The sequence below is a fragment of the Kitasatospora sp. NPDC094015 genome (genome assembly GCF_040304075.1).
Classification (GTDB): domain Bacteria; phylum Actinomycetota; class Actinomycetes; order Streptomycetales; family Streptomycetaceae; genus Kitasatospora.
Genome location: NZ_JBEOUL010000037.1, coordinates 1 through 55926, shown reverse-complemented (window position 1 = coordinate 55926; position 55926 = coordinate 1). Strand labels below are relative to the sequence as shown.

Sequence of the window (55926 nt, the reverse complement as noted above, 5' to 3'; positions counted from 1 at the left end):
TCGCCGGTGTAACGGGCGAGCATCGCGGACTCCTGGAGCGGCGCGACCGCCTCGGCGTCCCGCCCCAGGCCGCTCAGCGCAGCGCCCTTGCAGGCCAGGATGTTGGCGTCGGCCGGGAGTTCGTTGAATTCCCGGCCGGCGCGCAGGGCCCGGTCGCTGTAGCCCAGCGACTCGGCGTACTGCCCGAGTTCCAGCTCGATGAGGGCCAGGTTGGCGAGCACCGCGACCTCGCGCTTGCGCAGCTCCGGCGGCCCGACGAAGGAGAGGGCGCGCAGGAAGGCCCCGCGGGCCTCCCGCAGCTGTCCGCCGCGGCGGTGCACCAGGCCGATGGTGCAGGTGCTGGCCATCCGGCCCGCCAGGTCGCCGATCTCCTCGCGGATCCGCAGCGCCGCCTCCAGCAGCCGCAGCGCCTCCGGCCACCGTTCCAGCTGCATGAACGCGGCGCCCCGGGCGGTGAGCACGGTCGCCTCGCCGGCCCGGTCACCGGCGACGCGGGCGCCGGCCAGTCCGGCCTCGGTGATGTCCAGCCAGTCCTGCCAGCGGCCGGCCAGGTTGAGGTAGGCCCAGGCGAAGCCGGGCAGCAGCCAGCTGGTCCGGTGGAAGCCGTGCTCGGTGGCGGCGGCGGCGGCGCGGACCAGGTTGGTGCGTTCGCCCTCGCACCAGTGCAGGGCGTCCTGGAAGTGCCGGAAGTCGTGCGGACGGTGGCCCGGTTGCGGGGCCGGCGGGTCGGGCCGGCCGGCGCCGGGGAAGAGGACGGCGTCCGCCTCGACCAGGCTGTCCAGGTACCAGGCGGTGACCCGGCCGACGGCGGCCCGGCGGGCCTCGGGGCGCTCCTCGGCGACGGCCAGCTCGGCGGCGAAGTCCCGGAGCAGGTCGTGCAGCCGGTAGCGGTCCGGTCCGAGGCTCTCCAGCAGGCAGGCGTCGACGAGTTGCTCCAGTGCCGCCTCGACCTGCTCCGCCGGGTGGTCCAGCAGGGCGGCGGCCGCGCGCAGGCCGGTCTCCGGGCCGGGTGCGAGCCCGAGCAGCCGGAAGGCGCGGGCCGGGTGCAGCCCCTCCGGGCTTTCGGGCTCCGGGAGTTGGGCGTAGCTCATCCGGAAGGTGGCGCGGACCGCGAGGTCCTCGACCCGGAGTTCGTCCAGCCGCCGGGTGTGGTCGGCCAGCCGGTCGGCCAGGGTGGCGACGCTCCAGGAGGCGCGGCCGGCGAGCCGGGCGGCCGCGATCCGCAGGGCCAGCGGCAATCCGGCGCAGTGGGCCACCACCCGGGCGGCGGCGGCCGGTTCGGCGGCGACCCGGTCGCGGCCGGCGAGGGCGGCGAACAGCTCGTACGCCTCGGGCTCGGCGAGCGTGCCGAGGCCGAGGTGGACGGCGCCGGTCAGCCCGCCCAGCCGGCGGCGCGAGGTGACCAGGACGGCGCTGCCCGCCGAGCCCGGCAGCAGCGGTCTGACCTGGGCGGCGTCCCGGGCGTTGTCGAGCACGACCAGCACCCGGCGGTCGGCGAGCAGGCTGCGGTACCGGGCGGCGCGGGAGTCCTCGGAGGCGGGGATCCGCTCCTCGGGTTCGCCGAGGTCGCGCAGCAGGCAGGCGAGGACGTCGCCCGGGGTGGCCGGGGTGGCCTGGACCCCGCGCAGGTCCATGTACAGCTGGCCGTCGGGGAAGTCGGCGGCGGCGCGGTGGGCGCCGTGCACGGCGAGCGTGGTCTTGCCGAGGCCGCCGGCGCCGCTGACGGCCACCACGCCCGCCGGTCCGCCGCCGGCCGCCGGGGTCAGCAGCTCCAGGAGCCGGCGCACCTGCTCCCGCCGTCCGGTGAAGTCCGGTATGTCGCGCGGGAGTTGGGCGGGCGGTCGGAAGGCCTGCGGGGCGGGTGGACGGGAGGCCTGCGGGGCCGGCGGACGGGTGACCTCCGGGGCGGGGGCCGCAGGTTGGGCCAGGACCTCCCGGTACGCGGCCTGCGCCTCGGTGCCCGGATCCACGCCCAGCTCCTCCGCCAGCCCGCGGCGCAGCCGGTGGTAGACCGCCAGTGCCTCGCTCTGCCGCCCGCAGCGGTGCAGGGCCAGCATCAGCTGCCGCTGGAACCCCTCCCGGAGCGGGTGTTCGGCGGCGGGCCCGGCCAGTTCGGTGACCAGGGCGGCGTGGCCGCCCGCGCGCAGCTCGGCCTCGAAGCGCCACTCCAGCGCCTGCAGCCGTCCCTGGCGCCAGCGTTCGACGGCCGGGCGGGCGAGATCCTCGGCCGTCTCGGCCAGCACCACCCCGGTCAGCGGTTCGCCGCGCCACAGCGCCAGGGCGGCCCGGGCCCGTTCGCCGACGGTCGGCCAGTCGTCGAGGCGCCGGGCGGCGCCGGCCGCCTTGAGCAGGTCGTCGAGGACGGCGCCGTCGAGTTCGCCGCTGCCCACCTCGATCAGGTAGCCGGGTGGCGCGGCGCGCAGCCGGTGGGCGCCGTCCGGCCCGAGGGCGCGGCGCAGCCGGGTCACGTGGTTGTGCACCGAGGAGGTCGCGCTCGCGGGCGGTCGCTCGCCCCACAGTGCGGATTTGATCCGGTCCAGCGGGACCGTGCGGCCGGGGTCGAGCAGCAGGACCGCCAGCAAGGCCTGGTTCTTGGGTGCGCCGAGGGTCAGCGGGTGGCCGGCGTCGTCGTGCGCGGTCACCGGGCCGAGCAGACCGAACCGCATCCCACGCCCCTCCCGCACCGCACGAACCACCCGTACCCGATCCGCCTCATGCTAACGGCGGCCCGTCCGGGCCCGAGGTGCAGCTCACGGGTCGGGACGGGCCGCCGGGACGGCGAACCAGGACGCGGCGGCGCGGGGCCTCAGGCCTGCCAGTGCGGCTTGCCGCTGACCATCCGGCAGTAGATCATCCGGCCGTTGGCGTCGTGGGTGCTCCGGCCGAGGTCGGCGTTGCGGCAGAACTGGCCGGCCTGGTAGCAGTTGCCCGCGTTGGACACGATCTCGCACCCGGCCGGGGCCGGGGCCGGCGTGGTCGGGTCGGTGTGCGGCGGCTCGGCGGTCCTGGTGGTGGTCTTCGGCGCGGGGGCGGTGGTCCGCGGCGCCGCCGCCTTGGTGGTGGTGACGGCCGGCGGCGCGGCCGGCGGGGTGACCGGTACGGCGGCCTCGGCGACCGTCGGGGTCGGGCTCGGCGTCGGTGTGGGCGTGGGGCTCGGCGTCGGATCGGCGCTGGTGGTGGCGGGGGCCGGGGTGGCGGCGGTGGCGCTGGTGGCGACGGGCGGCGGCGGCGCGCTGGTGCCGTCCGAGGGGTCGCAGCCGGTGAGGGCGAACGCGGCGGCCAGCACGAGGCCGCAGGCCCCGGCGAGCCGCCGGTGGCCGGTGCGGGTGGACGAGGGCATGGTTGTGGAAGGCTCCGTTCCGCGGGGGTGGGCAGGTCGGTGAGTCAACCAGGAGCGACCCCGGCCTGTTCACGCTTTCCGCACGGAACTCCCATATGTTGGCGAGCCGTTGGGCAATCGTGACCAAGTGGTCACGGTCGGTAGGGGAGTTGCGGGACGTCGTAACAGGCGGTCGCCGGGTCGGTGACCTGGCCGACCCAGCCACCGCGCCCGCCGAAGGCGTCGTCCTGCCAGCGGGCGGCGTTCAGGCAGGCGAGGGTGGGTCCGGTGGGGCGCGGCCGGCGGGTGAAGTCGGTCGGGATCAGCAGGCCGTGCGCGTCGTACGGTTCGCTGCGGTTCATGAACCGCTCGACGCAGGCGCGGGTCGGGGTGGTGCCGCAGGAGTCCATCGCGTCGGTGAGCCACTGGGCCGCCGCCCAGCCCTCCAACTCCCAGGCGGACAGCTGCCCTTCCCGTTCCGGGTAGTACCGGGCCATCGCCGCGCGGAAGTCGGCGACGGCGCTCTGCCCGGTGTCCTCGTAGTTGCGGGAGGCGGAGGTCGCCCACAGGCTGTTCCGGCAGCCGGGGGAGTCCCGGTAGTCCTCGCGCACCGTCTCGGACCAGTTCTGCACGTTGGTGACCTTGGCGGTCAGTCGCACCCCGGCCGCGTCCAGCGCCTGGCACAGCGCGGCGTTGCCCCGGCTGTCCATCGCGTCGAAGAGCAGCTCGGTGCCGTCCGCCTTCATCGCGGCCGCCACGGTCTGGAAGCCCGGCAGCGCGAGGTCCACGCTCTGGCTCAGCACCCGGAAGCCCTCGGACCGCAGGCCCTCCTCCAACTGCCGGGCGTAGCGGGCGGAGTCGGCCTGGTTGTACGAGACCACCGCCGCGCTGCGGGCGCCGAGCCGCTCCTTGAGGAAGCGGTAGACCTCGGTGCTCTGGTACAGCACGCCGTCCCAGCCGACCGAGCGGCCGTCCCGCGGCGCGGAGGAGCCGTAGATGCTGAACAGGTGCGGCCAGCGGTCGTACGCCGTGCCGATCGGTTGCCCGCCGACGTCGGGTACCGCGTGCGCGTCCACGTACGGGGCGCCGCCGTAGTCCAGCACGCTGCCGGCGACCAGGGCGAAGACCCGCTCCTGGTCGATCAGCCGGTGCGCGCAGTCCACGTTGCCGATGGCGCTGCCGCCGTCGTCGCAGGTGACCACCTTGACCGTCCGCCCGTGCAGGCCGCCCCGGTCGTCGAGGGCGCGGAAGAAGGCGAGGGCGCCGTAGCGCGGGCCGGTGAAGGTCTCCCCGCCGACCGGGCTGGTGACCGAGGTGATGATGCCGACCCGGATCTCCTGGGTCGTCACGCCGGTGTCGGTGGCCAGGTCGGGGGTCGGGCCGCCGGGGCCGAACGCGCTCTCCGGCAGCCGGCTGCCGCAGGCGGTGGCGGCCAGCAGCAGCACCGCCGCGAGGACGGCGGCGGCCGGGCGACGCCCGCCCGCCGCCGTCCGGTGGCGCCGGCTCAGCTGCACCCGGGCACCGCGGTGGCGGTGTTCCCGGCGAGCGCGACCAGGCCGCACAGGGTCGAGGTGGACACCTTCCAGGTGCCGTTGTCCAGCACCGCCTGGCCGCTGGCGTCCGGCTGCACCACCGCGCCCTCCAGGGAGAGCGAGTAGGTCACCGTGGCGGTGGTCGGCGAGTTGAAGTCCACCGAGGTGACCTGGGCCTTCACCTGGCCGACCCGGGGGTCGGAGGCGAATCCCTGGAGGACCGGGACCAGCTGCTGGCCGTTCTGCAGCAGCGCCGCCTTGTCGGCCAGCGAGGTGGCCGGGTCGAAGAACTTCTCCCAGGTGGCGGTGACCTGGGCGGTCGCTCCGGCCACGTCGGCCGGCGCGCTCCCGGTGGCCGAAGCGGTCGCCGAAGCGGTGGCCGAGGCGCTGGCGGGGCCCGAGACGGAGATCGACACCGAGGCGGAGGCCGGGGCCGACACCGACACCGACACCGAGGGATTGCTCGAACTCGAGCTCGAGCTGGAGCACCCCGCCGCCAGCAGCGTGGCCAGCACGGCCCCGGTCAGCCCCAGGGCGGTGGCCGCCCGTGGCCGGCGCGGCCGGCGGGCGCCGCCGTCCGGGTGGGGGTGCGGCCCGGGGAGGGCCCCGGTCCGGTGGTCACTGTGCCTGATGCTCATGGCTCGCTCACCGCGTTCTTCCCGACCTGATGGCCCGTCCGCCCCGGTCGCTCGGTTGGCTGTCCGGCCGACGGGCCGGGCTGCGGCTGGATACGCCGCACGGGACACTATGAAGGAAAATCACCGGACAATGTGCAACATAGCGAGCATAAGGCTCAAATCGGACGCCCGGCACCGCCCACGGAAGGGCCCATGACGCGCCAGCACCTGCGGACCGCAGCCCGCGCCCTGCGCGCACGCCCCGGCTGGCCGGTGGCCGTCGCCGGGCTGCTGCTGTGCCTGCTCGGCTGGTACGGCGTGTCCGGTGAACGGCTCACCGCCCGCCAGCTGCCCTACCTCGCCTCCGCCACCGCCCCCGGCACCGCCCTGCTCGCCGCCGGCGCCCTGCTGCTCGGCGGCCGATCCGGCGCCGACCGGCCGGACGCGCCCACCGACCCCCGGGTGGACCAGCTCTACGCGCTGCTCACCGCGGAGGCGGCCGCCGTCGAGCCGGCCGTGGCCGACGGGCCCCCGCTCGCCGTCCCCGCCGGCACCCTCTACCACCGCCGGGACTGCCCGCTGGTGGCCGGCAAGCCGCAGGCCGTACCGGTCGACGCGGCGGACGCCCGGCAGCGCTCGCTCACCCCCTGCCCGGTCTGCGACCCCGGGCCGCCCCCGCCGCCGCAAAGCGGAGCCCCACCCCCGCCCCCGCCGCCGCACGGCGGAGCCCCACGGCCCGCGGACGGCTGACACCGTGCCGGACACCCTCGGACTCGGCCTCGACCTGCTGCTCGCCGGCCTCGCCGTCGGCAGCGCCGCCGCGCTCAGCGGCGTCGGACTGATCGTCACGCACCGCGCCACCGGCGTGCTCAACCTCGCCCAGGGCGCCCAGGCGATGCTGATCGCCTACCTGCTGCGCGAACTGGTCGTGGTCCGGCACTGGCCGCTGGCCCTCGCCGCCGTCTGCTGCCTGCTGATCGCCGCCCCCGCGCTCGGCGTGCTGCTCGAGGCGGCCGTCTTCCGGCCGCTGCTGCGCCGCGGCGCCGGGCCGGCCGAGACCCTGGTCGCCTCGGTCGGCGTGTTCGTGCTGCTGATCGGCACCGCCGTGCTGGTCTGGGGCACCACCCCGTTCGGCGACGCGCCCGCGCTCGCCCCCGCCACCGTGCTGGCCCGCCCCGGCGGGCACCCGCTGCGGCTGGACACCCTCACCCAGCTCGCCGGCGTGCTCCTGCTCACCGCCGCGATCGGCCTCGCCGACCGGTACACCGGCCTCGGCGTCCGGCTGCGCGCAGTGGTCGACGACCGGCGGCTGGCCGCCCTGACCGGCATCGACGCCGACCGGGTGTCGGCCTTCGGCTGGGCGTTCGGCTCGTTCACCGCCGGACTGGTCGGCGTCCTGCTCGCGCCCTACCTGCTGCTCGACCCGTACGGGCTGCCGCTGCTGGTGCTGGAGACCATGGCGGTGGCCGTCGCCGCCCGGCTGCGCAGCCTGCCCGTCGCGGTCGCCACCGGCCTGGCGCTCGGCGTGGTGCAGAGCGAGCTCACCCGGTGGCGCCCGCCCGGGCAGCTGCTGCCGCTCGCCCAGGCCCTGCAGGCCAACCTCTTCGTGGTCGCGCTGCTGGTCGCCGCGCTGCTGCCGTGGCGCACCGCGCTCGCCGCCGACCGCGGCCTGCCGGTGCCGTACGGGCGCACCACCTCGGCCGGGGTCCGGGCCGCCTGCCTGGTCCTGCTGCTGCTGCCGCTCTGGTTCCGCGCCGACGACCTGCGGCACGCCCTCGCGGTGCCGGCACTCGCCCTGGTGCTGCTCTCCACCGTCGTGGTCACCGGGTACGGCGGCCAGGTCTCGCTCGGCCAGGCCGGGTACGCGGGGCTCGGCGCCCTCGGCACCGCGCTGCTGGTCTCCGGACGGGTGCCGGGACTGCCCGCGCTCCCGGCGGTGCCGGCGCTGCTGCTCGCGGTCACCGCCGCCGTGCCGCTCGGCCTGCTCACCGGCTGGCCCGCGATCCGGCGCCGCGGCCTCGCCCTCGCGCTCACCACCCTCGCGGTCGGCACCGCACTCAGCCGCCTGGTGTTCGACCAGCCGTACGCGACCACCGGCCTGGACCTCGGACGGACCGCGCTGCCCGGCGGCGACCGCGGCCTGTACGCCGTCGAACTCCTGCTGCTCGGCGCCGCCCTGCTGCTGGTCCGCAACCTGCACCGGGGCCGGCTCGGCCGCGCGTTGACCGCGCTGCGCGACCAGCAGAGCGCCGCCTCGGCCGCCGGCGTGGACGTGCCCCGGCTCAAACTGCTCCTCTTCATGACCGGGGCCGGGCTGGCGGCGCTCGGCGGCGCCCTCACCACGCTGGCCTCGCACTCCTTCGACCCGAACGCCTTCGACCCGGTCCGCGGCCTGCTCTGGTTCGCCGCCGCAGTGGTCGCCGGGGTCGACAGCGCGGCTGGAGCGGTGGCCGCCGCGGCTGCCCTGACCACCCTCGACACGCTGGCCGGCCAAGGGGTGTCCGCCGTCGTGGTGGGGGTGGGCGCGGTCGCCATCGGCCGGCTGCCCGGTGGGCTGGCCGGCCTCGCCGGGCGCCGCCGCCGGCCGCCCCGGCCGGTGCTCGGCCCGCTCGGCCGGCGGGTGCGGGCCCGACTCACGGGCGGCGGCGCCGGATGACCGAGGGCGCCACCACCGGGACGGCCGCGGGGCTCAGCGCGCACGGCCTGGTCCGCCGGTTCGGCGGCGCCACCGCCGTGGACGGCGTCGACCTCACCGTGCCACCCGGCCGGATCACCGCCCTGGTCGGGCCGAACGGCGCCGGCAAGAGCACCCTGTTCGACTGCCTCGGCGGCGCCACCCGCGCCGACGGCGGCCGGGTCCGGCTGGACGGCCGCGACATCACCCGGCTGCCCGACCACGCCCGCGCCCGGCTCGGCCTCGCCCGCACCTTCCAGCAGCCCGCCGTCTTCCCCGGCCTGACGGTCGGCGAGAACGTCCGGGTCGGCGCCGAGCAGCGCGCCCCCGGCACCGTCCGCGGACTGCTCGGCCTGCCCGCGGCCGGACGCGGGGCGGCCCGCACCGCCACCACGCGCGCGCTGCGGCTGCTCGGCCTGGAAGGCGTCCGCGACCGGCCGGCCGCCGACCTGCCCACCGGGGCCCTGCGCCTGCTCGAACTCGCCCGGGCGCTCGCCGCCGACCCCCGGGTGCTGCTGCTGGACGAACCCACCGCCGGCCTCGACACCGAGCAGACCGACCACCTGGCCGCCGTGCTGCGGGCGCTGGCCGCCGAGGGGCTCGCCGTCCTGCTGGTCGAGCACGACGCCGAGCTGGTCGCCGAACTCGCCGACACCGCCTACGTGCTGGCCGCCGGCAAGGTGTTGCTCAGCGGCCCGGCCCGGACCGTCCTGGCGGACGAGCGGGTGGCCGGACTGTGGGGCGCGCGGTGAGCGCCGCCGCCGAACTGCGCGGGGTCCGGGCCCGGTACGGCCTGCTGGAGGCCCTGCACGGCGTCGACCTGGCCTTCCCGGCCGGCCGGGTGACCGTGCTGCTCGGCCGCAACGGCGCCGGGCGGAGCACCGTGCTGCACGCGCTGGCCGGCACCCTGCGCCCCACCGCCGGGCAGGTCCGCTGGCAGGACCGGGACATCACCGCCACCGAGGCCTGGCGCCGGGCCCGCCTCGGCATCGCCCTGGTCCCCGCCGAGCGGGCCGTGTTCGGATCGCTCACCGTGGCCGAGCAGTTGGCCCTCGGCGGCCCCGACCCCGCCGACCCGCCGTTCCCCGAACTCGCCCCGCTGCTGCACCGCCGGGCCGCCACCCTCTCCGGCGGCCAGCGCCAACTGGTCGCCCTCGCCCGCGCGTTGCGCTCCCGCCCCGACCTGCTGCTGCTGGACGAGCCGGCCCGCGGCCTGGCCCCCGCCGTGGTCGCCCGCCTGTACGGCCTCCTGCTGGACCTGGCCGCCGAAGGCCGCACCGTCGCCCTCGCCGAACCGTCCCTACCCCCACCCCTCGCCCGCCCGGGCGTCCTGCTCCACGTCCTCGACCGCGGCCGCGTCACCTTCAGCGGCGAACCGCCCGAACCCCGCGGCTGACGCCGTTCCGACCGACCGGGCGAAGCGGCTCGAAGCGCTCGTTCGGCTGTCCCGGCGCGCCGCCGCCGGGGAGTTCGAGCCGACTGCGCGCGCCTACGCGGCGCGCAAGCGGGCAGGTACCGGACCCGAATGATCGGCACACCCGCTCTGCCGGGGTGATGGACCGGCTGGTTCCCGCCACCGCCGTGCACCACGACACGAAGGTCCTTCGCGCCCGCCGAACTTCGGGACGGTCGCGCGCGTCCTCCCCGAACTCCGGGAGCTGTCGGGCTGATCGCCTGGTTCTCCCGCTCAACCCCCGCCGCCCAGGCGGCGGTTGCGGTGGGCGCGGGCGGCGAGCAGGGCCAGGGGCGGGGTGCTGGTGAGGTCGGTCAGGGCGGTGGCGATCGCGTGGCCGACGCGGGTGCAGAAGGCGGCGGGTTCCTCGGCGGCGTCCGGGAGTTCGGCGATCACCGTGTCGACCAGGCCGGCGGCCGCCAGGTCGGTGACACCGATGCCCTGGGAGCGGGCCAGCTCGGCGGCGTGGTCGCCGTCCCGGTGCACGATGGCGGAGGCGCCCTCCGGCGGCAGCGGGGCCAGCCAGGCGTGTTCGGCCGCCAGGACCCGGTCGGCGGGCAGCAGGGCCAGCGCCCCGCCGCCGGACCCCTGGCCGAGCAGCACCGCGAGCACCGGCGTGCGCAGCGCCACCAGCGTGGTCAGGCAGCGGGCGATCTCGATCGCGATCCCGTCCAGCTCGGCCTGCGCGGAGAGTTCGGCCCCGGCGGTGTCCACCAGGGTGACCAGCGGCAGCCCGAGCTGCTCGGCCAGCCGCGCCGAGCGGCGGACCAGCCGCAGATCGGCCGCCGTGAACGGTTGCGCCGCACCGCCCTGCTGGCGCTGCTGGCCGACCACCACCGCAGGCCGCCCCTCGAACCGGACCAGCGCCCGCACCAGCGCGCCCTCGCCGTCCAGCGACAGCAGACCGTCGGCGCAGTGCCGGAGTAGCTGCCGGGCGCCCGGGCGGTCGGGGCGCCGGGTGCGGCGGACCGAGTCCCAGGCATCGGCCGGCGCGCCGGAGGGGGGAGCCACCGCCGGGACGGCGGCGGCCGGCGCCGGCTCGCCGAGCACGTCGAGCGCGCGCCGCAGCACCTCGCGCAGCCGTTCCTGCGGCACCACGGCGTCCAGCAGCCCGCGGGCGGCCAGGGTCTCGGCGAGCTGGACGTCCGGGGGGAGCGGCTCGCCGCGCAGCTGCTCGTACACCCGGGGGCCGAGGAAGCCGAGCCGGGCGCCGGGCTCGGCCAGCACCAGGTGCCCCAGGGTGCCCCAGGAGGCGAACACCCCGCCCATGGTCGGGTTGCGCAGGTAGGTGAGGTAGGGCAGTCCGGCGGCCTGGTGCGCCTGGACGGCGGCGGTGACCCGGACCATGCACAGGAAGGCGGCGGCGCCCTCCTGCATCCGGGTGCCGCCGGAGACCGGCAGCGCGACCAGCGGGAGGCGCTCGGCGGTGGCCCGTTCGACGGCGCGGGTGATCCGCTCGGCCGTGGCGACGCCGATCGAGCCGCCGAGGAAGGCGAACTCCGAGGCCACCAGCGCCACCGGACGGCCCGCCAGCAGGGCCCGCCCGGTGGTGACGGCCTCGTCGAGGCCGCTGCGCTGCCGGGCCCTGGCCAGCGCCGCCCGGTAGCGGGGGTCGGCCGGCGGGGCGCCGAGCGGCTCGTCCCAGGGCACGAAGCTGCCCGGGTCCACGATCCGTCCGATCAGCTGAACTGCCGTCACCGTGACTCCTCGTCCCCGCGCCCGCGCCTGCCGGGCCCCAGCCTAGGCACGGCCGGGCCGGGGTGGCTGTGACGGCCGTCGCAGGCCGCTCGCGCGCCGCTGGACCGGCCGGCCCGTGGGCGGCCCCCGGCGGCCCGCGCCGGGCCGCCCCCACCGCTCCGGACGGGCCGGGCGCCGCCGGGCCACGAATTGGTAAAACCCTCGGCCGGGGCAGGGGGCGGTGTGGACGGCGCCGCGGGCGACTTCTAAGGTATGCCTCAGCTAACTGGACGACCGGGGGGTCGAGCACCTGATCCCGGTCGTCCTTTTTGTTGCCCTGTACCTGTCACGTCCTGTATCTGTCATGCCCCGTGCCTGTCAGTCCCTGTAGGCCCTCGCCCGTGGAGTTCTCATGTCCGCCCGTCGCCGTACCGCCGCAGCCGCCCTGCTCTCCGTCGCCGTCATAGGCGGCGCCCTGGCCGGCTGCTCGAAGAAGGACGACAAGGCCTCCGCAGACGCGATCCAGGTCAACGCCTCGGACACGGCCTGCGAGCTGTCCAAGACCACGTTCCCCGGTGGCCAGGTCAAGCTGTCGGTCCACAACAAGGGCACCAAGTCCACCGAGGTCTACGTCTACGCGGCCGGTGACAAGATTGTCACCGAGCGCGAGAACATCGGCCCCGGCACCCACGTCGACATCTCGGCCGAGATCAAGGCCGGCAGCTACGAGGTGGCCTGCAAGCCCGGCATGACCGGTGACGGCATCCGCCAGAAGATCACCGTCACCGGTGAGGGCGGCGCCACCGCCAAGGCCGACACCCGCCTCCAGGACGCGGTGACCGCCTACCAGAAGTACGCCCAGGAGCAGGCCGACGCCACCATCCCGGTGGTGACCCAGTTCGCCGAGGCGATCAAGGCCGGCGACATGGAGAAGGCCAAGGGCCTGTTCGCCCCGTCCCGGGTGGGCTGGGAGCGCACCGAGCCGGTCGCCGAGAGCTTCGGCGACGTGGACCCGAAGACCGACACCCGCGAGGACGGCCTGGAGCCCGGCCAGGAGTGGACCGGCTGGCACAAGCTGGAGAAGTCGCTCTGGGCGGACGGCGCCATCACCGACGCCGACAAGAAGCTCGCCGACCAGCTGGTCGCCGACCTGACCGACTGGCAGAAGAAGATCCCGCAGGCCGAGATCACCGCCACCAGCATGGCCAACGGTGCCAAGGAGCTGCTGGACGAGGTCGCCACCGGCAAGGTCACCGGCGAGGAGGACCGCTACAGCCACACCGACCTCTCCGACTTCGCCGCCAACGTCGAGGGCGCGAAGAAGGCGTACGACCTGCTCAAGCCGGTCGCCGCGGAGAAGGACGCCGAGCTGGCGAAGACCCTGGACAGCGAGTTCGCCGCGATCCAGACCCTGCTGGCCAAGTACAAGCAGGGCGACGTCTACACCTCCTACGACAAGGTCACCGAGGCGGAGCGCAAGACCTTCGCCGATTCGGTGAACGCGCTGGCCGAGCCGCTGTCCAAGCTGGCGGCCGCTGTGGTCGTCAACTGAACCGCGTCGTAACCTGCATGCCGTGACGGCCGGATCCGGCCGTCACGGCACCAGCGTCCCCGCCCCCGACCGAAGAAGGACCCCACGCGATGAACGCCGAGACCCCGAGCGCTGCCGACCCCGGCCAGCCGACCGCGCCGAGCGGCGAGCCTCAGGGCGGTGTCAGCCGGCGTGCCGTGATCGGTTGGGCGGGGGCGGGCGTCGCACTCGGCGCCGCGGCGGCCGGTTCGGTGGCGGCCGCCACCCTGCGTGACGGTGACTCCGCGCCCGGGGCCGCGCCGAGCGTGGACATCCCGTTCTACTCCGACCACCAGTCGGGGATCGCCACCCCGGTCCAGGACCGGCTGCACTTCGCCGCCTTCGACGTCACCACCGGCAACCGGGACGCGCTGGTGAAGATGCTCAAGGACTGGACCAAGGCGGCCGCGGTGATGACCGGCGGCCGTGAGGTCGGCTCGGGCGCGACCGGCCTGGCCGAGGCGCCGCCGGACGACACCGGCGAGGCGCTCGGTCTGCCGTCCTCCCGGCTGACCCTCACCGTCGGCTTCGGCCCCACCCTGTTCGAGAAGGACGGCGTGGACCGCTTCGGCCTGCGCGCCAAGCGCCCCGAGGCGCTGATCGACCTGCCGAAGTTCCCGCACGACAACCTCGACCCGGCCCGCAGCGGCGGCGACATCTGCGTCCAGGCCTGCGCCGACGACCCGCAGGTCGCCGTGCACGCGATCCGCAACCTGGCCCGGATCGGCATGGGCGTGGTGAACGTCCGCTGGTCCCAGCTCGGTTTCGGCAAGACCTCCTCCACCACCCCCGAGGCGCAGACCCCGCGCAACCTGATGGGCTTCAAGGACGGCACCCACAACATCTCGGGCACCGACGCCGACGCGCTCGGCAAGCACGTCTGGGTCGCCCCCGGCGAGGGCCCGGAGTGGATGACCGGCGGCTCGTACCTGGTCTCGCGCCGGATCCGGATGCACATCGAGACCTGGGACCGCACCTCGCTCAAGGAGCAGGAGGACGTCTTCGGCCGCACCAAGCGCGAGGGCGCCCCCTACACCAAGCAGCAGGAGCGGGACGCCCCGGACCTCGGCGCGATGCCGGAGGGCTCGCACGTGCGCCTGGCCCACCCGGACAGCAACGACGGCCTGATGATCCTGCGCCGCGGGTTCTCCTTCACCGACGGCACCGACGGCCTCGGCCGGCTGGAGGCGGGCCTGTTCTTCCTCGCCTACCAGCGCGACACCCGTAAGGCGTTCGTGCCGCTCCAGCAGCGGCTGGCCGCCTCCGACCGGCTGAACGAGTACATCCAGCACGTCGGTTCGGCCCACTTCGCCTGCCCGCCCGGCATCCGCAAGCCCGGCGAATGGTGGGGCCAGGCCCTGTTCGGCTGAGCCCCGCCCCGTACAACCCCTTGAGGAGACCGCCGTGTTCGGCAACTACCTGATCGGCCTGCGCGAGGGCCTCGAAGCCAGCCTGGTCGTCTGCATCCTGATCGCCTACCTGGTCAAGACCGGGCGCCGCGACCGGCTCGCCCCGGTCTGGGCCGGCATCGCGGCCGCGGTGCTGCTCTCGATGGCCTTCGGCGCCGTGCTGCAGTACGGCTCCACGCAGATGTCCTTCGAGGCGCAGGAGGCGCTCGGCGGCTCGCTGTCGATCGTCGCGGTCGGCCTGGTCACCTGGATGGTCTTCTGGATGCGCCGCACCGCCCGGCACCTGAAGGCGGAGCTGCACGGCAAGCTGGACGCGGCCCTCGCGATGGGCACCGTCGCGCTGGTCACCACCGCCTTCCTGGCGGTCGGCCGGGAGGGCCTGGAGACCGCGCTGTTCATCTGGACCGCGGTGCAGGCCACCAACGACGGCTGGAACCCGCTGGTCGGCGCCGTCCTCGGGCTGCTCACCTCGGTCGTGCTCGGCTGGCTGTTCTACCGCGGCGCGCTGAAGATCAACCTGGCCAAGTTCTTCACCTGGACCGGTGCCATGCTGGTCGTGGTGGCCGCCGGGGTGCTCGCCTACGGCGTGCACGACCTCCAGGAGGCCGGCTGGCTGCCCGGCCTGCACAGCATGGCCTTCGACATCAGCTCCACCATCCCCAAGGACAGCTGGTACGGCACCCTGCTGAAGGGCGTGTTCAACTTCCAGCCGGACCCGTCGGTCCTCCAGTCGCTGGTCTGGGTGGCTTACCTGGCGCCGACCCTGTTCCTGTTCCTGCGCCCGGCCGGTGGCACCGGCCCGCGGCCCGCCGCGCCGGTCCAGGCCGGCACCGCCTGACCCGCACCCCGTCAGCGCATCCAGCGCCCCGCTCCCGGCCGGCCCGGGGGCGGGGCGTTCTGCGTGGCACCGGAGCCGGGCCGGGCTCAGGATCAGGGGTCGGGTCTTGGGCCGCCCGAGGCCGGACCGTGACGAACCGTTTGCCCGGGAACCGGCGTCCGGGGAGCACGCCCGCCCCCCTGATGTGACGCTCCGTCAGTGAGGGACGGCGGACGGTTTCGCAATTCGCTCATGGTGCTTGCGGGGCACGTGAATTCACCGGTGATTGGCAACTTGCGACCCATTGTGGCCACCCCCGCCCGCCGGTACAGTCCCCCTGAATTGCCAAGGACGCAATGGTGCGTTCTGCATGGTCGGTTGGGAGATCGGTCATTTTAGGGACTCGCGGCGGTCCGGCCACCCCGGACTTGATTGACGTGTTCACGCAGATTGTCGAGCGCCACCCCGATCGGGTGGCGGTGGAGCACAACGGCCGCGCGCTGACCTATCGCGGTCTGGACGAGCTGGTCAGCCGGGTGGCCTTGCGCCTGGGTGATCGACCAGGCGTGGTTGGTGTCCGAACTTCCCGTTCTCCGGGACTGGTCGCCGAGCTGCTCGGGGTACTGGCCGCGGGCGGTACATACTGCCCGATCGATCCGGCCTTTCCGGTCGACCGGCAGCGGGCCATGGTCGCGGCGGCGGGGTGCCGCACGGTGGTGGATGCAGAAACGTTTCCCCCCTCGGAGTCGGGCCCCGACCAGGGTGGTGTTCCCGACACTGCCCCGGGTGGTGACAGCGGCGCCCACGACCTGGCTCCCGGCGGTGACGATCCAGCGTCGGCGTACATCCTCTTCACCTCCGGTTCCACCGGGGCGCCGAAGCCGGTGGCCGTCCCGCCCGGGGCGATCACGGTCGCCGTCCGGGCGCTGCGCGAGCTCTTCGAACTCGGGCCGGACGACCGGGTGCTGCAGTTCGCCTCGCTCAACTGGGACACCTGCTTCGAGGAGATCCTGCCCGCGGTCACCGCCGGGGCCGCGCTGGTCTTCGACGAGGAGGCGCACAGCGGCTCCTTCCCGCGCTTCCTGCGGATGCTGGAACGCCGCCGGATCACCGTGCTCGACCTGCCCACGGCCTACTGGCACGAACTGGTCCGCCACCTCGCCGAGGAGCGGGCCGCGCTGCCGCCCTGCGTACGGCTGGTGGTGATCGGCGGGGAGGCCGCCGCGCCCGCCCGGCTGGCCGACTGGTGCGAGCTGGCGACCGCCGGCATCCGCCTGGTCAACACCTACGGCAGCACCGAGACCACGCTGGTGACCCACGCCGTCGACCTGCACGGCCCCCTGGCGCCCCGGTTCGACCGGCCCTGGCGGTCGGCCGAACGGGTGCCGATCGGCCGCGCGCTGCCGCACGTCCGCGAACGGATCGGCGAGGACGGCGAGTTGCTGATCGGCGGCCCGGCGCTGGCAACCGGCTACCCCGGGCGGCGGGAGGCCACCGAGGCGCGGTTCGCCGGGGGAGCGGAGCGCTGGTTCCGTACCGGCGACCGGGTCGAGCGCCGCCCGGACGGACTGCTGCTCCACCTCGGCCGGCTGGACGGCGAGGTGAAGGTCCGCGGCGTCCGGGTCGACCCGGCCGAGGTCGAGACCCACCTCACCGGCCACCCCGAGGTCGCGGAGGTGGCGGTGGCCGCGGCCGAACTCGCCGGCCGCACCGCCCTGGTGGCGTACGTGGTGGCGCACCCGCGCACCGACACCGCCGGCCTGGCCGCCCGGTTGCGCGGCCACCTGCTGGCCCGGGTGCCCGCGCACCTGGTCCCCGGCCGGATCGAGATCGTGCCCGGCCTGGCCCGGACGGCCAGCGGCAAGGTCGACCGGGCGGCGTCCCACCGCCGCTACGCCGGACCGCAGCCCGCCGGGCAACAGCACACCGAACAGGGTCAAGGAGGCCTTCGATGAGCGTGGACACGGTGATGGCCGTCTTCGGCCGGGTGCTGGAGACGGGCGGCATCACCCCCGACTCCGACTTCTTCGCGCTCGGCGGCGATTCGCTGATCGCGACCCGGGTGCTCAGCGCCGTCGCCCGCGAGTCCGGCGTCGAGCTGTCCTTCGAGGACTTCCTGGCCGCCCCCACCCCCGAGTCGCTCGCCAAGAAGATCGCGGGGGCCGCCCGATGAAGGTGGCCGTGGTCGGTGCGGGCCTCGCCGGGCTCACCGCCGCCGTCGACCTCGCCCGCGCCGGGGTGGAGGTCACCGTCCTGGAGGCCCGGGACCGGGTCGGCGGCCGCACCCACGGGATCGAGGTCGCCCCCGGCGCCTGGGTCGACGCGGGCGCCGCCTACCTCGGCGACCGGCACACCGAACTGCTGGCGCTGCTCGCGGAGACGGGCCTGAAGACCGCCCCGACCGAACTGGTCGGCGACAGCCGGTTCGCGCTCGGCGCCGCCGCCGACGGCACCCGGGCCGGCCGCTTCCCGCCGCTGGACGCCGTCGCCCTGGGCGGGATGTTCGACCTGCTGGCCGATCTCACCGCCACCGTCCGGGCGGACGCCCCCTGGCTGACCCCCGGCGCCGCCGAGCTGGACGCGCTGACCGCCGCCGAATGGGCCGCGCGCCACCTCACCCACCCCGACGCCCGGCTGTTCTTCCCGCTCTTCCTGGGCGAGATGATGGCCGCCGACCCGGCCGACGTCTCCGTCCTGCACCTGGCCTTCTACCTGCGCTCCGGCGGCGGCATCCGCTACCTCAACGCCTTCGAGGGCGGCGCCCAGCAGGACCGGGTGGCCGGCGGCGCCCACCAGCTCTGCGAGCGGCTCGCGGAACACCTGGACGGCCGGGTACGGCTGTCCGACCCGGCGCACGCCGTCGACCAGGACGCCGCCGGCGTCACCGTCCACTCCGCGCGCGGCGCCACCCGGGCCGACGCCGTGGTGGTCGCGCTGCCCCCGCTGCTGGCCGACGCGCTGGAGTACCGGCCGGGCCCGCTCGCCCCGCGCAGCGGCCCGCGGACCGCCCGGGGCTGCGCGGTCAAGGTCCAGCTGGTCCACCCCGAGCCGTACTGGCGGGCGCACGGCCTGTCCGGCTGGTCGGTCAACGCCGAGGGCCCGCTGCTGTCCACCGTGGACGACTCCCCGCCCGGCGGCGGGGCCGGCGTGCTCACCGGCTTCGTCACCGGCGCCGAGGCGCACCGCTTCGCCGCCCTCGACCCCGCCCGGCAGCGCGCCGAGGCCGTCGCCCAGGCGGCCCGGCTGTTCCCGCAGCTCCCGCCGCCGATCGCCTGCCACATCACCGACTGGGTCAACGACCCGTACAGCCGGGGCTGTTACGCGGCCCTGCTCGGCCCCGGCGACTGGACCGAGCTCGGCCCGCGCCTTGCCGCCCCGCAGCAGCGGGTGCACTGGGCCGGCACCGAGACCAGCACCGAGTTCTTCGGCCTGATGGAAGGCGCGGTCCGCTCGGGCCACCGGGTCGCGGCCGAACTCCTGGCCCGGTAGCTCCCCGGCACCCCGATCGGCCGCGCCACCCCGTACGAGCAGCACCCGCACCCGTTCCGAACCACCCTCACAGTCAGTCCGGTTGGGAGACAGCGATGCACGAGACCAGTCCGATCGCCCCGCTCGCCGCACGACAGCACCTGATGACCGAACCGGCCCTCGGCGCCGGCAACTTCCTGGACCACGCCCTCGCGGTCAACCCGAACCGGGCCGTCCCCTTCGCCTTCACCCACCACACCGACCACCGCGGCGAGGTCGTGCTGCGCGGCCACAGCCTGCTCGACCTCGCCGCCCTGCGGGACGGCTACGCCCGGTGGTACCACGCCAACGGCGTGCGGCCCGGCGAACCGGTCGGCATCGTGGTCGCCGAAGGCCTGGAACCGCTGCTGCACTTCCTCGCGCTGACCGCGCTGGGCGCCGTACCGGCCCTGGTCAACGACGCCATGCGACCCGACGTGATGGTCCGCTACCTCGACCACGTCGGCGTGGTCGGCATCGTCGCCGACGACCCGACCCGGCTGGCCGCGGCCTACCGGGCCGACCCGCGGCGCCGGCCCCGGTTCATCGCGCTCACCGCCGAGGTGCAGGCCTTCGACGCGTCCTCGACCGCGCTGCCGGACGTCTACCCGTACCAGCACGCCGCCGACGACGTGGTGGCGCTGATCCACTCCTCCGGCACCACCGGCACGCCCAAGTCCACCATGCTCGCCCACCGCCAGTTCTGGGACGGCAAGCAGCCGCGGATGGTCCGCTTCCCGGCCGAGCCGTACGACCGGCTGATGTCGCTGATGCCGCACACCCACGCGGGCGGGCTCAGCTACTTCCTCACCGCCACCCTGCTCGGCCTGCCGACCGTGGTGATGGGCGACTGGCGGCGCGCCGTCGTGGAGCCCGTGATGGAGGCCTTCCGGCCGACCATGGTGGCCTCCTTCCCGCGCACCTTCGTCGAGCTGGCCACCGGTGAACTCCCGGTCGCCGGCGCCGCCAAGGTGCACTCCTGGTTCAACACCGGCGACAGCGCCCACCACGGCCACATCCGGCGGCTGGTGCAGCTCGGCGAGCGCCCGGCCGGGCTGATCGAGCCCTGGCTGCTGCCGCAGCAGCGCGAGGAGCAACCGGCCCTGCCCGGCTCGCAGTTCATCGACGGCCTGGGCTCCTCGGAGATGGGCATGGCCCTGTTCGGACAGGTCACCACCCCGGAGACCGAGCGCGACGACCGCTGCGTCGGCAGGCCGCTCGAGGTGGTCCACCGGGCCGCCGTGCTCGCCGAGGACGGCACCGAACTGCCCGACGGCGAGGTCGGCCTGCTCGGGGTGATCACCCCCTCCCGCACCCCCGGCTATTGGAACAACCCCCGGCTGACCAGCAGCTTCGAGCTGGCCGGCTACTGGCTCACCGGCGACGTGGCCCGCCGCGACGCCGACGGCCGGTTCTACCACCTGGACCGCACGGTGGACGTGATCGACACCGTCGACGGCCCGCTCTACAGCCTGCCGGTCGAGGAGGTGCTGCTCGCCGACTGCGCCGAGCTGGTCCAGGACTGCTCGGTCATCGGCGTGCCCGGCCCGGCCGGCACCGGGCAACTCCCCATCGCCGTGGTCAAGTTGCAGGCCGAGGCGGACGCCGCGGGGGCCACCGCGCAGAGCGTCCGGGAGGCCGCGGACAAGGCGCTGGCCGGCGCCGGCCTGCCGGGCCTGGCCGCGGTGCGGATCGCCCGGGAGAGCGGCGACTTCCCGCTCGGCCCCACCGGCAAGGTGCTCAAGCGCGAGCTGCGCACCCGCCACGCCGCCCTGCTCACCGGCGCTCCGGACAGCCCGGACCGATGAGCGAGGACACCGCCCGGCAGCCGTACCACTACGTCCGTACCGCACTGGCCGAACCGGACTGGCGACGGCTGCCGGGCTGGCGGGAGGTCACCGCCGCCCAGTGGCGCGACGCCCGGTGGCAGCGGGCGCACTGCGTGAAGAACGCCCGGCAGCTGCGGGCCGTGGTCGGCGACCTCCTGGAGGACCGCTTCTACCGCGAACTGGAGGCCGACCGGCAGCAGTTCGCCACCATGTCGCTGCTGGTCCCGCCGCAGATGCTGAACACGATGGCCCCGGACGCACCGGGCCGGCCGGCGGCGTTCACCGACGCCTTCCTGGCCGACCCGCTGCGCCGCTACCTGCTCCCGGTCCGCTCCGACCGGGAGCAGGACCGGCCCAGCCACCCGCTGGCCGAGCGCGACTCGCTGCACGAGGCCGGGATGTGGGTGGTCGAGGGCCTCACCCACCGCTACCCGACCAAGGTGCTGGCCGAACTGGTCTCCACCTGCCCGCAGTACTGCGGGCACTGCACCCGGATGGACCTGGTGGGCAACTCCGTCCCGCAGGTCACCAAGGCGCGGCTGGTGCTGCGCCCGGCCGACCGCCAGGAGCAGATGCTCGACTACCTCAAGCGCACGCCCCAGGTGCGCGACGTGGTGGTCTCCGGCGGCGACCTGGCCAACGTGCCCTGGCCGCGGCTGGAGGGCTTCCTGCTGCGGCTGCTGGAGCTGGGGTCGGTCCGGGACATCCGGCTCGCCAGCAAGGCGCTGGTCGGCCTGCCGCAGCACTGGCTGCAGCCCGAGGTGCTGGCGGGGATGGCCAGGGTCGCCGCGGTGGCGGCCCGGCGCTCGGTCAACCTGGCCGTGCACACCCACGCCAACCACGTCCGGTCGGTCACCCCGCTGGTCGCCGAGGCGGCCCGGGCCCTGCTGGACGCGGGCGTCCGGGACGTGCGCAACCAGGGGGTGCTGATGCGGGGGGTGAACGCCACCGCGGGCGACCTGCTGGACCTGTGCTTCGCGCTCCAGGGCGAGGCCAACATCCTGCCGTACTACTTCTACCTGTGCGACATGATCCCCAACGCCGAGCACTGGCGGGTCGCCGTCCACGAGGCCCAGCGGCTCCAGGAGGACATCATGGGGTACCTCCCCGGGTACGCCACCCCGCGGATCGTCGTCGACGTGCCGGACCTGGGCAAGCGCTGGGTGCACCAGGCCGTCGACTACGACCGCGAGCGCGGCATCTCGTACTGGACCAAGAGCTACCGCACCGCGCCCGAGACCCGCGCCGCCACCGATCCGGCCGAGGCCACCGGCCGGCGCTACCCCTGCTACGACCCGATCTCCACGCTGCCCGCCGCGGGCCGCGACTGGTGGGCCGCCCACCACCCCGGCGGCGGCTGAACGCCCGTCAGGGCCCGGGGCCGGCTCAGCCCGCCCGCAGCTCCCCGGAGAGCATCACGCTCTGCCCGCGGAATTCGGCCACCACCGTGCCGTCGTCCTGGCGCACCGTCACGTCGTACACCCCGTGCCGTCCGGACCTGACCCGCTCCACCGCCTCGGCGACCAGCTCGTCGCCGGCGGCGGCCGGCCGCAGGAAGCTGACCTGCGCACCCTGCGCCACCGTGACCGGTCCGTGGGTGTTGCAGGCGAAGGAGAACGCCGCGTCGGCGAGCAGGAAGAGGAAGCCCCCGTGCGCGATGCCGTGCCCGTTGACCATGTCCCCGGTGAGCTGCAGCCGGACGGTGGCCCGCCCGGGCCCGACCTCGCCGAGCGTGATCCCGAGCGATCGGCAGACCGGATCCCGGTCGTACAGGGCCTTGGCGCGGGAGGCGCTGAGTGCCGCCGGATCGGTCTCCGTACCCATGGCTACCTGCACTCTCCCGGCGCGCTGTGACGACCGCATTAGATCGGTTGCCGGACCGGCTGTCAACGACCGCCCCCGGCCCCCGGGTTGGCCGTGGCGGCCGGACCGCCGCGGTGCGCCGCGCGTGGCCGGATCTCATTTATCCGTCGTTGAGAGCGGCCCTCTAGCGTTCCCCGCATGCCTCAGTCGAACCCCGCACGGGACCAGCTCACCGACCACGACACCGCCGCCTTCCAGCTCCTGCTCGCCAGGCTCAACGACTCGCTGGCGCAGGACCTTTCGACCCCGTCCGCCGGCTCGGCAGAGCCGGCGGGCCCGGTGCCTCAGCTCTCCGAGCGCCGCAGCAGATAGCTGTCCATGATCCAGCCCTTGCGCTCCCTGGCCTCCTCGCGCAGCTCCCGGATCCGCGGCGCGGCCTCGGCGAGCGGACCGGCGGCCAGGATCTCGTCCGGGGTGCCGAGGTAGGCGCCGTAGAAGATCTCCAGGCCCTCGGGGTCGATCTCGGTGAACGCGGCCCGCCCGTCCAGCATCACCACCACGTCGTCCACGCCCGCCGGGAACCCCTGGGCCAGCCGGCGCCCGGTGGTGATCTGGACCGGCCGGCCGACCCGGGTCAGCGTGGTGCGGTGCCGGGCGGCCAGCGCCGAGACGCTGCTGATGCCCGGGATCACCTCGTACGTGAAGGCGGCGCCGCGGGCCAGCACCTCCTCCACCACCGCGATCACGCTGTCGTACAGGCTCGGGTCGCCCCAGACCAGGAAGGCGCCGGTCTCCCCGGGGCCGAGGTGCTCGGCCAGCAGCCCTTCGACCAGGTCCGCGCGGCGCCGGCGCCAGTCGTCCACGGCCGCGGTGTAGGCCGGCGTGGTGCGGTCCCGCTCGGCGTCCGGGACGCCGACCACGCGGTGGCCCGGCTTGGCGTGCTCGGCCAGGATCTGCCGGCGCAGCCGGATCATGTCCTGGCGTTCCTCGTTCTTGTCGAGGATGAAGAAGACGTCGGTCCGGGCGAGGGCCTTGGCCGCCTGCAGGGTCAGGTGGTCGGGGTCGCCCGCGCCGATGCCGATGACGAGGATCTGCTGCATGGCAGCGATTGTGCCGTGCGGCGGCCCCCGCCCGGCGCGCGGCCCCTCAGTGCAGGTGCTCGCGCCAGTCGGCGGGGACGCTGCCGCCGGGCCCGGGGGTCGGCTGGGAGACCGGGTGCGCCTGCGGCCCGGCCAGCTCCGGCCCCTCGTAGTACTCCTCGGTCTCGACGTTCCAGAACCAGTCCTCACCGGGCTCGAAGCTGGTGATGAACGGGTGCCCTTCCGACCGGGCGTGCGCGCTCGCGTGCTGGGCCGGCGAGGAGTCGCAGCAGCCGATCCGCCCGCAGGCCGCGCAGCGCCGCAGGTGCAGCCACCAGCCGCCGGCCGCCAGGCAGTCGGCACAGCCCTCGCCGCTCGGCTGCGCGGTGGGGTCGATTCCCGGGATCAGTTCCTCGGCCATTCGGGGTACCTCCCTGCTGCGGCGTGCGGGCCGTCGCGGCCCGGCCCGCTCGGGTGCGGGCGCGCCTGTTGGCAGCGTACGACCGCTCCCGCCGGCGCGCCGCCGCTACCGGGCACCGCCGGGGCCCGGCGGGGTCACCGGCCGCCGTGGCGCGGGCCCCGGCCCGCGGCCAGCAGCGCCGTCCCGGCCGCCGCGGCCACCAGCCCGGCGGTCAGCAGGCCGCCGGAGCAGCGCGAGGACAGCACCGACCAGCGGGAGCGTTCGGAGAGCACCGAACCGAGGCTCAGCCAGGAGCCGGCGGACAGCAGCGAGGCCGCGGAGCCGATCGAGCCGACCGACAGCGCGCTGCCGACCGAGCCGATGGACAGCACCGAGCCGACCGAGCCGATCGAGAGCGCGGAGCCGATCGAACCGATCGACAGCACGGAATCCTCGGACCAGAGCGACAGCGACGAGCCGGAATGCTTCGACATGCCCCGATCGTAAGGTGCGCCGGGGGTTCTTTGCTGGGATCGTGCCAGGGGGACCGCTGGGCCCGTGTCTCGTGAGGGAGCGTGTGATGGACCTTCAACTGTCCGGTCGGGTGGCCTTGGTGACCGGCGCGAGCCGCGGGATCGGTCTGGCCGTCACCCGGGCGCTGGTCGACGAGGGGGCCAGCGTGGTGGCCGCCGCCCGGGGCATCACCGAGGAGCTCGCCGGGATGGCCCGGTCGGCGCCGGTGCACCCGGTCGCGGTCGACCTCACCGAGCCGGACGGTCCGGCCCGGCTGGTCGCCGAGGCGCTCGCCCGGTTCGACCGGCTGGACGTCCTGGTCAACAACGTCGGGGCGGTCCGGCCGCGCACCGGCGGCTTCGGCTCGGTCACCGACGAGGACTGGACCTGGTCGCTGACGGTCAACTTCCTGTCCGCGGTGCGCACCACCCGGGCGGCGCTGCCGCACCTGATCGCGGCCGGGGCGGGTTCGATCGTCACGGTCGGCTCGGTGAACGCCTCCCTCCCGGATCCGGGCGTCATCGACTACAGCGCGGCCAAGGCGGCGCTGACCAACTTCTGCAAGGCCCTCTCCAAGGAGGTCGGGCCGCAGGGCGTCCGGGTCAACACGGTGAGCCCCGGGCCGGTCGAGACGGCCCTCTGGCTGTCCGAGGACGGGGTCGCGGCGACCGTCGCCAAGGCCGGCGGGGCCAAGCCGGAGGACGTGGTCCGCGGCGCCGCCGCCCAGTCGGTGACCGGGCGCTTCACCCGCCCGGAGGAGGTGGCCGACCTGGTCGTGCTGCTGGCGGGCGGGCGCGCGGGCAACGTCACCGGCGCCGAGTTCGTCATCGACGGCGGGCTGATCACCACGACCTGACCGCCGCTGACCGCTGACCACTGACCGCTCGCCGCCGGCTCAGCGGGCCCGGCCGGCGCCGGATCCCCAGCGGCAGGAGCGGATCCGGTAGCGTGGCCGGTACGGCGGGCAGAGCCGCCGCCGGCCCCGCCGCACGACGTACCGGCGCCGGCGCTCCTCGGCCGGCAGCGGGCCCGCCCGGCGCCCGCCGTACGCGCACCGGGCCCATCCGCGCGGCTCAGCCACCACCGCCCCCGCTCGCCGGGTCCGGCAGCTGCCGCAGCTCGACCACCCGCAGGCCCACGGACTGGAAGCGCAGCAGCAGCCCGTACAGGTGGGCCTCGTCGGTCACCGCCCCGTGGAACAGGCTCTGCTCCGGGACGGACGCCCGGGCCAGCTCGGGGAACGCCTCGGCCAGCGCGGGGGAGACCAGTCCGGCGACGCGGAACTCGTAGCGCATGCGATCCCATCCCTTCCGGCCGCCACCGGTGCGGTCCCTTCCATCCTCCGCCCGGCCCGCCGCCCCGGCATCGCCCGCACCGGGCGAGGCGCCCCCGTCCCGTACGGCCGGTGTCAGAGCTGGCCGAGTTCGCGGGCGCGGCGGACGGCCTCGCTGCGGCGATTGACGCCGAGCTTGCGGAACGCGCTGCGCAGGTGGGTCTTCACGGTGTTGGCCGACACGTAGAGCTCGGCCGCGATCTCCTCGGTGGACAGCAACTGCGCGGCCTGGCCCAGTACCTCCCGCTCCCGCGCGCTCAGCGCCTCGACCGGCACAGCCAACCCTCCGTCCGCAGCACCGTACGGGCGGGCCGCCGGCCCGGGCAGCCACGCGTACGCCGTCCGCGGGACGCGCCGCAGCACCTGCGCCAGCCAGGGGCCGGCCTCGGCGAACGGCCGGCGCAGCTCCTCCGGCCCGGCCGGCGCCAGCGCTCGGCCCAGCAGTCGCTGCGCGGACCCGGCGTCCCCGCGCCGCTCGGCGGCCTGCGCCCGCACCAGGCAGAGCTCGACCGGGCCGACGATGCCGATGTCGTCACCGTCCCCCGGGTCGGCCTCCGGAGCCAGGTCGGCCAGTACGGCGGCTGCCGCCGGATCGTCCCCCGCCGCGAGCAGTGCCCGGGCCAGGGCCGGGGCGGTGCCCGGGTGGGCCGGGTCGGCTTCCGCCAGGGCCGCCAGCGCGGCGTCCGGATCGGCGCCGGCCAGCTGCGCGGCGGATGCGGCGATCGCCAGCTCCGCACCGGCCCACCCGGCCGGCGCGCCGAGCCGGGCCGCGGCCGCCCGGAGGCCGGCCAGGGCAGCCGCCGGATCGCCGGTGGCCAGCGCCAGCCGGGCGCCGATCACGGCCGCCGCCACCGCCGCGGCCGGCTCCGCGGCGAGGGCGGCGCCGGCGTGGGCGAGGTGCTCCCGCGCGGTGGCCGGCTCGGACCGTTCGACCGCGACCCCGGCCAGCACCAGCCGGGCCAGCGCGGCCGGGCGGCCATGGGGTTCTGCCTGCGCGAGCGCGTCCTGTGCGTGCGTCCGTGCCGCGCGCAGCCGTCCGAGCAGCAGCTCGGCCAGGGCCAGCAACGCTAGGCGGTCACCTGCCGCGTACTCCGCCCCTGGTGCCCCGCAGAGCCCCGGCGCGGCCGTCAGGAAGGCCCGCGCCGCCGCCGGCCGTCCGCCGCCGAGCTCCGCCGCGCCGTGCCCGGCCAGCACCGCGGCCCGGATCTCCGGGTGCCGGGCGAGCACGGCCGGCGCGACCCGGGGCAGCCACCGGTCCGCCGCTGCCGCCGCCCGCCCGGTCGCCGCGGGGTCACCGGCGAGGCGTCCGCCGAGCACGGCCAGGTACGCGGCGCCGAGCCGGGCCGCCGGGTCGGCGGCCCCGTCGAGCAGGTCCTCGGCCCGCCGCAGCGCCGCGGCGAAGCCCGCGAGGTCGTGCTCGGCGAGCCGCCCGGCCGCCTCGACCAGCGCCGGCGCCGCGCCCGCCGTACCCGGTGGCAGGCCGGCGAGCAGCCCGTCCAGTCCGTCCAGCCCGTCCAACCGGTCCGGCGCGGCGCCGGCGACCAGCCGGCCGAGCGCCAGCTCGCCGACCACCAGCTCCGCACCGAGCTGCCAGGCACCGGCGGCCGCCGCCTGCCCGACCGCCTCGGCGAGCAGCCCCTGCCCGGCGAACCAGCGGGCCGCCCGGCGGCGCAGGCGCGGCTCCGCGCCCGGCTGACGGTGCCGCAGGTGCGCGCGCAGCACCTCGGCGAACAGCGGGTGCAGCCGGTACCAGGCGGAGCCGTCCACCGGTTCCAGGAAGGCGTTGGCCCGGGCCAGCCGGGCGAGCGTCCAGGCGCCGTCCTGCCGCCCGGTCAGGGCGTCCGCCAGGTCGGGGTGGATCCGGGCGGTCACGGCCGAACGCAGCAGCAGGTCCTGGGTGGCGGGCGGTTGGGCCTCCAGCACCTCGCCGAGCAGGTAGTCGGCGACGCTGGTCCGGTCGGCGGCGAACCCGTGCACGAAGGCCTCCGCGTCGCCGGACCGCTGCATGGCCAGCGCGCACAGCCGCAGCCCCGCCGCCCAGCCCTCGGTGCGGTCGACCAGCAGCCGCAGGGTCGCCTCGGACACCGCCAGGCCGTGGTCGCGCAGCAGGGTGTCGGCGTCGGCGGCGCAGAAGCGCAGCTCGTCGTTGCGGATCTCGGTGATCTCCCCGGCGGCCCGGTAGCGGTGCAGGGGCAGCAGCGGCTCGCTGCGGCCGAGCAGCACCAGCCGCAGCGAGGGCGCGCCGCAGCGCAGCACGAACGCGAGACCGTCGGCGACCTCCCGCGAGGGCACCGCGTCGACCTGGTCGAGCACCAGCACCACCGGCCTCGGCGCGCGGGCCAGGCCCGCGGCCAGCCGGGCCAGCAGCCGCCGGTCCGCGCCGCCCGTGCCCGGCACGCGATCCGGCTCCCGCTCCGGCACCCGCTCCGGGACCCGCTCCGGGACCGGGACGCCCTGGCGGCGCAGCGCCGCGAGCACGTACGCCCAGAAGGTGTCCGGGGTGTCCCCGGGTTCGAGGGTCAGCCAGGCGGCCGTGCCGGGCCGGTGGCTGGCGAGCCAGTGCGCGGCGAGCACGCTCTTGCCCGCGCCGGCCGGTCCGTTGACGAAGGTGAGCGGCCCGCGGACGCCCGCGGCGAGCCGTTCCAGCAGGGCGGGGCGGTGCACCAGGGCCCGGGGCAGGGCCGGGACGGCGAACCGCGCCGCCAGGATCGGGTCGCCCCCCGGCGCCGTACGGCCGGTGGCCGGCTCTGCGGGCGGCTCGGCGGGGGAGTCGGGGCGGGCGGGATCGAACATGGGCTCACCGCGGTTCGCGTCAGGTCGGTCGGCGATCGGGCGACCCCTCCACTGAACCGCCGCCCGGCCCCGGTCGCCACTCGCATCACCCGCCCCGGGTGATGCGCGGGCCGCCGCCCCGCACCCACGCTCGACCTGTACGGGCGAGGAGCGGCCCCGCGGCGGCGGCCGGCCCGGTACGGGCGGAGGTCCGATGAAGATCTCGCGGCGGCTGCGCGCCGCCGACCCGCGCCGGCACCCGGGCGCGCCCCGGCCCCCGGCGGTCGGATGAGGGCGGCGCGGGTCCGCCCGACTCACGCCCTGCCGGCCCGCCGGCGGCGGCTGCGGGCCGGGCTGGCCCAACTGCTGGGCGCGCTGGCCGGGTTCGGCCTCGGGCTGCTGGTGCCGAGGGCGACGGCCGGCCCCACCGTGCCGGCCCGTCCCACCGCCGAACTGCTGCTCGGGCTCGGACTCGGCGTGCTGGGCGCCGTCACGGTGGTGTTCTCGCTGCTGTTCCTGGTGCTGCAGTGGGCGGCCACCACCTTCACCCCGCGCCTGACGCTCTTCCGGGACGCGCCGATCGTCTGGCGCACCTTCGCCTTCTCGGTCGGCCTGGCGGTCTTCGGGGTCACCGCGGCGATGGCTATCGGCAACCGCACCGACGTCTCCGTGGTGGTGCCGGCGGTGACGCTGCTCCTGCTGCTCGCCATGCTGGTGCTGCTCAGGACGCTCCAGCTGAAGGCCTTCGCCGCGATCCAGCTGGCGCCGGTGCTCGACTCGGTGGCGGTCCGCGGCCGGGCGGTGCTGGCCACCCTGTACGCGGCTCCGCCGCCGGAGCCGTCCGACCCGGCGGCGGGCCCGGAGCGGTGGTCGACGGTCCGCTGGCCGGGCCCGCCGGTGGCGCTCCAGCAGGTCGACGCGGACCGCCTGGTGGCGGCCGCCCGGGCGGCCGGCGGGGTCCTGGTACTGCGGGCCCTGCCCGGTGCCACCCTGCGGCGCGGCGCCCCGGTGGCCGACCTGCGCGGCGCCGCCGGTGCCGGCCCTCCGGACACCGCAGGGCTCGACGCGGCGGTGCTCGCCGGACTGCGCACCGGTCAGGAGCGGACCTTCGACCAGGACCCGTTGCTCGCCTTCCGGCTGCTCGCCGACATCGCGCTGCGGGCGCTCTCCCCGGCGGTGAACGATCCGGCCACCGCCGTGCAGGCGCTGGAGGACCTGGAGGACCTGCTCGGCCTGGCGGTGCACGGGCCGGCCCGGGTGCTGCGGTTCACCGACGCCGAACGCGCGCTGCGGCTGGTGGTCCCGCTGCCGACCGCCGAGGAGTTCCTGCGCACCGGACTGGACGAGGTGATCGTCGCCGCCGCCCGGTCGCCGATGGTGCTCGACCGGCTCCGGGCGCTGCTGCGGCGGCTGGCGGCGGCGGCCGACCCTGCGCTGACCGCCCTGCTGGCCCCCAGGTCGGCCCGGGTGGCGGCGCAGCAGGCCCGTCTCCCTGCGGTCGGTGACCCGGACGGCCCCGCCTCACCCGCCGCGGGTGAAGCGGGCGGGTGAGGACGGGCGCATGCTGGAACCGGTGCGACCGTGCGCCCGGGCCGCCCGCGAGCCGCGGCTCGCCACGACCCGCGGAGCACCTGCGGCCGCGGGGCAACCCGGCCGGAGCGGCGCCGCCCGAGGGAGGCACACACATGATCGCCACGTCACTGGCCAGCGACTATCCCCTGCTCAGCCTCTTCTGGACGATCGCGGAGATCTTCCTCTGGATCCTGTGGATCTTCCTGCTGATCCGCGTCATCGACGACATCTTCCGGGACGACTCGATCGGCGGCGGCGCCAAGGCGGCCTGGGCGATCGTGGTCGTGCTGCTGCCGTTCCTCGGCATCTTCATCTACCTGATCGTGCGGGGGAAGGGGATGGGGGAGCGCAGCGCCAAGGCGGCGCGCAAGCGCGACGAGGAGTTCCGCTCGTACGTCCGGGAGACCGCGGGCGACGGCGGCGGCGGGAACCACGCCGATCAGCTGGCCAAACTGGCCGATCTGCGCGGGCGCGGTGACCTGACCGAGCAGGAGTACCAGCAGGCCAAGGCCAAGGTGCTGGGCTGAGAAGGGAGTTGCGCGATGGACATGGGTCCGGTGGAGTACGTCGTGATCGCCTTCCCCGGCAACCGTTTCAACGGCGAGATCGCCCCCGAGCTGCAACGGCTGGTCCAGAACGGCACCGTCCGGATCCTCGACCTGACCTTCATCAAGAAGGACGCCACGGGTGCGGTCAGCTACCTGGAGCTGGAGGCGCTGGAGCCGGACGAGGCGATCGTCTTCCGGGACATCGACGGGGAGATCGACGGCCTGTTCAGCGAGGAGGACCTCGCCCAGATCGCCGAGGCGCTGGTGCCCGACTCCTCGGCCGCCCTGCTGATCTGGGAGAACAGCTGGGCCGCCGCGGTCGCCGGCGCCGTCCGGCGGGCCGGCGGGGTGCTGCTGGAGCACGAACGCATCCCCGCCCCCGTGGTCGAGCAGGCACTGGAGGCCGCCGGCTGAGCCGGTGGCCCGGAGCAGGAAGGAACACCCCGATGTTGGGACGCTCCGTACGCCGGGCGGGCCGCCCGGGCGTGCTCGGCACGGCCGCCCGTACCGCGGTGGTCGCCGGCACCGCGACCGCCGTCTCCGGCCGGGTCTCCCGGCGCCAGGACGAGCGCGCCGCGGCCCAGGCGCCACCGCCGCAGCAGCCCGCCCCGGCCCAGGCGGCCGCGGCCGGCGGGCTCACCGAGGAGGACATCAGCAGCCTGGAGCGGTTGGGCGCGCTGCACCAGCAAGGCGTACTCTCCGACCAGGAGTTGGCCGCGGCGAAGGCCCGCATCCTCGGCACCTGAAGGCGGGCCGTCGCTCACAGCCGGACGCCGTCCCGGGGGCGCGCCGGAGCGGTCAGCGACGGGTCGACCAGCACCGGGTCCTCGGCCCGGGCGTGCGCCAGCACCGCCGGATCGAGCCGGGCCACTGCGAGCGCGGCGTCCGCCGGTCCGGCCTGGGCCAGCACCGTGCCGTCCGGGTTCCACACCGCACTGCCACCGCAGCCGTGGTACGGGCCGCTCGGGCCGTTGTGGTTGGCCAGCAGCACGTAACCGGTGTTGTCCAGCGCCCGGGCCGGGAACACCGTCGCCAGCTGGCGGGCCCCGGCGCCCCGGCCGAACATCGCGCCGACCAGGTAGGCGTGGCAGCCGTCCAGTGCGGCGGCCCGGGCGTGCTCGGGGAAGCCCGAGTCCCAGCAGATGCCGAGGCCGAGCCGCCAGCCGTCCAGTTCGACGGTGCAGCCCCGGGAGCCGGGCGTGAAGCCGGCGGCCCGCTCGGCCGGGGTGACGTGCTGCTTGTCGTACCGCGCCGCGAACCGCCCGTCCCGGCCGAGCACGATCGCCGCGATGTGCAGCGCCCCCGTCCCGGCGTCCCGCACCGGCGCCCCGGCCACCACGGCCGTCCCGGTCTCGGCGCACGCGGCGGCCAGCGGATCCAGCCGGGCGTCCCCGGGTGCCACCGTGCACCCCCGCGGATCGGCCACGATCCCCGCCAACTCGTACCCGGTCAGGAACAGTTCCGGCAGCACCAGCACCCCGGCCCCCGCCCCGGCCGCCCGCCGCACCAGCCCCGCGGCGGCAGCCACGTTCGCCCCCACGTCCAGCCCGACACACCCCGCCTGCCCGGCCGCCACCACGAGCGGCCCCACCGGCAACACCCCAAGATCACCCATGACCACCGAACCTACCCGACGGGACCGATCGCATCTCGGCCAATCTCCCCGGGCACCTCGGGCCCGGTCGGGCCGGAGATGTGGCGGATGTGGCTGGTGGGGCGGGCATGAGATTCGGACAGGGGTGCGAGGGAGATGGAATGACGGCCTGTCAGGACGTGAAGGGTCGGTGCTATAACTGCGGCGATCATGTGACCGCATGATTCAGTCACCACGGTCGCCACCACACCGACCGTGCTTCCTGGGGGGACCCATGTCCTTCATGAGCCCACTGCGCCGCATCGGCCGCCTCGCCTCGCGCGTGGCCCTCGCGCTCTCGGCCGCCGCCGCCCTGCTGTTCGCCTCGCTCGCCGCGGTGCCCGCCGCCCCGGCGAGCGCCGCCGGCCTCGACGGCACCTGGGCGTGCAGCGTCCCGGCCGGCTACACCTACGACCAGGTCCAGCAGACCCGCCAGTGCAGCGGCGGCGCGAGCTGGACGTCCACCGTGTTCCGCCTGCGCACGCCCGCCGAGGGCGTGCTGTCCTGCACCCCGGTCGACGGCTTCGTCTACGACTCCGTGGTGTTCGGCAGCGCCTGCGCCCAGATCGGCTCGCAGGCCACCAGCTACCGCCTGCGCACCCCGGTCGACGGCCTGACGGCCTGCTCGGTGAAGCCGGGCTGGACCTACGACCTGATCACCTACACCACCGCCTGCGGCACCGTCCAGGGCGTGCCGGCCACCACCTACCGGATCAAGCAGCCGGTGAACGGCCTGTGGGCCTGCTGGGCGCCGGCCGGCTGGTCGTACTCGGCCACCACCAGCACGTACGACTGCAGCTACACCAGTGGCGTGCCGTCCACCAAGTACCGCCTGGTCGGCTGACCGCGCCTCACTCCGCCGCCCCCGCGCCGACCACCGGTGCGGGGGCGGTGCGGCGCCGGACCTCGGCGGAGCGCCGCCAGATCCGCTCCCGCACGCTCTGCGGCAGGTCCAGGCCGGTGTCCTCGGCCAGCACCTCCCGGCGGGCCACCACCGCGCTGGACACCATCGCCCGGTAGCGCCGGAAGGTCTGCACCTCGCCCGGCGCCACACAGCCCTCACCGAGGAACGTGTGGCCGCTGTCGTACGGCCCGCGCCCGCCGAGGCCCGCGGTGTCCACGGCCCACTCCCGCAGCTGCCACGGCGCCGCCGACACCATCACCAGCCCGCCCCGCCGGGTCACCAGGTGCCGGAAGTCGCCGCCGTCCCGGTACGCGCGCCGCACCTGCTCGCGCCACCCCTCGGGATCGGCCAGCGCCCGGTCCAGCCCGCCGGTGCGCCAGCGCACCGTCCCGTCCGGCGCCGTGCCGAGCGGCAGCGCCCGCCGCAGCGCCCGCGCGGCGCCCTCGTCCAGCGGGGTGAGGTCCCGGGGCACCAGCACCACCGGGTCGCTCGGCTCGCCCTCGAACGGGGTCGGGTCGAGGAACGGCCGGTCGATCACCACCAGCGTGCCGGGGTGCCGCTGGTAGGACAGGCCCCACAGCAGCCGGGCCAGCAGCCGCGCCCCGGAAGGGTCCGAAAGGACGTGCCAGGTCTGGTGGTAGTGGTTGGTGGCGAACCGCGCCGCCGTCCCGGGCCGCAGCCCCAGCACCGTGTACGGGCGGCCGTCCAGCCGCCGCACCCGCCGGTGCAGCTTCAGCCCGTCGGCGGCCGTGTCCGCCCGGCCGGGGCGTTGTCGAGCACTGCTGATGGTGGTGCACCTCCTGCGGGCGGGGCCGGACGCCGGTGCGCCCCACTCCCGGTACGCATGGTGACGGCCCGGCCGGCGACGGGCATCTGGTTTTCCCGGCGCCGAGCCGGCCGACCCGCCGCGGACCCGCCGCGCCCGCACGCGTCCCGCTCGCCCGTCCGGGCGCCAGCGGTGGCCGCCCCCGGCCGCCCGCCCGATGCTTGAGCAGGGATCCGCCCTGCCCCCGTCCAGGCGCCGTGGCCGACCGTCGGGGGCAGCGGACACGGGTGAAGGCGGTGCGCTGCGCATGTCACAGCCGCAGGAGCGGGCCGAGGAGACCCGGCTGGCCGGGTTCGCCGCGGGGCTGGTGGTGGGCTACCTCAGGGTGGTCGCCGCGCTGATCCTGCTCGCCGTGGTGCTGGCGCCGCTGCGCGCCCAGTTCAAGCGGATCGACACCGGCGACCTGTACCCGCCGTTCCCGCTCACCACCGGCTTCACCTCGCTGGCGCTGGCCACCTTCCTGGCGGTGATGCTCGGCCGGGGCAAGCGCGCCGCCTGGTGGTTCGCGGTGATCCTGTTCGTGCCGTTCTCGCTGCTGTTCGTGGCCGCACTCGGCCAGGCGGTGTTCCGCTCGCACGTCGTGAACTGGTTCTCCACCGCCATCACCTGCCTGATCACGGTGGCGCTCTTCCTGGGCCGCTCCCGCTTCCGCGGCCGCGGCGCCCGGGGCAACGCCCGGCTGGCGGCGGTCACCGCCGTGGTCGGGCTGATCCTGGTGGTGGCCGGCGGCGCCGTGCTGGTGGAGGCCACCGACCGTGACGCGAACGGCGGTTGGGCCGCCGACCTGGGGTACGCGCTGGCCCGGGTGCTCACCCTGTCCGGCGACGTCGACGTGACCGGGGTCGACGTGCCGCGCTGGGTGGACGTGGTGGTCAACATCGCCGGCGTGCTGCTCTTCCTGCTCGTCCTGTACGTGCTGTTCCGCTCGCCCAAGAACCGCGAGTGGCTGACCGCCGACGACGAGGCCCGGATGCGGGCGCTGCTGGACCGCTGGGGCGAGCGCGACTCGCTGGCCTACTTCGCGCTGCGCCGGGACAAGTCGGTGGCCTGGTCGCCGTCCGGCAAGGCGGCGATCGCCTACCGGGTGGTGGGCGGGGTCTCGCTCGCCTCCGGCGACCCGATCGGCGACCCGGAGGCCTGGCCGGGCGCCATCGAACCGTGGCTGGCGCAGGCCCGCGCCAACGCCTGGGTGCCCGCCGTGATCGGCGCGGGACAGGAGGCCGGCACGGTCTACGGCCGGCACGGTCTGGACGCCCTGGAACTCGGCGACGAGGCGATCGTCGAGGTGGCCGAGTTCAGCCTGGAGGGCCGGACGATGCGCGGGCTCCGGCAGGCCTACAACCGGGTCCAGCGGGCCGGGTACACCACCCGGATCCGCCGCCACGCCGAAATCCCGGAACAGGAGATGGACGCCCTGGTCCGGCTGGCCGACCACTGGCGCGGCGGCCAGACCGAGCGCGGCTTCTCGATGGCGCTCGGCCGGCTCGGCGACCCCGAGGACGGCCAGTGCCTGATGGTCGAGTGCACGGACGCCGACGGCACCCTGCGCGCCCTGCTGTCCTTCGCGCCGTGGGGGAGCGACGGGCTCTCGCTCGACCTGATGCGCCGTGACCGCGAGGCGGACAACGGGCTGCTGGAGTTCATGGTCCTGGACCTGATCGGCGCGGCCGAGCAGCACGGCGTGGTCCGGATCTCGCTGAACTTCGCGATGTTCCGCGCGGTCTTCGAGCGCGGCTCCCGGCTGGGCGCCGGGCCGGTGCTGCGGCTGTGGAAGGCCGTGCTGTCGTTCTTCTCGCGCTGGTGGCAGATCGAGTCGCTGTACCGGGCCAACGCCAAGTACCGGCCGGTCTGGGAGCCGCGCTACCTCTGCTTCCGCAAGGGCGGCGAGCTGCCGCGGATCGCGATGGCCTCGGCCCGCGCGGAGGGGTTCCTGGAGACCCCGAGCCTGCCCGCGTTGTTCAGCCGCCGGCACCGGCCGCCCCCGCCCACCACCCCGCCGGACGCGCCCCCGCCGACCGCCCCACCGGGCCGACCGCCGGGCACTCCGCCGGGCACCCCACCGGGCCCACCGCCGGCCGCCCCGGCGGCCCCCGGAACCCCGCCGGCCGCACCCGCCCCACCGGCCTCCCGCGGCACCGATGGTTGACCTCGCCACCACCGGGGCCCACCCCGCCGCCGCCCACCCCGCCGCCGCCCACCTCGCCCGCACCCACCTCGCCGGGGTCACCGTGCAGATCGACACCAACAGCACCCCGCTGCGCAACGGCATCGGCTGGATGGTCGGCGCGTTCATCGTGACCTTCCTGCTCACCCGGATCATCACCAGGATGATCCGGGCCGGCAAGGGCCCGTTCCGGGACGTCTCGGTCGGCGGCCTGCACGTCCACCACCAGGTCTACGGCATCTTCCTGATGCTGGTCGCCGGCGCCGCCGAGTTCGCGTACCAGCCGGGGCCGGTCTGGCGGGCGGTGCTGGCGGCGATGTTCGGCGCGGGGGCGGCGCTGACGCTGGACGAGTTCGCGCTCTGGTTCCACCTGGACGACGTCTACTGGTCGGCGGACGGGCGCAAGTCGGTGGACGCGGTGCTGATCGCCGCCGTCATCGGGATCCTGGTGCTGCTCGGCGCCAACCCGTTCGCCACCGACGACAGCTCCGGCGGCGGCGACAGCGCACCGGTGATCGCCGCGATCCTGCTGATCAACCTGGCCTTCTCGGTGGTCGCCCTGCTCAAGGGCAAGATCGCCACCGGACTGTTCGGCATCCTGGTGCCGGTGATCGCGGTCGTCGCCGCGATCCGGCTGGCCAAACCGGATTCCCCGTGGGCCCGCTGGCGCTACCCGGAGGGCTCGGCCAAGCGCGCCAAGGCGCTGCGCCGCTTCCCGCCCGACCGGCGGACGGTCTGGGACCGGATCAAGGACTTCCTCGGCGGCGTGCCGACCAAGTGAGCACCTGGGCACCCCGACCACGCCGGGGCGGCCCCACGCCGCGCACCCCGGAGCGACCCCACCCCGGGCACGCCGGAGCGCCGCGGGAAGGCCCCGCGGCGCTCGGTCCGGCCGGTCAGGAGGCGAGCAGTCGCGCCTTCTGCGCCTCGAACTCGGCCTCGGTGAGCACCCCTTGGCTCTTCAGCTCACCCAGGTCCTTGAGCTGGGCGATCTTGCTGCTCATGTCGTCGCCCGGTGCGGCGGCCGGCGGCGGGGTCTGGTAGACCGGCTGCGATTCGTAGGCCTGCTGCGGCGGCGCCTGCTGGGCGTCCTGCTCGGCCCAGCGGCCGGCCTGCCGCCGGGAGACCCGGTTGGAGACCGCGGTGGCGGTCCCGGCGACGACGGCGGTGCGGGCGACCCCGCGGAGTAGTCCTGGCATGACGTGCTTCCTTCCCTCGTTCGGACGGGCCCCGGCGCTCAGGCCCCGGTCTCGGCGGCGTCCAGCGAGGCGAGGACCGCCTCGACCGGGATCCGCCCGTTGGCCACCAGCCGGGCCCCGCCGCGCCGCAGCGCGGCCGCGAACGGCCCGGCCCACACGTTCTCGTAGACCAGGACGCCCGCCGAGCTGCCCGGTTCGAGCACCGTGCCGACCTCGTCGATGTCGTCCTGGCCGAGCAGGCCGGAGGAGACGCCCTCGAACACGGCCAGGTCCAGCCGGCCGTCCCCGTCCAGGTCGGTCAGCTCGATGCCGACCACCGTCCCGTCCTGCTCCTTCTTCACGAAGACCAGGTCCAGGATCCGGATGATGCCCCGGTCGACCAGGTCGACCAGCAGCGGCAGTCCTTCCCCGGTCATCCGGCTGCCGGGGAACTCGACCACGAGGTAGTCGATCGGTCCCGGCTCGTTGGGCTCTGTGCTCACGTCGACTCCTCCGCTGGTCGGACACGTGCGGCGATGGGCCGCCACCCCAGTCATTGCAGCAGCGCGGGCATCGGCACGCATCTCGGTGCGCCCTCAGCCGCGCCGGCCGGCCTCGAACCGTTCGAGCGCGGCCTCGGCCCGATCGAGCGCGGCCGGGGTGCCCTCGGCCGCGTCGACGGTCAGACCGGGCTCGTCCGGTGCCAGCGGGTCCAGCGCGGCGAACTGCGAGTCCAGCAGTGCGGCCGGCATGAAGTGCCCGTGGCGGTGGGCGACCCGGCGCCGCGCGGTCTCCCGGTCGAGCGCCAGGTACAGGAACCAGACACCGGGGCCGGCCGCCCGTAGCCGGTCCCGGTAGGCGCGCTTGAGCGCGGAGCAGGAGAGCACCGCGCCGCGCCCGGTACGGGTGGCGTCCCGGATCCGGCCGTCCAGCGCCCGCAGCCACGGTTCGCGGTCCGCGTCGTCGAGCGGGTGCCCGGCCGCCATCCTGGCGATGTTGGTGGCCGGGTGCAGCAGGTCGCCCTCCACGAACGGCACCTCCCGGCGCTCGGCCAGCAGCCGGGCCGCGGTGCTCTTGCCGGCGCCCGAGACACCCATCACCACCACGACCGTCGGCGCCGGTACGGCTGTCTCCACGGTGGCTCTCCCTGCTGCGGCACGGTGTCGGGCACCCCTGCCGGACATGCTGCGCGCCGGGGCCCGCCGCCGCACGGCCGCGCCGCCGGGCGGCGGACCGGACTTACCCGGATGGCCCCGGCGAGCCGTGCTCGCCGCCCGGGCCGTTCGCTGCTGAGATCCCTCCATGAGCTCTTCAGCCGCCGGGCCGGCCCGGCCACCGGTCAGGATCCTGCTCCCGTACCCGCCCGAGCAGATCGGCCGCCTGCCGGAGCTGCCGGCCGCCGTGTGGGACGGCCGGGACGAGCCGCCACCGGCGCCGGTGCTGGCCGGGGTGGAGTTCTTCGTCCTGCCCTACCTGCACACCGCGGCGGCGCTGCCGCTGCTCGACCGGATGCCCCGGCTGCGGGTGGTGCAGAGCCTGTCGGCGGGGGTGGAGAACGTGGTGCCGTTCCTGCCGCCGGGGGTGACGCTGTGCAACGCCAGGGGCGTGCACGACACCAGCACCGCCGAACTCGCGGTCACCCTGGTGCTGGCCTCGCTGCGCGGGGTGCCGGAGTTCGTCCGGGCCCAGGACGCCGGGGTGTGGCGCGCCGGGGTGGCCGCCTCGCTCGCCGACCGCACCGTCCTGGTGGTCGGGTACGGCTCGATCGGCGCGGCCGTCGAGGAGCGCCTGCTGCCCTTCGAGTGCGAGGTGCTGCGGGTGGCCAGGACCGCCCGCACCGCCCCGCGCGGACCGGTGCACCCGCTCGCCGACCTGCCGGGGCTGCTGCGCCGGGCGGACGTGGTGGTGCTCACCGTGCCGCTCACCGAGGCCACCCGGGGCCTGGTCGACGCCCGCTTCCTGGCCGCCCTGAAGGACGGCGCCCTGCTGGTGAACGTGGGCCGGGGCGCGGTGGTCGACACCGACGCGCTGCTGGCGGAGGTGCGCGGCGGGCGGCTGTCGGCCGCGCTCGACGTCACGGACCCGGAGCCGCTGCCGCCCGGGCACCCGCTCTGGCGGGCGCCGAACACCCTGATCAGCCCGCACACCGGCGGCAACAGCTCCGCCTTCCTGCCGCGCGCCCACCGCCTGATCCGCACCCAGCTCAACCGCTTCCTCGCGGGCGAGCGCCTGGACAACGTGGTGGTCGCCCCGGGCGCCTGACCACGCCCCGCCCGCGCAGCCCGCCCTCGCCGCAGGGCCCGACCCTGCTCGCGACCGAGCCCGACCGGCCCGCGACCGAGCCCGACCCGCCCGCGTGGCCGCCCCGGCCGCCCCGGGTTGCTCCGTCCGGGGGACGCGGCTGCTCCGGCCGGGCGAGCGGCGTGAGCCGCGCCGCCCTGCCGGGCCGCCGCCGGGGAAGGTAGTGCCGGTGACAATCCGGCGGCGAACGAACGGGAGACAGCGGTGACCTCACCTGTGGACGCGAACCGGGGGGCGGCTGCGGCCCAGCTCCTGCGGGGGCAGAAGGCCCTGGTGACCGGGGCCAACTCGGGCATCGGCAAGGCCACCGCGATCGGCCTCGGCCGGGCCGGTGCCGACGTGGTGGTGAACTACGTGTCGGACCGGGACGCCGCCGAGGAGGTGGTGCGGGAGATCGAGTCCTTCGGCGTCCGGGCCTACGCCCACGAGGCGGACGTCTCCCAGGAGGACCAGGTCGTCCGGATGTTCGCCACGATGGTCGAGCAGTTCGGCACCGTCGACGTCCTGGTGGCCAACGCCGGCCTCCAGCGCGACGCGGCGAGCACCGAGATGACGCTGAAGCAGTGGAACACGGTGCTGGGCGTCAACCTCACCGGACAGTTCCTGTGCGCCCGGGAGGCGGCCAAGGAGTTCGTCCGCCGAGGCGTGGTCCCGGAGGTGTCCCGGGCCGCCGGCAAGATCATCTGCATGAGCTCGGTGCACCAGATCATCCCGTGGGCCGGGCACGTCAACTACGCGGCCTCCAAGGGCGGCGTCCTGATGATGATGCAGACCCTGGCGCAGGAGCTCGCCCCGCAGCGGATCCGGGTCAACGCGGTCGCCCCGGGCGCCATCCGCACCCCGATCAACCGCAGCGCCTGGGAGACCCCGGAGGCCGAACAGGCCCTGCTCGGACTGATCCCCTACCGCCGGGTCGGCGACCCGCAGGACATCGCCGACGCGGTCACCGTGCTCGCCTCCGACCTGATGGACTACGTGGTCGGCAGCACGATCTACGTCGACGGCGGCATGACGCTCTTCCCCGGCTTCGCCACCGGAGGCTGACCCGCCGGATGACCACCGCGACCTCACTGCTGGCCGGCACCCCGGCGCAGCTGCTGCCCGCCCGCGAGCTGATGGCGTTCACCCTCGCCACCCACATCATCCTGGTCCCGCTGGGGGTGGCGCTGCCGCTCGTCACCCTGCTGATGCACCACCGCGGCCTGCGCCGCAACGACCCGGTCGCGCTCCTGCTGGCCCGGCGCTGGTCGGCCGTGATGGCCGTCCAGTTCGCGGTCGGGATCGTCACCGGCACGGTGCTGTCCTTCGAGTTCGGCCTGCTCTGGCCCGGCATGATGGGCCGCTGGGGTGACGTGTTCGGCCTCGGCTTCGGCGTGGAGGCGTGGGCGTTCTTCCTGGAGGCGATCCTGATCGCCGTCTACCTGTACGGCTGGCGCCGGCTGAAGCCCTGGACGCACTTCTGGCTCGCCGTCCCGCTGCCGCTGGCCGCGCTGATGGGCGCGTTCGGCATCATCGCGGCCAACTCCTGGATGAACACGCCGCAGGGCTTCACCCTGGACGCCGACGGCAACCCGGTCGACGTCAGCGTCCGCCAGGCCATCTTCTCCCCGATGTTCGGCCCGCAGTACTGGCACTTCGCGGTGGCGATGTTCCTGACCGCCGGCTACGTGGTGGCCGGCGTCTACGCGGTCGGCTGGCTGCGCGGCCGCCGGGACCACTACCACCGGCTCGGCTTCACCGTGCCGTTCACCCTGGCGGCGATCCTCACCCCGGTGCAGTTCTTCCTCGGTGACAACATCGCCCGGCAGATCTTCCAGAAGCAGCCGATCAAGTTCGCCGCGGCCGAACTGGTCTGGGACACCGACACCCACGTGCCCGAGTACCTGTTCGGCCGGCTGCAGGAGGACGGCACCGTCAAGGGCGGTCTGAAGATCCCCCAACTCGACTCCGTGCTGGCCGGGTTCAGCCCCGACACCCAGGTCACCGGGCTCAGTACGGTGGCCGCCGACGACCGGCCCACCGCCCTCCAGGCGACCATCGTCCACTGGGCCTTCGACATCATGGCGCTGATCGGCAGCGTGCTGATCCTGCTCGCCCTCTGGTACGGCTGGTGCTGGCTGCGCCGCCGCGACCTGCCCCGCTCCGTGTGGTTCTTCCGCTGCGCGGCCGTCGCCGGGGTCGCCAGCGTGGTGACGGTGGAGTGCGGCTGGATCACCACCGAGGTCGGCCGCCAGCCCTGGATCGTCTACCAGAACATGCGGGTCTCGGAGGCGGTCACCCCGACCGGCGCCCCCTCGCTGTGGACCATGTTCGGCATCGTCGTCACCGTGTACGTGCTGCTGTTCGGCGCGTTCCTGGTGGTCCTGCTGAAGATGCGGGACCGCTGGCGGCTGGCCGGCACCGGGCCCGGCACCGACGACCCGGAGACCGACACCCCGTACGGGCCGCGCCCCGAGCGGGCGGGCGCCGGTCCGGCGGGCGGGGGCACCGGATGACCGCCGACGTCGTCGCCTGGATCCTGCTGGCCGCCGTGGCCGCGTACGCCTGCGGTGGTGGCGTCGACTACGGCGCCGGGTTCTGGGACCTGCTGGCCGGCGGCGCGGAACGCGGCCGGCGCCCGCGCTGGCTGATCGACCACGCCATGGCACCGGTCTGGGAGGTCAACAACGTCTGGCTGATCTTCATCCTGATCATCATGTGGACCGGCTTCCCGGTCTTCTTCCAGACCGTCTTCACCGCCATGTGGCTGCCGCTCGCCCTGGCCGCCGTCGGCATGGTGCTGCGCGGGGCCGGCTTCGCACTGCGCAAGCCCACCCGCAAGCTGGCCCAGCGCCGGATCTACGGGGGGCTGTTCGCCATCTCCTCGGTGGTCACCCCGTTCTTCCTGGGCGCCGCCGTCGGCGGTGTCGCCTCCGGCCGGGTCGCGCCCGGCACCACCGCCTCCGCGGACGCCTGGGCCAACACCACCTCGGTGATGGCCGGCCTGCTGACCGTCGCCGCGACCGCCTTCCTGGGCGCGGTCTTCCTCACCGCGGACGCCCGCCGGTTCGGCGCCGACGACCTGGTGCGCTACTTCCGGCTGCGGGTGTGGGCGAGCGTCGCCCTGGCCGCGGTGCTCGCCCTGATCGGACTCGCCGTCACCCACGAGCACACCTCGTACGTCTACCACGGGCTCACCCACGGCGCGGGCCTCGCCCTGGTCATCGCCTCGGCCGCCGCCGTGGCGGTGACCGCCTGGCTGGTCTCCGGCCCGGCCCTCGGCTGGGCCCGCTACACCTCGGTGGCCGCCGTCGCGGCCCTGGTCGGCGCCTGGGGCGTCGCCCAGCGCCCCTACCTGGTGCCGACCTCGCTCACGGTGCAGCAGGCGGCCGGCGCGTCCGCCCCGCTGACCTGGCTGCTGATCGTCACCCTGGTCGCGCTGGTGCTGATCGGCCCGGCCCTGGTGGTGCTGTACCGCCTCGACACCCACGGCGTGCTGGAGCCGCTGACCGACGAGGACCTCGCCCCGGGCCGGGGCGGCCGGCCCGAGTGAACGCCCGGGAGGCGACCGCGTGACGCAGAGCGAGATCCTGGTCGGGATCGGACTGATCGTGGTGCTCGCCGTCGCCTCCCAGCTGCTGGCGAGCCTGCTGCGGATCCCGGCCATCCTGGTGCTGCTGCCGGTCGGATTCGCCGCGGGCGCCCTCACCGACGAGGTCAACCCCGAGCAACTGCTCGGCGACGCCTTCTCCCCGCTGGTCTCGCTCGCCGTCGCCGTGATCCTCTACGACGCCGGGCTCGGCCTCGACCTGCACCGGCTCCGCGGCCACACCCGACGGGTGGTGGTCCGGCTGCTGTGCCTCGGCGCCCTGGTCACCTGGGGTTCCGCCGCCCTGATCGCCGTCCCGCTGCTCGACCTGTCGCTGCCGGCCGCCGTGATGCTGGGCGCGATCCTGGTGGTGAGCGGCCCCACCGTGGTCGGCCCGCTGCTGTCCTACGTCCGGCCGACCGAACGGCTCCAGCGGATCCTGGTCTGGGAGGGCTCGCTGATCGACCCGATCGGCGGCATCCTGGGCGCGCTGGTCTTCCACGGCGTGCTCGCCACCGGCGAGGACGGCCTCCCCCGCCAGCTGGGCAAGTTCCTCGCCAGCGCCGCGGTCGGCCTGGCCGCCGGAGCCGCCGGCGCGGCGCTGCTCTGGCTGGTGCTGCGCCACCTGGCACTCGGCGAAGTCCTCGGCACCACCGTGCAGTTGGCCGCCGTGGTCGGCGTGGCGGCCGGCTGCGACGCGTTCCGGGACGACACCGGGCTGATCTCCGCCGTGGTGATGGGGATCGCCCTGGCCAACCGGCCCGACCTGGACATCCCGGTCCGCCGCCCGTTCCTGGAGACCCTGGTCTCGCTCACCATCGGCCTGCTCTTCATCTCCATCTCCGCCACCGTCACCCCGCAGTCGCTGCGGCACGTCGTGCTGCCCACCCTCGGCCTGGTGGCCCTGCTGGTCCTGGTGGTCCGGCCGCTGGTGGCACAGCTCGCCTGCGCCGGTACCGACGTGGACCGCGGCGAGCGGTGGTTCGTCGGCTGGATGGCGCCGCGCGGCATCGTCGCCGCCGCCACCGCCTCGACCTTCGCGAGCTCCCTGGTGCAGGCCGGGATCGGCGGCGCCCAGCGGATCCTGCCCGCCACTTTCGTGGTGATCGTGGCCACCGTCATGGTCTACGGGCTGACCGCACTGCCGGTGGCCCGGTGGCTCGGCGCGCTGCGCTCGGCCCGCTCCCGCCCGCTGCTGGTCGGCGGCGCGCCCTGGGTGGTCGACCTCGGCCGGGCGCTGAGCTCGGCCGGCCTGGACGTGCTGATGTGGGCGGGCGGCGACCGGCAGCGCCGCAGCATCCGGGCGGCCGGGCTGAACCTCGCCCCCGGCGAGCTGCTCGCCGCGGCCACCGGCGCCGGCGCCGAACTCGAGGGCATCACCGGCGTGTTGCTGCTCACCGACGAGGACGACTTCAACGCGCTGGCCTCGATGACGCTCAAGGAGAACGTCGAGGGCCCGGTCCACCGCCTCGGCCCGCCGGCCGGCAGCCAGGGCGTGGTCGCCCCGTACGCCGGTGACGGGGCGCTGTTCGGCGCCGGGCTCGACCGGCCGGCCCTGAAGCACCGGTACGCCCGCGGCGCTCGGATCGTCACCCACCGGGTCGACGGCACCATCCCGGCCGGCCACGAACTCCTCTTCCTGGTCCGCCCGGACGGCCGGCTGGCGGCCGTCACCCGGACGGACACCCCGGTGCCCCGCCCGGGCGACGTCGCCGTACTGCTGAGCCCGCAGACCGAACCGGACCTCAGCCCAGACGCTCCGTGAGGTGGTCACCGACCCGCAGCGCGTTGGCGATCGCGGTCAGCGACGGGTTCACCGCACCGATGCTCGGGAAGAAGCTGGTGTCCACCACGTAGAGGTTGTCCAGGTCATGGGCCCGGCAATTGACGTCCAGGGCCGAGGACTTGGGGTCGGTGCCGAACCGCACGGTGCCCGCCTGGTGCGCGGTGGCGCCGATCGGCATCCCCTTGTGCAGGTACAGGCTGTGCGGCAGCAGGTGGTGCGGGTGCATGCCGAGCTTGCCGAGCATGCCCTGGAGCCGGTGCTGGAGCCGGTTCAGCCCCTCGATGTTGTTCTTCTCGTCCAGCGCGAGGTGGATGTCGCCGTTGCCGTCCAGGGTGACCCGGTTGTCGGGGTGGGGGAGGTCCTCCCCGCACAGCCAGAAGTCCACCGCGTGGTGCGCCAGCACCTCGAACGGCATGTCGGGGGAGGCCAGCCCGGCCCACCGCGGTGCCTCGCCCCTGATCTGGTCGGCGTCCGACTTGCCCAGCATCTGGATCCCGCCGAGCGGGTACTCCCAGTCGTCCGAGCCCAGGTACCAGTCGTTCATCGCCAGGGTCTTCTGGAACTGGGTGTCGTTCGGCTCCTTGGAGACCGCCATCAGCGCCAGGTTGTTGTGCCGCATGTAGTGCCGCCCGACCGTGTCGGAACTGTTCGCCAGCCCGCCCGGATGCCGGTCGTTCGCCGAACGCAGCAGCAGCGCAGCGGAGTTGACCGCACCGCAGGCGACCACCACCAGGTCGCCGGCGAACCGGGCGGTCGAGCCGTCCGCCAGTTCCGCGACCACCGCGGACACCGTGCGCCCGGTGCCGTCCGTCTCCAGCGTGCGGACGTGGGCCCCGGTGACCAGCGTGACGTTGTCGTGCTCCAGCGCCGGCTCGACGCAGATCACCTCGGCGTCGGCCTTGCCCCGCACCAGGCACGGGAACCCGTCCACCCGGTTGCAGCGGATGCACACGCTGGCGTGGGTCGCGCCGCCGGTGGCGTCCTGCGTGAGGTTGACCCCGATCGGCAGGTGGAAGGGGTGCAGGCCGTGCTTCTCCAGGTCGTCGCTGAGCTGCTGGATCCGCGGCTCGTGCCGCACCGGCGGGTGGGCGTACTGCGCGCTGACCGGCCCCTCGCCCGGGTCCTCGCCGTGCCGCCCGTGCACCAGGTAGAGGTGCTCGGCCTGGGTGTAGTACGGCTCCAGGTCCTCGTACCGGATCGGCCAGGCGGGCGAGATGCCGCCGTGGTGGCGCAACTCCCCGAAGTCCTCCGGGCGCAGCCGGAACAGCGCCGCGCCGTAGAACTTGGTGTTGCCGCCGACGTAGTAGTTGACCTCGGGCGGGAACGGGTTGCCGTGCCGGTCGTACCAGAACTCCGGGGCCCGGTACCTGGACTTCACGAAGACGGCGGTCGACTCCCAGTTGTCCCGCTCCCGGGGTAGGTGGCCGCCGCGCTCCAGGATCAGGATCCGCTTGCCGGTGGGGGCGAGCCGGTGCGCGAGGGTGCCGCCACCCGCGCCCGTTCCGATGATGACGACGTCGTAGTGCTGGTCCTCGGCCATGGTGCACCGTCCTCGCGGGTTGTCACGGGTCACAGGATCGCGATCGGGTTGACGGGGGACCCGGTGGCCTGCGGCAGCCGCAGCGGGGCGACCACGCACAGGAACGACCAGCGGGCCTGCTGTTCGCACAGCGGTACCAGGTCCTCGAACTGGAGGTAGTCGAGCAGGTGGACGCCGAGCGCGTGCACCGCCAGGACGTGCACGGGGAAGTCGACGCCCTCGGTCGGGCTGGGCGCGGTGTCGTTGTTGCCGTCGCCGCCCAGCAGCGCCACCCGGCGCTCCGCCAGGAAGCGCACCGCGTCCGGGTCCAGGCCGACCCGGGCGCCGGCCGCCTCCCAGGCGCCGGTCACGGTCCGCCGCAGCCGGTGCCCGACCCGGACGAACAGCAGGTCGCCCGGGCCGACCCGGACGCCCTGCGCCCGTTCGGCGCCGAGCAGGTCCGCCGAGGTCACCCCGTCGCCCGGCTCCAGCCAGCGCACCCCGCGCAGCCGCGGGACGTCCAGCAGCACGCCGCGGCCCACGATCCCCGGGTGGGCCAGCTCCACCGCCAGCTCGGTCGCGCCGGCCGGGGTCACCGTGCCGGCCGGCACCCCGCCGTACAGCGTGCCGTCGTAGACCACGTGGCACAGCGCGTCCAGATGGCTGTCGGCGTCCCCGTGCACGTTCATCGAGAACCGGTCGGTGGCGAAGTGCAGGCCCGGCTCGGGCGGCCGGTGCTCCGGCGGGCTGGTGACCCGGTGGCCGGCGGGCTGCGGGTTGTCGGGGCCGGGCTCGGTCTCGACCGGCGCGGCCAGCGAGACGCTGCGCCCGAGCCGGACCTCCCGGGCGGCCGCCCGGACGGTGGCCTCGGTGAGGTGGGCCAGGGCTCCCCGCGGCCCGCCGGCGGCGGTGCCGGCGAGCTCGCGGTGGAGGGCGCGGAACTCCGCCAGGCTCTGCCGGCGGGGCACGGGGCCGGTCGCGGTGTCCATCGGCGGCGGTCCCGGCGGCTCAGTGCCGCCGTCGCTCTTCCAGCGCCTCGTCGAGCGTGCTGGCGGCCATGATCAGCGACATGTGGGTGAACGCCTGCGGGAAGTTGCCCAGTTGCTCGCCGCTCGGGCCGATCTCCTCGGCGAACAGGCCGACGTGGTTGGCGTAGGTGTGCATCTTCTCGAAGGTGTAGCGCGCGTTGCGCAGCCGTCCGGCGCGGGCCAGCGCGTCCACGTAGAGGTAGGTGCACAGGCTGAACGTGCCCTCCGAGCCGCGCAGCCCGTCCGGGGAGGCGGCCGGGTCGTAGCGGTACACCAGGCTGTCCGAGACCAGCTTGCGCTCCATCGCGTCCAGGGTGTCGAGCCAGCCGGGGCCCTTCGGCGACAGGAAGCGGACCCGGGGGATCAGCAGCAGCGAGGCGTCCAGCACGTCGCCGCCGTAGTGCTGGACCAGCGCCTTCTCCTTCGCGCTCCAGCCCTTGTCCATCACCTGGTCGAGGATGGTGTCGCGGGCCTTGGTCCAGCGTGCGGTGTCGGCCGGCCGGCTCAGGTCGGCGGCCAGCCGCAGCGCACGGTCGAAGGCGACCCAGCACATCACCCGGCTGTAGGTGAAGTCCTTGCGGCCGCCGCGGGTCTCCCAGACGCCCTCGTCCGGCCGGTCCCAGTTGTCGCAGAGCCAGTCCATCAGCTTGGCCAGGCCCTTCCAGCCGTGGTAGCCGGTCTGGATCCCGACCTCCATGCTCTCGGCCAGCGCGTACATCGCCTCGCCGTAGATGTCGAGCTGGAGTTGGTCGGCGGCGGCGTTGCCGGCCCGCACCGGACGGGACCCGCGGTAGCCCTCCAGGTGGTCCAGGGTCTCCTCGGTGAGGTACGGGTCGCCGTCCACCCGGTACATGATCTGCAGGCGTTCGCCGGGGATCTCGGCGCGGTCGCGCAGCCGGTCGCCGAGCCAGTGCGTGAACGCGGTGGCCTCCTCGACGAACCCGAGGTCCAGCAGCGCACGCACCGACAGCGCGCCGTCGCGCACCCAGCTGTAGCGGTAGTCCCAGTTGCGTTCGCCGCCGACCTGCTCCGGCAGGCCCATGGTGGCGGCGGCCACCGGTGCGCCGGTGGGGGCGTACGTGAGCAGCTTGAGGGTGATGGCGGACCGGTTCACCATTTCGGCCCAGCGGCCCCGGTAGCGCGAGGTGTGCAGCCAGCCCTGCCAGAAGTCGACGGCCGCCCACAGCTCCTGCTCGGCCTCCTCGACGCTCATCGGCGGCGGGGGCGGGCCGCCCGCGGCGCAGGCGGTGAACGAGGCCGTCGCCGACTCGCCGTTGCGCAGCGTGATCGCACCCCGGACGTCGTCGCCGTCCATCTCCAGCGGCATGCTGCTGCGCAGGTACCCGGTGATGCCCGGGGCGGTGAACCGCGCGCCCTCCGGCCGCAGGTCGAGCTCGTGGGTGGCGCGGCCGTAGTCGAAGCGCGGCCGGCACTCCAGCGTGAACCGGACGGTGCCACGCACGGCGCGGGCCATCCGCATCACGGTGTGGCGGTCGGTCGGGGCCGTGCCGGTGTTGGCGTTCATCCAGTCGATCACCTCGCCGACCCCGTCGGGCGACAGGAAGCGGGTGACCAGGACCCCGGTGTCCGGATAGTAGAGCTGCTTGCAGGTGACCTCGGCGTGCTCCGGTGCGAGCAGGAAGTACCCGCCGCGGTCGTGGTCGAGCAGCGAGGCGAAGATGCTGGGGGAGTCGAACCTGGGGGAGCAGAACCAGTTCACCACACCCTGGTCGGAAACCAGGGCCGCCGTCTGCAGATCGCCCACCAGGCCGTGGTCGGCGATCGGGGGGTATCGGTCCATGGCCCATCCAATCTCGGGCGGATCCCTACAGGCCCACTATCCGCCCGCCGTCCGGGTGACGCCTCTCGGACTCTGCGCGGCGGTGCGGTGACGGTGCGATTGCCCGGCGCCGCACGGGCGGTGTTACTGGGGGCATGGACCTGCTGCACGTCCGGGTGGTGAGCCCGCCCGACCTGACCGCGGCCGCCGTCGCGCTGCTGGCCGCGGACCCGGGCGTGCTCAACCTGGTCGTCGGGCGCGGGACGGTACGCCACCCGGACGGCGACGCCATCACCTGCGAGGTGCTGACCGGCGCGGCCAACGGGATCCTGGGCGGCCTCAGGGAGTTGAGGCTCGACCAGCTGGGCTCGATCGTCGTCATGCCGGTCGACATCGGCTTCGCCGGGCCCGCCGCCGAGGCCGCGCTGCGCGGGCTCGGGCCGCTGGGCCGCTCGCCCGTCTGGGCGCAGGTCGAGGCGCGGATCCGGGCCGAGGGGCGGTACCCGCCGAGCTTCTACCTGTACCTGGTCGTCGCGGGGCTGATCGGCTCGGTGGGGATCGTCACCAACTCGCAGATCCTGATCGTCGCGGCCATGGTGGTCGGCCCCGAGTACGGCGCCGTGGTCAGCGTGGCGCTGGGCATCGACCGGCGCGAGCGCGGCCGGGTGCTGGCGGGGCTGCGGGCACTGACCGGGGGCTTCACGCTGGCGGTCGCCGGCACGTTCCTGTTCAGCCTGCTGATCCGCGGCTGCGGCTTCCAGTCCCGTGCGTTCGAGGCGGGCCTGCGGCCGGTGTCCAGCCTGATCGACACGCCGGACTTCTTCTCGGTGGCGGTCGCCACCCTGGCCGGGGTGGTCGGGATCGTCTCGCTGACCGAGGCCAGGACGGCGGCGCTGCTGGGCGTGTTCATCTCGGTCACCACGATCCCCGCGGCGGCGGACATCGGTGTGAGCGCGGCGTTCGGCAGCTGGAGCGAGGCGCGCGGGTCGCTGGTGCAACTGCTGGTCAACCTGGTGACGCTGGTCGTGGTGGGCGCCGTCACGCTCAGGTGGCAACGGGCGATCTGGCGGCGGGTCGGGCGGCGCGCCGAGCGCTGAGGGCGGTCCGGTCCCGGGCGACAGCCGCGCCGGGACCGCACACACTGGAGACGGGGTCGCGGTGCTGTCCGGCTGCCGGGCATCGCCGCGACCGCGACGAGGCAGGAGGGCCCATGGCCACCAAGCAGAGCAAGGCGGCGGGCGGCGCCCCGCACCTGACGCCCGCGGAGCGGGCCGCCCGCGGCAAGGCCGCCCGTGGCCACACCCCGCGTTCGAGCCACGCCGGCTTCGAGCCGGCCGAGGACCGGCCCGATCCGGTCGACATCCTGGAGGCCCAGTCGGCGGTCCGGGTACCGGAACTCGTCCCGGTCCGCTACGGCCGGATGATCGAGTCGCCGTTCCGCTTCTACCGGGGCGCGGCCGCGATCATGGCGACCGACCTGGCGGGCACCCCGCACTCCGGGATCAGAGCCCAACTGTGCGGCGACGCACACCTGTTGAACTTCCGGATGCTGGCCTCGCCGGAGCGTCACCTGCTGTTCGACATCAACGACTTCGACGAGACCCTGCCGGGCCCGTGGGAGTGGGACGTCAAGCGGCTGACCACCAGTATGGTCATCGCCAGCCGGGCGAACGAGTTCTCCGAGTCCGAGTGCGCCGGGATCGTGCTGGCCACCGTGCGCTCGTACCGCGAATGGATGAGCCGGTTCTCCGCCATGCGCAACCTCGACGTCTGGTACACCAAGGTCGACGTGGAGCACCTCCAGGACCTGGCGGAGGGCCGGTTGCAGAAGCGGGGCCGCAAGAAGCTGGCCCGCGCCGCCGAGAAGGCCCGGGGCCGGGACACCATGCAGGCCTTCGACAAGCTCACCGAACTGGTCGACGGCGAGCGGCGGATCGCCGCCGACCCGCCGCTCGTGGTCCCGGTCGACCAGATCCTCGGTGGCGTCGAACGGGACACGTTCCAGCGTGAGTTCCGCAAGCTGATCGGACGGTACGGCCGCACCCTGCCGACCGACCGGCGCAACCTGCTGGAGCAGTTCCACCTGGTGGACGTGGCCCGCAAGGTGGTCGGCGTGGGCAGCGTCGGCACCCGCTGCTGGATCGTCCTGATGCTCGGCCGCGACGGCGAGGACCCGCTGTTCCTCCAGGCCAAGGAGGCCGACACCTCGGTGCTGGCCCCCTTCGCGGGCGCCAGCGAGTACCAGAACCAGGGCGAGCGGGTGGTCGCCGGGCAGCGGCTGATGCAGGCCGCCAGCGACATCTTCCTCGGCTGGGAGCGGGTGGACGGCATCGACGGCCGCCGGCGCGACTTCTACATCCGCCAGCTGCGCGACTGGAAGGGCATCGTCGAGCCGGAGCAGATGATCCCGGCCGGCCTGGAGGCCTTCGGCCAGCTCTGCGGCGCCACCCTGGCCCGTGCGCACGCCCGCTCGGGCGACCGGATCGCGATCGCCTCCTACCTGGGCCGCGGCGACGCCTTCGACCGCGCGGTGCAGCTCTTCGCGGAGGACTACGCCGACCAGAACGAGCGCGACCACCAAGCGCTGGTGGACGCCGTCCGCAGCGGCCGGGTGCAGGCCGAGCAGCTGGCCGCCACCTGAGGCCCGTTGCGCCACCGGTATGACAACCGGCCCCCGCCGCCTGTCGCGGCGGGGGCCGGTCCGCGCTCCGTGGTACGACGGCAGGAACGCCTCTGGGGGCAGCGCTCCAGACGGTTCCGGCGCCGAGGAGACCATGAGCATGTCGGCCAAGCCCACCGCCGGAGCCGGGAAGGCTCCGGCGGATCCGCTCGCGCTCGTCCGTACCCGCGGGTACGCCGGCCTGCTGCTGGTGGCAGCTGTGTTGGGCGCGCCGATCTCGGCCGCCGCGTTCGGCTTCCTGGCTCTGGTCAACGAGCTCCAGTCGCTGCTCTGGAACGACCTGCCGAAGGGGCTGGGCTTCCACGGCACCCCGTCCTGGTGGGCCATCCCGCTGCTGGTGGTGGCGGGTGTGCTGGTCGGGCTGACCATCCGCTACCTGCCCGGCACTGCAGGCCACAAGCCCGCGCACGGCCTGAGCACCACCGGCGCGACCCGTCCGGTCGACATTCCCGGCGTCGCGCTCGCCGCCCTCGCCTCGCTCGGCGCCGGCGCCGTGATCGGCCCCGAGGCACCCCTGATCGCACTCGGCAGCGGACTCGCCGTCGCCGCCGTACAACTGTCGCGACGGGATCTGCCGCCGCAGGCCGTCGCGGTGGTCGGGGCGTCCGGCAGCTTCGCGGCCGTCTCCACCCTGCTCGGCTCACCGCTGCTCGGGGCGTTCCTGCTGATGGAGGCGTCCGGGCTGGGCGGACCGCTGATGGGCGTGGTGCTGGTGCCCGGCCTGCTCGCCGCGGGTGTCGGCTCGCTGATCTTCGTCGGCCTGGGCTCCTGGACCGGGCTCGGCACCTACTCGCTGGCCATCCACAACGTGCCGCCGGCCGGGACACCGACCTACGGCGGCTTCGCCTGGGCCCTGGGCATCGGGGTGCTCGCGGCGCTCGCCGGTACCGGGATCCGCCGGCTCGGGCTGTACCTGGAACCCCGGGTGGAGCGGCGGATGGTGCTGGGTACGGCGCTGCTCGGCCTGGCGGTCGGCCTGCTGGCGCTGATCTACGCGGAGGCCACCGGCAAGTCCGCCACCGAGGTGCTCTACTCGGGCCAGAGCGCGCTGAACCCGCTGCTGGGCGACCGCGCCGAGTACTCGGTGGGGGCGCTGGTGCTGCTGGTCGCCTGCAAGTCGCTGGCGTACAGCGTGTCGCTGGCCGGGTTCCGCGGCGGTCCGGTGTTCCCGTCGATGTTCGTCGGGGCGGCCGGCGGCCTCGCCCTCTCGCACCTGCCCGGTCTGCCGGACACGGCCGGCTTCGCGATGGGGATCGGCGCGATGTGCGTGTCGATGCTGCGGCTGCCGATGACCGCGGTGCTGCTGGCCACCCTGCTGCTGGGCACCGACGGCCTCGCGGTGATGCCGCTGGTGATCGTCGCGGTGGTGGTCTCGTACTTCGTGACGCTGCGGCTGGCGCCGGCCCCGGCGCCCGGGCCGGACGCGGGGGCGGCGCCGGGCGCTGCCGGTGCCGCCGCTCCCGGGCCGACCGGCCCGTGACGGCGGCGGATCCGGCCGCGGCTACCAGGTGTCCCGGTTCGCCCCGGCGCACAGCGCCCAGATGATGAAGATGTTGATCGCGATCAGTACCACGGCCCAGAACGGGTAGTACGGCAGCCAGAGGAAGTTGGCGATGGCGGCCAGCCCCGCGAGCACCACGCCGACCGCCCGGGCCCAGATCGCACCGGTGAACAGCGCGAACCCGGCCAGCACGATCACGATGCCGAGGATCAGGTGGATCCAGCCCCAGCCGTTCACGGAGAACCGGAAGGCGTAGTTGCTGGTCTTGACGAAGAGATCGTCCTTGGCGATGGCGGCGATCCCCTCGAAGATCGCCATGGCGCCGCCGAAGATCATCAGAACGGCGGCGAGCACGGTCCAGCCGGACCGGAAGGGGTGCCGTGACTCCTGGGCGGTGCCCGCCCGCGGTTCGTTGACGTTGCTGGCCATCTCGGCCTCCTGACCTGTCGGCCGCCTGAACTCAGGCCTTTATGCCAGCCTTACACGCCTTCGCCCGATCGGCCCATCGGAGCCTGAGCCGATCGAAGGCGGGGTCGGTGCCGGGGCCGTCCGGGGGGTCAGAGCCGGTCGACCTCGGCGAGCAGGTCGTGGTACTCGGCGAACGCCGATTCGACGCCGGCGCGGGTCAGGCCGTAGCGGGCGAGGTCGTAGCGGTGCGGTCGGGTGCCCTTGGGGCGGGCGGTGACCGCGGGGAGGCGGGCGGCGGTGTCGCTCGTCCAGCGGGCGCCGATGGCTGCGTACAGTTCGGGGGCGCCGGTGGCGGGGTCGGATCCGAGCCAGGAGTACGGGACGTCCACCAGGGCTTCGGCGGGGATCGCGTCCCGGGCCGCGAGACCGCGTGCCATCGCGCGGCTCAGCACGTCGAGCCAGGTGGCACCGATGCCGTGCAGGTCGAGCGGACGGACGGTGATCGCCATGCTGTGTTCGACCAGGCTGCAGAAGGACGCCACGGCGGCCACCGGGTCACGGTGCGTCCACACGACGGTGGCGTCCGGGAAGACGGTGCGCAGCGCGTCCAGGTTCTCCAGGTGCATGGGCGACTTGAGCACCCATCGGCGGCGCGGGCGACCGTACTGGAGGACCTGGAAGACCTGCTTGAGATAGCGGTAGTCGGGGACGAAGTCCCGTTCGTGGTGCCGGGCCGGGAAGCCGGCGATGCGGACCTGGGACAGCGGCATGACGGTGTGCGGGAGGGCGAAGGTGCACTCGTCGGGGCCCTCGGGGTCGAGCGGGTGGATGTCGCGGAAGCCCGGGGCGAACAGGTCGATCGCGCCGACCATCCGGCGGGCGGCGGTGACGGCCTTCGCCCGCTCGGCGGCCGTCGGCTCCAGGTCGGGCGTGAGCAGTTCCCACAGCCGGGGGCAGCGGTGCTCGGCCGCGAGGGACAGCACGCCGTGGGTCAGTGTGGTCGCCGTGCGCGGCAGGCCCACCACGAACACCGGCCGCTCGATGGGTTCCTGCTCGATCGCGGGGTGCCGGGCGAGCAGCCCGCGGATCCGGGCCCGGTTGCGGAGCTGCCTGCGGACGTGGGCCTGTCCGGACGCCCAGCCGACCGGGGTGAGGTCGGCCTCCTTCGACCAGTCGCGCAGCAGCGGCCGGAAGTCGTCGGCGAACGCGCGGTCGCCGTCGGCCTGCGGCGTCGCCGCGACGAGCCGGTCGAACGCCCGGTCGGGGTCGCGCCGGGCGCCGAAGCCCGGTCGGAGCAGCAGATTGGCCAGGGTGAGGGCGAGCGGGGTGGCAGGCAAGGGTGTGTTCCTTCAGCGGCGGGGGGAGGGGCATGGCGCCATCCCGCGATCCGGTCCAACCTGAAAACTACCGAGCAGTAAGGACAGTCAGGTTAAACCCGGACCGCGCGTACATGTCAATGGATCTGCAAGGGAAATCGCCTGGATTCCGGCCGTGTTCCGGGCCCGCTCCAGCTGCGCGCCGACCCCCTTTTCCACGATCGTACGATCCGGTAGCGTGCCCTCCTGGCATACGAGGAGAGCTGGTCGCCACCCCACTCGTGAGAGTGAACCGGCAGTCCCCCGGCGGTAGTTCACCTCGACGAGCTCGGTGTCGCAGCCTCGCTCGGCCGCCCCCACGACGAACTCTGATCCCTGATCGCCGGGCCCCCACGGACCGGTCCAGGGCAACCGCAGCCTCAGGATTCGGTGCGGGCGGACGATCGCGGTCGTCACCGCTCGGGACAGCTCGAACCGGACGGAGCGCCATGCGCCAGATCTGCGGGCGGGGATTCATCGTGCACGGGCGAAGACGGAGCGGCGGAGCCGCCGGGAGCGGCCTGCCGCACCCGGGCGTCGCCGTCGCTCACCTGCACCCAGGGCGGTACTGACCGGCCCGACCGGCGCGAGGCCGACCCCGCCGCGAGGCCGGGGCCGTCGGCGTGCCCACCGCCGTCCGGCGGGCCGGGCGGCCGGCCGCTCGGCCCGGGTGCCGAACCGTCGAACCGCGGGCCCGCGCGTCCCCTTCTGGCGCGCGCGGCCCGGCGTCGGCATGCCCTTGAACCCCCCACGAAGCTTTCCCCTCACCGGAGTTGACCGTGACGACAGCCGACACCCTGGCCGCCGGGGGCCCCGCAGTGGCGGCCTCCTCGGCCGCCAGCTGCGAGCGCGGCGCCACCGTGTGGCTGAC

Annotated in this window: 48 protein-coding genes and 1 pseudogene (1 of these 49 only partly in view); 28 read left to right on the top strand and 21 right to left on the bottom strand. The window is 75.0% G+C overall.

What is annotated here, in order from left to right; genetic code table 11:
- The 4 genes from ABT014_RS30300 to ABT014_RS30285 all read right to left on the bottom strand — a co-directional run.
- Positions 1-2666: the 5' portion of an AfsR/SARP family transcriptional regulator gene (locus ABT014_RS30300; RefSeq protein ID WP_350642437.1), read on the bottom strand. 205 nt of this gene lie to the left of the window's left edge; 2666 of the gene's 2871 nt are visible here — the first part of the coding sequence; the start codon lies at positions 2664-2666; its stop codon lies off the left edge, out of view.
- A 140-nt stretch (positions 2667-2806) separates the two neighbouring features.
- A complete protein-coding gene (locus ABT014_RS30295; protein WP_350642436.1) occupies positions 2807-3340 on the bottom strand; it encodes a hypothetical protein in 534 nt (177 codons plus the stop codon).
- 131 nt (positions 3341-3471) lie between these two features.
- Entirely contained in the window at positions 3472-4827 is a 1356-nt protein-coding gene (locus tag ABT014_RS30290) for an ABC transporter substrate-binding protein (RefSeq protein WP_350642441.1), read from the bottom strand.
- Complete coding sequence (locus ABT014_RS30285; protein WP_350642435.1) at positions 4824-5489, bottom strand: MTB12 C-terminal domain-containing protein; 666 nt, start codon at positions 5487-5489, stop codon at positions 4824-4826. Before ABT014_RS30285 ends, ABT014_RS30290 begins: the two co-directional genes overlap by 4 nt.
- A 192-nt stretch (positions 5490-5681) precedes the next feature.
- Between ABT014_RS30285 and ABT014_RS30280 the strand changes: the two genes are divergently transcribed.
- The 3 genes and pseudogenes from ABT014_RS30280 to ABT014_RS30265 all read left to right on the top strand — a co-directional run bounded on the left by ABT014_RS30280 (position 5682) and on the right by ABT014_RS30265 (position 9538).
- On the top strand, positions 5682-6218 hold the full coding sequence (locus tag ABT014_RS30280; RefSeq protein ID WP_350642434.1) for a hypothetical protein: 537 nt from the start codon (positions 5682-5684) through the stop codon (positions 6216-6218).
- Between the two features lie 4 nt (positions 6219-6222).
- Positions 6223-8894, top strand: a pseudogene (locus ABT014_RS30275) (ABC transporter permease subunit).
- A complete protein-coding gene (locus ABT014_RS30265) occupies positions 8891-9538 on the top strand; it encodes an ABC transporter ATP-binding protein (RefSeq protein ID WP_350642431.1) in 648 nt (215 codons plus the stop codon). The pseudogene ABT014_RS30275 and the gene ABT014_RS30265 overlap by 4 nt, the downstream one beginning before the upstream one ends.
- Before the next feature lie 291 nt (positions 9539-9829).
- On the opposite strand, the gene ABT014_RS30260 is transcribed toward ABT014_RS30265, so the two are convergent.
- The gene (locus ABT014_RS30260; protein ID WP_350642430.1) at positions 9830-11293 is read right to left on the bottom strand and encodes a carboxyl transferase domain-containing protein; all 1464 of its coding nucleotides are present in this window, start codon (positions 11291-11293) and stop codon (positions 9830-9832) included.
- Between the two features lie 391 nt (positions 11294-11684).
- Between ABT014_RS30260 and efeO the strand changes: the two genes are divergently transcribed.
- The 8 genes from efeO (at position 11685) to ABT014_RS30220 (ending at position 21765) form a co-directional block, all read left to right on the top strand.
- Positions 11685-12824 carry an iron uptake system protein EfeO gene (gene efeO / locus ABT014_RS30255; protein WP_350642429.1) on the top strand — a complete coding sequence of 380 codons (1140 nt, stop codon included), beginning with the start codon at positions 11685-11687 and terminating at the stop codon, positions 12822-12824.
- 89 nt (positions 12825-12913) lie between these two features.
- Entirely contained in the window at positions 12914-14212 is a 1299-nt protein-coding gene (efeB, locus tag ABT014_RS30250) for an iron uptake transporter deferrochelatase/peroxidase subunit (protein WP_350642428.1), read from the top strand.
- A 34-nt stretch (positions 14213-14246) separates the two neighbouring features.
- Positions 14247-15089, top strand: coding sequence for an iron uptake transporter permease EfeU (efeU, locus tag ABT014_RS30245; protein WP_350642427.1), 843 nt, complete (start codon positions 14247-14249; stop codon positions 15087-15089).
- Between the two features lie 416 nt (positions 15090-15505).
- Positions 15506-17023, top strand: a complete 1518-nt coding sequence (locus ABT014_RS30240) for an amino acid adenylation domain-containing protein (RefSeq protein WP_350642426.1) — start codon at positions 15506-15508, stop codon at positions 17021-17023.
- A complete protein-coding gene (locus ABT014_RS30235) occupies positions 17020-17241 on the top strand; it encodes an acyl carrier protein (protein ID WP_350642425.1) in 222 nt (73 codons plus the stop codon). The genes ABT014_RS30240 and ABT014_RS30235 overlap by 4 nt, the downstream gene beginning before the upstream one ends.
- On the top strand, positions 17238-18557 hold the full coding sequence (locus ABT014_RS30230) for a flavin monoamine oxidase family protein (protein WP_350642424.1): 1320 nt from the start codon (positions 17238-17240) through the stop codon (positions 18555-18557). Before ABT014_RS30235 ends, ABT014_RS30230 begins: the two co-directional genes overlap by 4 nt.
- A gap of 95 nt (positions 18558-18652) precedes the next feature.
- The gene (locus ABT014_RS30225) at positions 18653-20383 is read left to right on the top strand and encodes a class I adenylate-forming enzyme family protein (RefSeq protein WP_350642423.1); all 1731 of its coding nucleotides are present in this window, start codon (positions 18653-18655) and stop codon (positions 20381-20383) included.
- The gene (locus tag ABT014_RS30220; protein ID WP_350642422.1) at positions 20380-21765 is read left to right on the top strand and encodes a KamA family radical SAM protein; all 1386 of its coding nucleotides are present in this window, start codon (positions 20380-20382) and stop codon (positions 21763-21765) included. The genes ABT014_RS30225 and ABT014_RS30220 overlap by 4 nt, the downstream gene beginning before the upstream one ends.
- A gap of 25 nt (positions 21766-21790) precedes the next feature.
- Here ABT014_RS30220 and paaI read toward each other — a convergent pair whose 3' ends face one another.
- Entirely contained in the window at positions 21791-22228 is a 438-nt protein-coding gene (gene paaI / locus ABT014_RS30215) for a hydroxyphenylacetyl-CoA thioesterase PaaI (RefSeq protein WP_350642421.1), read from the bottom strand.
- A gap of 177 nt (positions 22229-22405) precedes the next feature.
- On the opposite strand from paaI, the gene ABT014_RS30210 reads away from it, so the two are divergent.
- Positions 22406-22579: a hypothetical protein gene (locus tag ABT014_RS30210; protein ID WP_350642420.1), complete on the top strand. Its 174-nt coding sequence runs from the start codon at positions 22406-22408 to the stop codon at positions 22577-22579.
- On the opposite strand, the gene cobF is transcribed toward ABT014_RS30210, so the two are convergent.
- The 3 genes from cobF to ABT014_RS30195 all read right to left on the bottom strand — a co-directional run bounded on the left by cobF (position 22552) and on the right by ABT014_RS30195 (position 24180).
- Positions 22552-23307, bottom strand: a complete 756-nt coding sequence (cobF, locus tag ABT014_RS30205; protein ID WP_350642419.1) for a precorrin-6A synthase (deacetylating) — start codon at positions 23305-23307, stop codon at positions 22552-22554. The genes ABT014_RS30210 and cobF overlap by 28 nt on opposite strands.
- 46 nt (positions 23308-23353) lie before the next feature.
- On the bottom strand, positions 23354-23707 hold the full coding sequence (locus ABT014_RS30200) for a UBP-type zinc finger domain-containing protein (protein WP_350642418.1): 354 nt from the start codon (positions 23705-23707) through the stop codon (positions 23354-23356).
- Positions 23708-23841: 134 nt separating this feature from the next.
- Entirely contained in the window at positions 23842-24180 is a 339-nt protein-coding gene (locus tag ABT014_RS30195; RefSeq protein ID WP_350642416.1) for a hypothetical protein, read from the bottom strand.
- A gap of 86 nt (positions 24181-24266) precedes the next feature.
- Here ABT014_RS30195 and ABT014_RS30190 point away from each other — a divergent pair, with 86 nt between their 5' ends.
- Entirely contained in the window at positions 24267-25055 is a 789-nt protein-coding gene (locus tag ABT014_RS30190) for an SDR family NAD(P)-dependent oxidoreductase (protein ID WP_350642415.1), read from the top strand.
- 217 nt (positions 25056-25272) lie between these two features.
- Here ABT014_RS30190 and ABT014_RS30185 read toward each other — a convergent pair whose 3' ends face one another.
- Complete coding sequence (locus ABT014_RS30185) at positions 25273-25494, bottom strand: DUF8691 family protein (RefSeq protein ID WP_350642414.1); 222 nt, start codon at positions 25492-25494, stop codon at positions 25273-25275.
- 113 nt (positions 25495-25607) lie between these two features.
- Entirely contained in the window at positions 25608-28325 is a 2718-nt protein-coding gene (locus ABT014_RS30180; protein ID WP_350642413.1) for a winged helix-turn-helix domain-containing protein, read from the bottom strand.
- 267 nt (positions 28326-28592) lie between these two features.
- Here ABT014_RS30180 and ABT014_RS30175 point away from each other — a divergent pair, with 267 nt between their 5' ends.
- From ABT014_RS30175 to ABT014_RS30160, 4 genes are all read left to right on the top strand, one after another.
- Complete coding sequence (locus ABT014_RS30175; RefSeq protein ID WP_350642412.1) at positions 28593-29855, top strand: DUF2254 family protein; 1263 nt, start codon at positions 28593-28595, stop codon at positions 29853-29855.
- Positions 29856-29989: 134 nt separating this feature from the next.
- Positions 29990-30403, top strand: coding sequence for an SHOCT domain-containing protein (locus ABT014_RS30170; RefSeq protein WP_350642411.1), 414 nt, complete (start codon positions 29990-29992; stop codon positions 30401-30403).
- 15 nt (positions 30404-30418) lie between these two features.
- Positions 30419-30838, top strand: coding sequence for a DUF6325 family protein (locus ABT014_RS30165; RefSeq protein WP_350642410.1), 420 nt, complete (start codon positions 30419-30421; stop codon positions 30836-30838).
- Between the two features lie 32 nt (positions 30839-30870).
- On the top strand, positions 30871-31170 hold the full coding sequence (locus ABT014_RS30160; RefSeq protein WP_350642409.1) for an SHOCT domain-containing protein: 300 nt from the start codon (positions 30871-30873) through the stop codon (positions 31168-31170).
- Positions 31171-31184: 14 nt separating this feature from the next.
- Here ABT014_RS30160 and ABT014_RS30155 read toward each other — a convergent pair whose 3' ends face one another.
- Complete coding sequence (locus tag ABT014_RS30155; protein ID WP_350642408.1) at positions 31185-32039, bottom strand: carbon-nitrogen hydrolase family protein; 855 nt, start codon at positions 32037-32039, stop codon at positions 31185-31187.
- Positions 32040-32301: 262 nt separating this feature from the next.
- Here ABT014_RS30155 and ABT014_RS30150 point away from each other — a divergent pair, with 262 nt between their 5' ends.
- Positions 32302-32901, top strand: a complete 600-nt coding sequence (locus ABT014_RS30150) for a hypothetical protein (protein WP_350642407.1) — start codon at positions 32302-32304, stop codon at positions 32899-32901.
- Between the two features lie 7 nt (positions 32902-32908).
- Here ABT014_RS30150 and ABT014_RS30145 read toward each other — a convergent pair whose 3' ends face one another.
- On the bottom strand, positions 32909-33679 hold the full coding sequence (locus ABT014_RS30145; protein WP_350642406.1) for a hypothetical protein: 771 nt from the start codon (positions 33677-33679) through the stop codon (positions 32909-32911).
- 355 nt (positions 33680-34034) lie between these two features.
- Here ABT014_RS30145 and ABT014_RS30140 point away from each other — a divergent pair, with 355 nt between their 5' ends.
- On the top strand, positions 34035-35933 hold the full coding sequence (locus ABT014_RS30140; RefSeq protein ID WP_350642405.1) for a phosphatidylglycerol lysyltransferase domain-containing protein: 1899 nt from the start codon (positions 34035-34037) through the stop codon (positions 35931-35933).
- On the top strand, positions 35926-36732 hold the full coding sequence (locus ABT014_RS30135; protein WP_350642404.1) for a hypothetical protein: 807 nt from the start codon (positions 35926-35928) through the stop codon (positions 36730-36732). The genes ABT014_RS30140 and ABT014_RS30135 overlap by 8 nt, the downstream gene beginning before the upstream one ends.
- A gap of 115 nt (positions 36733-36847) precedes the next feature.
- Here the strand turns inward: ABT014_RS30135 and ABT014_RS30130 are convergent, their stop codons facing one another.
- The 3 genes from ABT014_RS30130 to ABT014_RS30120 all read right to left on the bottom strand — a co-directional run bounded on the left by ABT014_RS30130 (position 36848) and on the right by ABT014_RS30120 (position 38226).
- Entirely contained in the window at positions 36848-37150 is a 303-nt protein-coding gene (locus ABT014_RS30130; protein ID WP_350642403.1) for an SHOCT domain-containing protein, read from the bottom strand.
- A 38-nt stretch (positions 37151-37188) separates the two neighbouring features.
- Entirely contained in the window at positions 37189-37632 is a 444-nt protein-coding gene (locus tag ABT014_RS30125; protein WP_350642402.1) for a DUF6325 family protein, read from the bottom strand.
- A 93-nt stretch (positions 37633-37725) separates the two neighbouring features.
- Positions 37726-38226: a gluconokinase gene (locus tag ABT014_RS30120; protein ID WP_350642440.1), complete on the bottom strand. Its 501-nt coding sequence runs from the start codon at positions 38224-38226 to the stop codon at positions 37726-37728.
- 205 nt (positions 38227-38431) lie between these two features.
- Here ABT014_RS30120 and ABT014_RS30115 point away from each other — a divergent pair, with 205 nt between their 5' ends.
- From ABT014_RS30115 to ABT014_RS30095, 5 genes are all read left to right on the top strand, one after another.
- On the top strand, positions 38432-39391 hold the full coding sequence (locus ABT014_RS30115) for a 2-hydroxyacid dehydrogenase (RefSeq protein WP_350642401.1): 960 nt from the start codon (positions 38432-38434) through the stop codon (positions 39389-39391).
- 243 nt (positions 39392-39634) lie between these two features.
- Entirely contained in the window at positions 39635-40474 is an 840-nt protein-coding gene (locus ABT014_RS30110) for an SDR family oxidoreductase (protein ID WP_350642400.1), read from the top strand.
- Between the two features lie 8 nt (positions 40475-40482).
- Complete coding sequence (locus ABT014_RS30105) at positions 40483-41925, top strand: cytochrome ubiquinol oxidase subunit I (protein ID WP_350642399.1); 1443 nt, start codon at positions 40483-40485, stop codon at positions 41923-41925.
- Positions 41922-42962: a cytochrome d ubiquinol oxidase subunit II gene (locus ABT014_RS30100; RefSeq protein ID WP_350642397.1), complete on the top strand. Its 1041-nt coding sequence runs from the start codon at positions 41922-41924 to the stop codon at positions 42960-42962. Before ABT014_RS30105 ends, ABT014_RS30100 begins: the two co-directional genes overlap by 4 nt.
- Positions 42963-42981: 19 nt before the next feature.
- Positions 42982-44763 (top strand): cation:proton antiporter, encoded by a 1782-nt coding sequence (locus tag ABT014_RS30095; protein WP_350642396.1) that lies wholly within the window; start codon positions 42982-42984, stop codon positions 44761-44763.
- Here the strand turns inward: ABT014_RS30095 and ABT014_RS30090 are convergent.
- The 3 genes from ABT014_RS30090 to ABT014_RS30080 are packed head-to-tail and all read right to left on the bottom strand — an operon-like array spanning position 44744 to position 49132.
- Entirely contained in the window at positions 44744-46324 is a 1581-nt protein-coding gene (locus ABT014_RS30090) for a GMC oxidoreductase (protein ID WP_350642395.1), read from the bottom strand. The two genes, ABT014_RS30095 and ABT014_RS30090, sit on opposite strands and share 20 nt — an antisense overlap.
- A 29-nt stretch (positions 46325-46353) precedes the next feature.
- The gene (locus ABT014_RS30085) at positions 46354-47292 is read right to left on the bottom strand and encodes a cyclase family protein (RefSeq protein ID WP_350642394.1); all 939 of its coding nucleotides are present in this window, start codon (positions 47290-47292) and stop codon (positions 46354-46356) included.
- A gap of 19 nt (positions 47293-47311) precedes the next feature.
- Positions 47312-49132, bottom strand: coding sequence for a glycoside hydrolase family 15 protein (locus tag ABT014_RS30080; RefSeq protein WP_350642393.1), 1821 nt, complete (start codon positions 49130-49132; stop codon positions 47312-47314).
- A 134-nt stretch (positions 49133-49266) separates the two neighbouring features.
- Here ABT014_RS30080 and ABT014_RS30075 point away from each other — a divergent pair, with 134 nt between their 5' ends.
- The 3 genes from ABT014_RS30075 to ABT014_RS30065 all read left to right on the top strand — a co-directional run bounded on the left by ABT014_RS30075 (position 49267) and on the right by ABT014_RS30065 (position 53271).
- Positions 49267-50208, top strand: a complete 942-nt coding sequence (locus ABT014_RS30075; protein WP_350642392.1) for a DUF389 domain-containing protein — start codon at positions 49267-49269, stop codon at positions 50206-50208.
- A gap of 113 nt (positions 50209-50321) precedes the next feature.
- Positions 50322-51752: a DUF2252 domain-containing protein gene (locus tag ABT014_RS30070; RefSeq protein ID WP_350642391.1), complete on the top strand. Its 1431-nt coding sequence runs from the start codon at positions 50322-50324 to the stop codon at positions 51750-51752.
- Positions 51753-51891: 139 nt separating this feature from the next.
- Positions 51892-53271, top strand: a complete 1380-nt coding sequence (locus ABT014_RS30065; protein ID WP_350642390.1) for a chloride channel protein — start codon at positions 51892-51894, stop codon at positions 53269-53271.
- Between the two features lie 21 nt (positions 53272-53292).
- Here ABT014_RS30065 and ABT014_RS30060 read toward each other — a convergent pair whose 3' ends face one another.
- Both ABT014_RS30060 and ABT014_RS30055 read right to left on the bottom strand, forming a co-directional pair.
- Positions 53293-53721, bottom strand: a complete 429-nt coding sequence (locus ABT014_RS30060) for a DUF7144 family membrane protein (RefSeq protein WP_350642389.1) — start codon at positions 53719-53721, stop codon at positions 53293-53295.
- 128 nt (positions 53722-53849) lie between these two features.
- Positions 53850-55037: a sulfotransferase family protein gene (locus ABT014_RS30055; RefSeq protein ID WP_350642388.1), complete on the bottom strand. Its 1188-nt coding sequence runs from the start codon at positions 55035-55037 to the stop codon at positions 53850-53852.
- Positions 55038-55926: the final 889 nt, after the last annotated feature.

What these genes read in the sequence shown, in the direction of transcription:
- ABT014_RS30295 (WP_350642436.1), bottom strand. Translation starts at nt 3,340, where the DNA reads ATGCCCTCGTCCACCCGCACCGGCCACCGGCGGCTCGCCGGGGCCTGC.
- ABT014_RS30080 (WP_350642393.1), bottom strand. Translation starts at nt 49,132, where the DNA reads ATGGACCGATACCCCCCGATCGCCGACCACGGCCTGGTGGGCGATCTG.
- paaI (WP_350642421.1), bottom strand. Translation starts at nt 22,228, where the DNA reads ATGGGTACGGAGACCGATCCGGCGGCACTCAGCGCCTCCCGCGCCAAG.
- ABT014_RS30285 (WP_350642435.1), bottom strand. Translation starts at nt 5,489, where the DNA reads ATGAGCATCAGGCACAGTGACCACCGGACCGGGGCCCTCCCCGGGCCG.
- ABT014_RS30090 (WP_350642395.1), bottom strand. Translation starts at nt 46,324, where the DNA reads ATGGCCGAGGACCAGCACTACGACGTCGTCATCATCGGAACGGGCGCG.
- efeB (WP_350642428.1), top strand. Translation starts at nt 12,914, where the DNA reads ATGAACGCCGAGACCCCGAGCGCTGCCGACCCCGGCCAGCCGACCGCG.
- ABT014_RS30210 (WP_350642420.1), top strand. Translation starts at nt 22,406, where the DNA reads ATGCCTCAGTCGAACCCCGCACGGGACCAGCTCACCGACCACGACACC.
- ABT014_RS30235 (WP_350642425.1), top strand. Translation starts at nt 17,020, where the DNA reads ATGAGCGTGGACACGGTGATGGCCGTCTTCGGCCGGGTGCTGGAGACG.
- efeO (WP_350642429.1), top strand. Translation starts at nt 11,685, where the DNA reads ATGTCCGCCCGTCGCCGTACCGCCGCAGCCGCCCTGCTCTCCGTCGCC.
- ABT014_RS30160 (WP_350642409.1), top strand. Translation starts at nt 30,871, where the DNA reads ATGTTGGGACGCTCCGTACGCCGGGCGGGCCGCCCGGGCGTGCTCGGC.
- ABT014_RS30070 (WP_350642391.1), top strand. Translation starts at nt 50,322, where the DNA reads ATGGCCACCAAGCAGAGCAAGGCGGCGGGCGGCGCCCCGCACCTGACG.
- ABT014_RS30165 (WP_350642410.1), top strand. Translation starts at nt 30,419, where the DNA reads ATGGACATGGGTCCGGTGGAGTACGTCGTGATCGCCTTCCCCGGCAAC.
- ABT014_RS30100 (WP_350642397.1), top strand. Translation starts at nt 41,922, where the DNA reads ATGACCGCCGACGTCGTCGCCTGGATCCTGCTGGCCGCCGTGGCCGCG.
- ABT014_RS30150 (WP_350642407.1), top strand. Translation starts at nt 32,302, where the DNA reads ATGAGCCCACTGCGCCGCATCGGCCGCCTCGCCTCGCGCGTGGCCCTC.
- ABT014_RS30170 (WP_350642411.1), top strand. Translation starts at nt 29,990, where the DNA reads ATGATCGCCACGTCACTGGCCAGCGACTATCCCCTGCTCAGCCTCTTC.
- ABT014_RS30220 (WP_350642422.1), top strand. Translation starts at nt 20,380, where the DNA reads ATGAGCGAGGACACCGCCCGGCAGCCGTACCACTACGTCCGTACCGCA.
- ABT014_RS30065 (WP_350642390.1), top strand. Translation starts at nt 51,892, where the DNA reads ATGTCGGCCAAGCCCACCGCCGGAGCCGGGAAGGCTCCGGCGGATCCG.
- ABT014_RS30075 (WP_350642392.1), top strand. Translation starts at nt 49,267, where the DNA reads ATGGACCTGCTGCACGTCCGGGTGGTGAGCCCGCCCGACCTGACCGCG.
- cobF (WP_350642419.1), bottom strand. Translation starts at nt 23,307, where the DNA reads ATGCAGCAGATCCTCGTCATCGGCATCGGCGCGGGCGACCCCGACCAC.
- ABT014_RS30115 (WP_350642401.1), top strand. Translation starts at nt 38,432, where the DNA reads ATGAGCTCTTCAGCCGCCGGGCCGGCCCGGCCACCGGTCAGGATCCTG.
- ABT014_RS30200 (WP_350642418.1), bottom strand. Translation starts at nt 23,707, where the DNA reads ATGGCCGAGGAACTGATCCCGGGAATCGACCCCACCGCGCAGCCGAGC.
- ABT014_RS30060 (WP_350642389.1), bottom strand. Translation starts at nt 53,721, where the DNA reads ATGGCCAGCAACGTCAACGAACCGCGGGCGGGCACCGCCCAGGAGTCA.
- ABT014_RS30135 (WP_350642404.1), top strand. Translation starts at nt 35,926, where the DNA reads ATGGTTGACCTCGCCACCACCGGGGCCCACCCCGCCGCCGCCCACCCC.
- ABT014_RS30140 (WP_350642405.1), top strand. Translation starts at nt 34,035, where the DNA reads ATGTCACAGCCGCAGGAGCGGGCCGAGGAGACCCGGCTGGCCGGGTTC.
- ABT014_RS30130 (WP_350642403.1), bottom strand. Translation starts at nt 37,150, where the DNA reads ATGCCAGGACTACTCCGCGGGGTCGCCCGCACCGCCGTCGTCGCCGGG.
- ABT014_RS30180 (WP_350642413.1), bottom strand. Translation starts at nt 28,325, where the DNA reads ATGTTCGATCCCGCCCGCCCCGACTCCCCCGCCGAGCCGCCCGCAGAG.
- ABT014_RS30185 (WP_350642414.1), bottom strand. Translation starts at nt 25,494, where the DNA reads ATGCGCTACGAGTTCCGCGTCGCCGGACTGGTCTCCCCCGCGCTGGCC.
- ABT014_RS30120 (WP_350642440.1), bottom strand. Translation starts at nt 38,226, where the DNA reads ATGGGTGTCTCGGGCGCCGGCAAGAGCACCGCGGCCCGGCTGCTGGCC.
- ABT014_RS30225 (WP_350642423.1), top strand. Translation starts at nt 18,653, where the DNA reads ATGCACGAGACCAGTCCGATCGCCCCGCTCGCCGCACGACAGCACCTG.
- ABT014_RS30105 (WP_350642399.1), top strand. Translation starts at nt 40,483, where the DNA reads ATGACCACCGCGACCTCACTGCTGGCCGGCACCCCGGCGCAGCTGCTG.
- ABT014_RS30175 (WP_350642412.1), top strand. Translation starts at nt 28,593, where the DNA reads ATGAGGGCGGCGCGGGTCCGCCCGACTCACGCCCTGCCGGCCCGCCGG.
- ABT014_RS30280 (WP_350642434.1), top strand. Translation starts at nt 5,682, where the DNA reads ATGACGCGCCAGCACCTGCGGACCGCAGCCCGCGCCCTGCGCGCACGC.
- ABT014_RS30230 (WP_350642424.1), top strand. Translation starts at nt 17,238, where the DNA reads ATGAAGGTGGCCGTGGTCGGTGCGGGCCTCGCCGGGCTCACCGCCGCC.
- ABT014_RS30195 (WP_350642416.1), bottom strand. Translation starts at nt 24,180, where the DNA reads ATGTCGAAGCATTCCGGCTCGTCGCTGTCGCTCTGGTCCGAGGATTCC.
- ABT014_RS30155 (WP_350642408.1), bottom strand. Translation starts at nt 32,039, where the DNA reads ATGGGTGATCTTGGGGTGTTGCCGGTGGGGCCGCTCGTGGTGGCGGCC.
- ABT014_RS30085 (WP_350642394.1), bottom strand. Translation starts at nt 47,292, where the DNA reads ATGGACACCGCGACCGGCCCCGTGCCCCGCCGGCAGAGCCTGGCGGAG.
- ABT014_RS30190 (WP_350642415.1), top strand. Translation starts at nt 24,267, where the DNA reads ATGGACCTTCAACTGTCCGGTCGGGTGGCCTTGGTGACCGGCGCGAGC.